This is a genomic window from Sphingomicrobium aquimarinum (genome assembly GCF_039655735.1).
Lineage (GTDB): Bacteria > Pseudomonadota > Alphaproteobacteria > Sphingomonadales > Sphingomonadaceae > Sphingomicrobium > Sphingomicrobium aquimarinum.
This window is the reverse complement of record NZ_JBBYXH010000001.1, coordinates 612,427-670,097: the sequence shown is the minus strand read 5'-3', so window position 1 is coordinate 670,097 and position 57,671 is coordinate 612,427. Positions and strand designations below refer to the sequence as shown.

At 61.1% G+C, this 57,671-nt stretch carries 44 protein-coding genes and 1 pseudogene (1 of these 45 running past the window's edge); 31 read left to right on the top strand and 14 right to left on the bottom strand.

The genetic code is table 11. The features are described from left to right. Nucleotides 1-56: 56 nt before the first annotated feature. On the bottom strand, nucleotides 57-488 hold the full coding sequence (locus tag WJS89_RS03365; RefSeq protein WP_346339511.1) for a CBS domain-containing protein: 432 nt from the start codon (nucleotides 486-488) through the stop codon (nucleotides 57-59). Nucleotides 489-574: 86 nt separating this feature from the next. Then, entirely contained in the window at nucleotides 575-2,596 is a 2,022-nt protein-coding gene (gene paaZ / locus WJS89_RS03360) for a phenylacetic acid degradation bifunctional protein PaaZ (RefSeq protein WP_346339510.1), read from the bottom strand. A 154-nt stretch (nucleotides 2,597-2,750) separates the two neighbouring features. Between paaZ and WJS89_RS03355 the strand changes: the two genes are divergently transcribed. After that, nucleotides 2,751-3,152 carry a hypothetical protein gene (locus WJS89_RS03355; RefSeq protein ID WP_346339509.1) on the top strand — a complete coding sequence of 134 codons (402 nt, stop codon included), beginning with the start codon at nucleotides 2,751-2,753 and terminating at the stop codon, nucleotides 3,150-3,152. 199 nt (nucleotides 3,153-3,351) lie between these two features. On the opposite strand, the gene paaG is transcribed toward WJS89_RS03355, so the two are convergent. Together paaG and WJS89_RS03345 are read right to left on the bottom strand one after the other, a co-directional pair. Next, complete coding sequence (gene paaG, locus WJS89_RS03350; protein ID WP_346339508.1) at nucleotides 3,352-4,128, bottom strand: 2-(1,2-epoxy-1,2-dihydrophenyl)acetyl-CoA isomerase PaaG; 777 nt, start codon at nucleotides 4,126-4,128, stop codon at nucleotides 3,352-3,354. A gap of 4 nt (nucleotides 4,129-4,132) precedes the next feature. Beyond that, a complete protein-coding gene (locus WJS89_RS03345; RefSeq protein WP_346339507.1) occupies nucleotides 4,133-4,345 on the bottom strand; it encodes a hypothetical protein in 213 nt (70 codons plus the stop codon). A 68-nt stretch (nucleotides 4,346-4,413) separates the two neighbouring features. On the opposite strand from WJS89_RS03345, the gene paaA reads away from it, so the two are divergent. Beyond that, a complete protein-coding gene (gene paaA / locus WJS89_RS03340) occupies nucleotides 4,414-5,421 on the top strand; it encodes a 1,2-phenylacetyl-CoA epoxidase subunit PaaA (protein WP_346339506.1) in 1,008 nt (335 codons plus the stop codon). Here the strand turns inward: paaA and lysA are convergent. Beyond that, nucleotides 5,418-6,695: a diaminopimelate decarboxylase gene (gene lysA / locus WJS89_RS03335; protein ID WP_346339505.1), complete on the bottom strand. Its 1,278-nt coding sequence runs from the start codon at nucleotides 6,693-6,695 to the stop codon at nucleotides 5,418-5,420. The two genes, paaA and lysA, sit on opposite strands and share 4 nt — an antisense overlap. 72 nt (nucleotides 6,696-6,767) lie before the next feature. On the opposite strand from lysA, the gene paaB reads away from it, so the two are divergent. The 6 genes from paaB to WJS89_RS03305 are packed head-to-tail and all read left to right on the top strand — an operon-like array spanning nucleotide 6,768 to nucleotide 13,486. Beyond that, nucleotides 6,768-7,055 (top strand): 1,2-phenylacetyl-CoA epoxidase subunit PaaB, encoded by a 288-nt coding sequence (gene paaB / locus WJS89_RS03330; protein WP_431993588.1) that lies wholly within the window; start codon nucleotides 6,768-6,770, stop codon nucleotides 7,053-7,055. Further along, a complete protein-coding gene (paaC, locus tag WJS89_RS03325) occupies nucleotides 7,055-7,906 on the top strand; it encodes a 1,2-phenylacetyl-CoA epoxidase subunit PaaC (RefSeq protein ID WP_346339504.1) in 852 nt (283 codons plus the stop codon). Before paaB ends, paaC begins: the two co-directional genes overlap by 1 nt. A gap of 1 nt (nucleotide 7,907) precedes the next feature. Beyond that, nucleotides 7,908-8,987, top strand: coding sequence for a 2Fe-2S iron-sulfur cluster-binding protein (locus tag WJS89_RS03320; RefSeq protein ID WP_346339503.1), 1,080 nt, complete (start codon nucleotides 7,908-7,910; stop codon nucleotides 8,985-8,987). Nucleotides 8,988-9,028: 41 nt separating this feature from the next. Continuing rightward, nucleotides 9,029-10,207 carry an amino acid aminotransferase gene (locus WJS89_RS03315; protein WP_346339502.1) on the top strand — a complete coding sequence of 393 codons (1,179 nt, stop codon included), beginning with the start codon at nucleotides 9,029-9,031 and terminating at the stop codon, nucleotides 10,205-10,207. Then, a complete protein-coding gene (locus WJS89_RS03310) occupies nucleotides 10,200-12,257 on the top strand; it encodes an alpha-ketoacid dehydrogenase subunit alpha/beta (RefSeq protein ID WP_346339501.1) in 2,058 nt (685 codons plus the stop codon). The genes WJS89_RS03315 and WJS89_RS03310 overlap by 8 nt, the downstream gene beginning before the upstream one ends. Then, nucleotides 12,257-13,486 carry a dihydrolipoamide acetyltransferase family protein gene (locus tag WJS89_RS03305; protein ID WP_346339500.1) on the top strand — a complete coding sequence of 410 codons (1,230 nt, stop codon included), beginning with the start codon at nucleotides 12,257-12,259 and terminating at the stop codon, nucleotides 13,484-13,486. Before WJS89_RS03310 ends, WJS89_RS03305 begins: the two co-directional genes overlap by 1 nt. Nucleotides 13,487-13,640: 154 nt before the next feature. Here the strand turns inward: WJS89_RS03305 and WJS89_RS03300 are convergent, their stop codons facing one another. The 5 genes from WJS89_RS03300 to WJS89_RS03280 form a co-directional block, all read right to left on the bottom strand. After that, nucleotides 13,641-16,235, bottom strand: a complete 2,595-nt coding sequence (locus WJS89_RS03300) for a TonB-dependent receptor (RefSeq protein WP_346339499.1) — start codon at nucleotides 16,233-16,235, stop codon at nucleotides 13,641-13,643. Between the two features lie 315 nt (nucleotides 16,236-16,550). After that, on the bottom strand, nucleotides 16,551-16,745 hold the full coding sequence (locus tag WJS89_RS03295; protein WP_346339498.1) for a hypothetical protein: 195 nt from the start codon (nucleotides 16,743-16,745) through the stop codon (nucleotides 16,551-16,553). Further along, nucleotides 16,745-20,962 carry a translocation/assembly module TamB domain-containing protein gene (locus WJS89_RS03290; RefSeq protein ID WP_346339497.1) on the bottom strand — a complete coding sequence of 1,406 codons (4,218 nt, stop codon included), beginning with the start codon at nucleotides 20,960-20,962 and terminating at the stop codon, nucleotides 16,745-16,747. Before WJS89_RS03290 ends, WJS89_RS03295 begins: the two co-directional genes overlap by 1 nt. Beyond that, entirely contained in the window at nucleotides 20,962-23,280 is a 2,319-nt protein-coding gene (locus tag WJS89_RS03285) for an autotransporter assembly complex protein TamA (protein WP_346339496.1), read from the bottom strand. The genes WJS89_RS03290 and WJS89_RS03285 overlap by 1 nt, the downstream gene beginning before the upstream one ends. Before the next feature lie 533 nt (nucleotides 23,281-23,813). After that, on the bottom strand, nucleotides 23,814-25,832 hold the full coding sequence (locus WJS89_RS03280; RefSeq protein ID WP_346339495.1) for a hypothetical protein: 2,019 nt from the start codon (nucleotides 25,830-25,832) through the stop codon (nucleotides 23,814-23,816). A gap of 195 nt (nucleotides 25,833-26,027) precedes the next feature. Here WJS89_RS03280 and WJS89_RS03275 point away from each other — a divergent pair, with 195 nt between their 5' ends. The 11 genes from WJS89_RS03275 to WJS89_RS03225 all read left to right on the top strand — a co-directional run bounded on the left by WJS89_RS03275 (nucleotide 26,028) and on the right by WJS89_RS03225 (nucleotide 35,966). After that, nucleotides 26,028-28,313, top strand: coding sequence for a heavy metal translocating P-type ATPase (locus WJS89_RS03275; RefSeq protein WP_346340071.1), 2,286 nt, complete (start codon nucleotides 26,028-26,030; stop codon nucleotides 28,311-28,313). Then, entirely contained in the window at nucleotides 28,310-28,702 is a 393-nt protein-coding gene (cueR, locus tag WJS89_RS03270; protein WP_346339494.1) for a Cu(I)-responsive transcriptional regulator, read from the top strand. The genes WJS89_RS03275 and cueR overlap by 4 nt, the downstream gene beginning before the upstream one ends. A 94-nt stretch (nucleotides 28,703-28,796) precedes the next feature. Then, nucleotides 28,797-29,126: a hypothetical protein gene (locus tag WJS89_RS03265; RefSeq protein WP_346339493.1), complete on the top strand. Its 330-nt coding sequence runs from the start codon at nucleotides 28,797-28,799 to the stop codon at nucleotides 29,124-29,126. 36 nt (nucleotides 29,127-29,162) lie between these two features. Next, nucleotides 29,163-29,402 carry a hypothetical protein gene (locus WJS89_RS03260; protein WP_346339492.1) on the top strand — a complete coding sequence of 80 codons (240 nt, stop codon included), beginning with the start codon at nucleotides 29,163-29,165 and terminating at the stop codon, nucleotides 29,400-29,402. Nucleotides 29,403-29,479: 77 nt separating this feature from the next. Next, nucleotides 29,480-31,462, top strand: a complete 1,983-nt coding sequence (locus WJS89_RS03255; RefSeq protein WP_346339491.1) for a copper resistance system multicopper oxidase — start codon at nucleotides 29,480-29,482, stop codon at nucleotides 31,460-31,462. 493 nt (nucleotides 31,463-31,955) lie between these two features. Next, nucleotides 31,956-32,750 (top strand): copper resistance protein B, encoded by a 795-nt coding sequence (locus WJS89_RS03250; protein ID WP_346339490.1) that lies wholly within the window; start codon nucleotides 31,956-31,958, stop codon nucleotides 32,748-32,750. A gap of 13 nt (nucleotides 32,751-32,763) precedes the next feature. Then, nucleotides 32,764-33,258 carry a YybH family protein gene (locus tag WJS89_RS03245; protein WP_346339489.1) on the top strand — a complete coding sequence of 165 codons (495 nt, stop codon included), beginning with the start codon at nucleotides 32,764-32,766 and terminating at the stop codon, nucleotides 33,256-33,258. 1 nt (nucleotide 33,259) lies between these two features. Continuing rightward, on the top strand, nucleotides 33,260-33,949 hold the full coding sequence (locus WJS89_RS03240; RefSeq protein ID WP_346339488.1) for a DUF2231 domain-containing protein: 690 nt from the start codon (nucleotides 33,260-33,262) through the stop codon (nucleotides 33,947-33,949). Nucleotides 33,950-33,961: 12 nt separating this feature from the next. Beyond that, nucleotides 33,962-34,441 (top strand): DUF305 domain-containing protein, encoded by a 480-nt coding sequence (locus tag WJS89_RS03235; RefSeq protein ID WP_346339487.1) that lies wholly within the window; start codon nucleotides 33,962-33,964, stop codon nucleotides 34,439-34,441. A gap of 32 nt (nucleotides 34,442-34,473) precedes the next feature. Further along, the gene (locus WJS89_RS03230; RefSeq protein WP_346339486.1) at nucleotides 34,474-35,274 is read left to right on the top strand and encodes a DUF305 domain-containing protein; all 801 of its coding nucleotides are present in this window, start codon (nucleotides 34,474-34,476) and stop codon (nucleotides 35,272-35,274) included. A gap of 167 nt (nucleotides 35,275-35,441) precedes the next feature. Continuing rightward, a complete protein-coding gene (locus WJS89_RS03225; RefSeq protein ID WP_346339485.1) occupies nucleotides 35,442-35,966 on the top strand; it encodes a hypothetical protein in 525 nt (174 codons plus the stop codon). Between the two features lie 79 nt (nucleotides 35,967-36,045). On the opposite strand, the gene WJS89_RS03220 is transcribed toward WJS89_RS03225, so the two are convergent. Further along, nucleotides 36,046-37,217, bottom strand: a protein-coding gene (locus tag WJS89_RS03220) for an IS3 family transposase (protein ID WP_346339484.1) whose coding sequence is annotated in 2 segments (ribosomal slippage) — nucleotides 36,046-36,953 and nucleotides 36,953-37,217 — 1,173 coding nt in all. Because the reading frame shifts where the segments join, the coding sequence is not laid out codon by codon here. 181 nt (nucleotides 37,218-37,398) lie between these two features. On the opposite strand from WJS89_RS03220, the gene WJS89_RS03215 reads away from it, so the two are divergent. The 12 genes and pseudogenes from WJS89_RS03215 to WJS89_RS03160 all read left to right on the top strand — a co-directional run bounded on the left by WJS89_RS03215 (nucleotide 37,399) and on the right by WJS89_RS03160 (nucleotide 55,376). Continuing rightward, on the top strand, nucleotides 37,399-37,812 hold the full coding sequence (locus WJS89_RS03215) for a hypothetical protein (protein WP_346339483.1): 414 nt from the start codon (nucleotides 37,399-37,401) through the stop codon (nucleotides 37,810-37,812). A gap of 546 nt (nucleotides 37,813-38,358) precedes the next feature. Then, entirely contained in the window at nucleotides 38,359-41,748 is a 3,390-nt protein-coding gene (locus tag WJS89_RS03210; protein WP_346339482.1) for a helicase-related protein, read from the top strand. Nucleotides 41,749-41,750: 2 nt separating this feature from the next. After that, on the top strand, nucleotides 41,751-45,083 hold the full coding sequence (locus WJS89_RS03205) for an Eco57I restriction-modification methylase domain-containing protein (RefSeq protein ID WP_346339481.1): 3,333 nt from the start codon (nucleotides 41,751-41,753) through the stop codon (nucleotides 45,081-45,083). A gap of 33 nt (nucleotides 45,084-45,116) precedes the next feature. Continuing rightward, nucleotides 45,117-45,602, top strand: coding sequence for a hypothetical protein (locus tag WJS89_RS03200; RefSeq protein ID WP_346339480.1), 486 nt, complete (start codon nucleotides 45,117-45,119; stop codon nucleotides 45,600-45,602). A 19-nt stretch (nucleotides 45,603-45,621) separates the two neighbouring features. After that, nucleotides 45,622-47,322: a GmrSD restriction endonuclease domain-containing protein gene (locus WJS89_RS03195; RefSeq protein WP_346339479.1), complete on the top strand. Its 1,701-nt coding sequence runs from the start codon at nucleotides 45,622-45,624 to the stop codon at nucleotides 47,320-47,322. Nucleotides 47,323-47,366: 44 nt separating this feature from the next. Beyond that, nucleotides 47,367-48,872, top strand: a complete 1,506-nt coding sequence (locus WJS89_RS03190) for an AlbA family DNA-binding domain-containing protein (protein ID WP_346339478.1) — start codon at nucleotides 47,367-47,369, stop codon at nucleotides 48,870-48,872. Between the two features lie 42 nt (nucleotides 48,873-48,914). Beyond that, nucleotides 48,915-50,696: a DEAD/DEAH box helicase gene (locus WJS89_RS03185; RefSeq protein ID WP_346339477.1), complete on the top strand. Its 1,782-nt coding sequence runs from the start codon at nucleotides 48,915-48,917 to the stop codon at nucleotides 50,694-50,696. 29 nt (nucleotides 50,697-50,725) lie between these two features. Next, the gene (locus WJS89_RS03180) at nucleotides 50,726-50,863 is read left to right on the top strand and encodes a hypothetical protein (protein ID WP_346339476.1); all 138 of its coding nucleotides are present in this window, start codon (nucleotides 50,726-50,728) and stop codon (nucleotides 50,861-50,863) included. A gap of 443 nt (nucleotides 50,864-51,306) precedes the next feature. Further along, on the top strand, nucleotides 51,307-51,798 hold the full coding sequence (locus WJS89_RS03175; protein WP_346339475.1) for a GIY-YIG nuclease family protein: 492 nt from the start codon (nucleotides 51,307-51,309) through the stop codon (nucleotides 51,796-51,798). 897 nt (nucleotides 51,799-52,695) lie between these two features. After that, the gene (locus WJS89_RS03170; RefSeq protein WP_346339474.1) at nucleotides 52,696-52,992 is read left to right on the top strand and encodes a hypothetical protein; all 297 of its coding nucleotides are present in this window, start codon (nucleotides 52,696-52,698) and stop codon (nucleotides 52,990-52,992) included. Between the two features lie 635 nt (nucleotides 52,993-53,627). Further along, complete coding sequence (locus WJS89_RS03165) at nucleotides 53,628-54,008, top strand: recombinase family protein (RefSeq protein ID WP_346339473.1); 381 nt, start codon at nucleotides 53,628-53,630, stop codon at nucleotides 54,006-54,008. Nucleotides 54,009-54,024: 16 nt separating this feature from the next. Further along, nucleotides 54,025-55,376 (top strand): annotated as a pseudogene (locus tag WJS89_RS03160) (IS3 family transposase). Between the two features lie 155 nt (nucleotides 55,377-55,531). On the opposite strand, the gene WJS89_RS03155 reads toward WJS89_RS03160, so the two are convergent. The 3 genes in view from WJS89_RS03155 to WJS89_RS03145 are tightly spaced (at most 11 nt apart) and all read right to left on the bottom strand, a layout consistent with a single transcriptional unit that may run on beyond the window. After that, nucleotides 55,532-57,019, bottom strand: a complete 1,488-nt coding sequence (locus WJS89_RS03155; RefSeq protein WP_346339472.1) for a hypothetical protein — start codon at nucleotides 57,017-57,019, stop codon at nucleotides 55,532-55,534. 11 nt (nucleotides 57,020-57,030) lie between these two features. Further along, a complete protein-coding gene (locus WJS89_RS03150) occupies nucleotides 57,031-57,243 on the bottom strand; it encodes a hypothetical protein (RefSeq protein WP_346339471.1) in 213 nt (70 codons plus the stop codon). Further along, nucleotides 57,240-57,671, bottom strand: the 3' portion of a protein-coding gene (locus WJS89_RS03145; protein WP_346339470.1) for a hypothetical protein. It continues 225 nt past the right edge of the window; only the last 432 of its 657 coding nucleotides appear in the window; the start codon falls outside the window, past its right edge — the gene reads right to left on this strand; the stop codon is at nucleotides 57,240-57,242. The genes WJS89_RS03150 and WJS89_RS03145 overlap by 4 nt, the downstream gene beginning before the upstream one ends.

The following is a 57,671-nucleotide window of genomic DNA, read 5'->3' as shown; positions in this document are numbered from 1 at the left end:
AGAAGGGCCCGGAAGCGCACTGCCTCCGGGCCCTTTTTGCTAAGTGCTCGAGCAATCTAGCTCTGCTGGTGCAGACTACCCTTCTCGCTCACGCCTTCGAGCGCCATTTCATCATAGCTCTGTCCGGTTTCACGCGCGATGTCACCGAGGCTGATGACGCCAACCAGTTCCTGGTCCGCACCGATCACTGGTAGACGGCGTACCTGACATTCCTTCATCTTCTTCGCAGCCGTTTCGAGTGTGTCAGTCGCCGACACCCACTCGGGACTGTCGCTCATCAGTTCCGAAACGCTGCAATCGGCACCCTTGCCCGACGCGACGCCGCGCACGGCGATATCGCGATCGGTGATGGTCCCGACCAGCTTCTGCCCGTCGCAAACCGGCACGAAGCCCGTGTCTTCCGACAGCATGAAACTCGCCGCGTCCTTCGCGCTCGACGAAGGCGAAACGGTTTTGATATTCTTGGTCATGATCTGATCGATCTGCATATGACTAACTCCCTTTGTTTGGTGGACGCGCCGATGCGCGCCGCATTCACCAAATCAATGGACGAAAGGCGGTAGTCGATCCGCGATCAGGGCGTGTTTTCGGTCAACAGTGTGTAAGTCGCGACGGCTTCGTCTCTTTGGTTAAAGACCTCGACGGCCCACTTCACTACGCCCGTTTCTTCGGATTTGATGGACTTGGACTTGACGGTCAGCTCCACGCGCATCGTGTCGCCCGGGTAGAGCGGTGTGAGAAACTTCAGATCCTCCAGCCCCGTATTCGCCAGCACGGGACCCGGATCGGGATCGACGAACAGTCCTGCCGCAAAGCTCAGGATGAGATAGCCATGCGCCACGCGCCCCTCGAAGATGGGCGACGCCTTGGCGGCCTCCTCGTCCATGTGCGCGTAGAAGTTGTCGCCGGTGAACTCGGCAAAATGTTCGATGTCCGCGACGGTGACCTCGCGTGTGTCCGAAAAGAAGGTCTGCCCGAGGTCCAACTCGCTCATCGTCAGCCGGAAGGGGTGGACTTCGCTTTTGGTCTTGGGCGCGCCGGCAACATATTGCTCCGAAATCGCGGCGATCATCGCGGGCGTCGACTGGATCGCCGTGCGCTGCATGTAGTGGTGCAGCCCCCTGAGGCCACCCATCTCCTCCGAACCGCCCGCGCGTCCCGGTCCGCCGTGAACGAGGACGGGGAGGGGAGAGCCGTGCCCGGTCGACAGCTTCGCATTGTCGCGGTTGATGACGAGCATCCGCCCGTGAAAGGCTGCAGCGCCGCGCACGAACTGCCCCGCCGCTACCGGATCATGGCTGAACATCGATAGCGCAAGGCTACCCATTCCGCGGTTCGCCAGCGCAATCGCATCGTCGAGGTCGCGATAGGGCATGATCGTCGCCACCGGCCCGAACGCCTCGACATCGTGAACCGCATCGGCCGCCCATGGATCGTCCGCGCGCAGCAGGATGGGGTCGATAAACGCCCCTCCCGCAACGCCCCGTTCGGCGTCGGGATCGCCATGCACGATCCGCGCGCCGCCCGCGACCAGCTCACCGATCTTTTCGCGGACGTCCTCACGTTGGCTACACGAGACCAGCGCTCCCAGCGTCGTCTGCTTCTCGCGCGGATCGCCGATCGTCAGGCTCGACAGCTTTTCCTTGAGCGCGGCCTCGACTGCGTCCAACTGCGCTGCGGGAACGAGCGCGCGACGGATCGCGGTACATTTCTGCCCTGCCTTGACCGTCATCTCGCGGGCGACTTCGCTCACGAACAGGTCGAACTCGGCGCATTCCGGCCCCGCATCGGGCCCCAGCACGCTGGCATTCAATGAATCCTGTTCGGCCACGAAGGTCACGCTTTCGCGCAGCACCGTCGGATGGTTCTTGAGCTTGCCTGCGGTCGCCGCCGAGCCCGTGAAACTCACCACGTCCTGCCCGCCGAGATGCTCGAACAGGTCGCCGACCCCGCCGACGATCAACTGCACCGCGCCCTCGGGCAGCTTTCCCGTCTCGATCAGGATCCGGAACGCCGCTTCGGCCAGATAGCTCGTCGCGGTCGCGGGCTTCACGATGCAGGGCATCCCCGCCAGCAGCGTCGGCGCCATCTTCTCGAGCATCCCCCAGACGGGGAAATTGAAGGCGTTGATATGCACCGCCGCGCCCTGCTTGGGCGTCATGATGTGCTGGCCGACGAAGCCAGGCTCCTTCGCCAGCGCCTCCTGCTCGCCGTCGAGCCAGACATGTGCGTCGGGAAGCTTCTTTCGCCCCGTCGAGGAATAGCTGAGCATCGTCAGTGCGCCGCCGTCGATATCGATCCACCCATCCCCGCGCGTCGCGCCCGAATGCGGATTGAGCGCGTAGAGCTCCTCCTTCCGCTCCATGAGCGCGAGCCCCAGGTCCTTCAGAAGCCATGCCCGCTCGTGAAAGGTCATCGCCCGAAGCGCCGGCCCGCCGACATTCCGGGCATGATCGAGCATGGCCGCGAAATCGAGCCCGTCCGACCCCGTTCGGGCCACCTCGCTGCCGTCGATCGCGCTGGGAATGGTGCGCAGATCGCCCGCGCCTTCCTTCCAGCCGTCCATTGCATAATTGAGCAGGGCAGGGGTCTTCATGGGCATCACCTTCAGGACTGGGAATTGCGATCAGCGCGCCGATGCCTAGCCCAGCGTGCCACCCCCGCCAAGCGTCCGCCCGGCGAAGCGGTTCCCTCCGAAACGGACCCGCTTGTGCGCGCTAGGGCAGAGCATTTGGCGTACATAGTCGTCCATGGACATGCAGCACCGCTTCACTCCCGCCACACGACCGGCGGCGGATCTGCCCGACGACGAGCGCCCGTTCCCCCGCAGGGCGGAAGAGACGCGCTCGCTCGTTGCCATCGCACACGGCCGTGCCTTCGCGGCCAGCCGACCGCAATCGAGCCTGTCCGCGGACGAATGGCCCGTTCGGAAGGACGCGCGCGCCGCGATGATGACGCAGCGCCACGCCGACCGCCGCTTCGCCCGCTGGGAGGCAGGCAGAGAAGCAGCAATCGGATCCAGAATGGACGAACAGCAGGGGTCGGCCGGCAGCCGCATCGTGATCGCCCTGGCAGGGCTCCTGACCGGCGTCGGACTGGCGCAGGCGCTCGACACGGGCGTGACGGCGATCGGCGCCATGCTGGGCTTTTGATTGCCATCCGGCTGTCTTGCGCGCACCAGAGCGTGCCGGTGGGAGCGAAAGTCGGAAACAGTTCGTCGGCATCTCACGCGCGGCGCACGTCGGTTCGGTTGAAGCGCTCGCGCTTGGAGCATCATTCCTCGCAGAGGAGCGCCCCGGAGCCTTCATCCCGAAGCTTGCAACCAGCCGCCTTAGCGCAAGCGCGCAAACTTTATTCGCCTTTGAACGTCGGCTTTCGCTTCTCGAGAAACGCCGCGACGCCTTCGGCATAATCTTTGGTGAACCCCAGGCGGCGCATCTCGTCGCGCTGCAGGTCGAGTTCTTCGTCGAGCGTGCGTGACCCGCTGGTGCGGATCAGCTTCTTGATCGCGGCGAGACCAAGTGGGGGAAGAGCGGCAAGTTTTTGCGCGGTCCCCATGACCTCGTCCATCAACGCTTCGTCGGGCACGGCCTTCCAGATAAGGCCCCAGTCGGCCGCCTTTTCTGCCATGATCGGCTCGCCTGTCAGTGCCAGACCCAACGCCCGTTGCTGGCCCACCAGACGAGGCAAGTGCCAGCTTCCCCCGCTATCCGGGATCAGTCCCAGCGCGGAAAAGCTCTGGATGAACTTCGCGCTCGTCGCGGCAAAGGTCAGGTCGCAGGCGAGCGCGATATTTGCCCCCGCACCCGCTGCCACGCCATTGACCGCGCACAGCACCGGCTGCTCCATTTCTGCCAGCCGGCGGATCAGCGGATTCCAACTCGCCTCGACCGTCTCGCCCAGATCGACGCGTTCGCCCGGCGCGACCTTGCGGTCGTTGAGATCCTGCCCCGCGCAAAATCCGCGCCCCGCGCCCGTCAGCACGACCACCCGCGCATCCGCACATTTGTCGAGCGCCGCACGAAGCTCCTCGTGCATCGCCGCCGTAAAGCTGTTGAGCCGGTCGGGCCGGTTGAGCGTGATCGTTGCGACATGCGCGTCGCGAGTGAGAAGGATGGTGTCGGTCATAGCCTCATCCCTTGGCATAGCTCTCCAGATAGCCGCAACGGGTACAGCGCCATGTGCGAATGGGGATCAGGGCCTTCTTGTCATGTTTGATGCCGTACCATTTCTTGTCCGGCGCGCGCGGATGAAAGGCAGGCGCATGGATCGCGCCATAGCCATTGTCGGGGACATATCCCTCCTCGATCTGCATCGACTGGCACTTCGGGCATTCTCGCATCATCGCGTCAGATACTCCTACCGCCTTCGGAACGAATTGAACCGGCGCGCTCCTTCGCCTATTTAGGACGTATGTATACAACCGAACTCGACAAGCAAAACCGCCCGGACAAGGGCGCCAAGGTCACGCAGATCGGCGAGGCCGAGCCGCAGCATCTCATCGACGCCTTCGAGGCGCGGGTCGCGGCGGACGAGTTTATCGAGCCCAAGGACTGGATGCCCGAGGCGTATCGCAAGACGCTGGTGCGGCAGATTTCGCAGCATGCGCACAGCGAGATCGTCGGCATGCTTCCGGAGGGCAATTGGATCACCCGTGCGCCGAGCCTGCGCCGTAAGGCGATCCTGCTCGCCAAGGTGCAGGACGAGGCGGGGCACGGCCTCTATCTCTACTGCGCTGCCGAGACGTTGGGCACGAGCCGCGAGGAGATGATCGAAGCGCTGCACGATGGGAGCGCCAAATACAGCACTATTTTCAATTATCCCACGCTTACCTGGGCGGATATCGCCGCGATCGGCTGGCTGGTCGATGGTGCTGCGATCATGAATCAGGTGCCGCTTCAGCGCACGAGCTATGGCCCCTACGCCCGCGCCATGGTGCGCGTCTGCAAGGAAGAGAGCTTCCACCAGCGGCAGGGTTATGAAGCGATGATCGCGCTCGCCAACGGCACCGAGGAGCAGAAGCGCATGGCGCAGGACGCGCTCAATCGGTGGTGGTGGCCGAGCCTCATGATGTTCGGCCCGCCCGATGACAAGTCTCCTAACACCGAGCGTTCGATGCGCTGGCGGATCAAGCGAGAGACCAACGACGAACTTCGCCAGAAATTCGTCGACATCACCGTCCCGCAGGCGGAGTATCTCGGCCTGACAGTCCCGGACGCCGACCTTGAATGGAACGATGACAAGGGCGGCTACGACTTCGGCGCGATCGATTGGGAAGAATTCTATGCCGTCGTGCGCGGCGAAGGTCCCGTCGCCAAGGAGCGCATGAAGGCGCGGCGCGAGGCCTGGGAAAGCCAGGCGTGGGTGCGCGAGGCCGCAGACGCCTACCAGGCCAAGAAGGAGGCCAAGGCCGTCGCTTAAAGCCAGTCCGGCAAGTCGACGCGGCTCGCTTCGGCGAGATCGATCCGTTTGCGCACCACGGCCCAACGGTTGCCATCGACGAGCACCTCAGGTGCCAGCGCCCGGCTGTTGTATCCGTTCGACATGGCTGCGCCGTAGGCGCCGACGGTTCTGAACACGATGAGATCGCCCGGCGCGACATGGTCCATGCTGCGGCGACGCGCGAACGTATCGCCGCTTTCGCAAACCGGTCCCACGACATTGTAGCGCGTCGTTTCGCCTCCCGGTCGGACCGCTTCGATGTGGTGATAGGCGTCATAAAGCGTGGGACGCATGAGATCGTTCATCGCGGCATCGACGATCAGCCAGGGCGCATGTTCGCCAGGTTTGATGCGCACGACACGCGACAGGAGGACGCCGGCCTCGCCCGCGATCGAACGGCCGGGCTCGAACACGAGGCGCAGGTCCCAATCGCGGGTAGCGCGCTTCACCATGGCACCATATTCGGCGATCGATGGCGGTTCGGGTTGGTCGGGGCCATAGTCGACACCGAGGCCACCCCCAAGATCGGCGATCGACAGGTGAATACCGTCGTCGCGCAATGTCGCGATGATTTCCCCCAGCCGCGCGAATGCGCGTTCGAGCGGATCGAGGCTGGTCAGCTGACTGCCGATGTGAATCGTGATGCTCTTGAGGTCGATCCCCGGGAGCGACCTGCCGAGCCGGAAGGCTTCCAGCGCCTGTGCGGCCGGAATGCCGAATTTCGTATCTGCCGTCCCGGTCGTAATCTTTGCGTGCGTCCCCGCGGCGACGTCGGGATTGATGCGCAAACCTACTGGGGCTTGTTTGCCCACGGCCTCGGCCACCGCCGAGAGTTCGCGCAACTCCTCCATCGATTCCACATTGAACTGGAGAAGACCGCCCGCCAGCGCTTCTTCCATTTCCGGTCGGGTCTTGCCGACGCCTGAAAACAACAATTTGTCGATCGCCATCCCCGCGGTGCGAGCATGGCGATATTCGCCGATCGACACGATGTCCGCGCCCAGCCCTTCGTCGGCGAGCAGCTTGAGCACCGCGGGATTGGTGTTGGCCTTGACGGCATAGGCAATGACCGGATCGACGAGACCATCGAGCGCCCCCGTCATTTCGCGCGCCGCTCCCCGCAGGAGCGCCGCGGAATAGACGTACACGGGCGTCCCCACTTCCTCGGCAATGGTTTTTAGCGAAACCTCTTCGCAATGGAGATGTCCTTCGCGATTGACGAAGGCGGGGGGGAGCGAGCGGGGATTGGCCATGCCGGATGAAGGGACGGCGGCTTGCGTTGTTCCCCGACGCATCCCTATGCAGGCGCGAACGTTGGAAAGGGTATGACGATGTCGGATTGGCCGCTGTGGGAAGTGTTCGTGCGCGCGAAAGGCGGATTGAGCCATCGCCACGTCGGGAGCGTCCATGCGCCCGACAAGGACATGGCGCTCAACCACGCCCGCGATACATACACGCGCCGGATGGAAGGCATCTCGCTGTGGGTCGTGAAGTCCGACCATATCGTGGCGAGCGACCCCGACGAGAGCGGCCAGGTGTTCGAACCGGCCGAAGACAAGATTTACCGCCACCCGACCTTTTACGAAATTCCCGACGAGGTGAAACATATCTGATGCCGAGCCTGCCGACGATTTCCGAAAAGGACGAAGCCAAAGCGCAAGCAAAGGATGCGGGAAAGCCGCAGGGCGAATTCGACACGCCCACCGCCGGCGCACATGACGAAGCGACATCCGCTTATGTGACGATGCTCGGCGACGATGCACTGATCCTCGGACAGCGACTGTCCGAATGGGCAGGGCATGCAGCCTCGGTGGAAGTGGACCTCAGCCTTGCCAACATGGGGCTTGATCTCATCGGTCAGGCGACCAACTGGCTCGGCCTCGCCGCGCAGCATGGCGACGCCGCCGATGCCGACGCGCTCGCCTTCCATCGCGATGTGCTCGATTTTCGCAATTGCCTTCTGGTCGAGCAGCCGAACGGTGATTTCGCGCAGACGATGGCGCGCCAGTTCCTCTTCTCGACCTGGCAACACATGCTGCTCCAGCGCCTTGCCGGATCGTCGGACGAAGCGATTGCGGGCATCGCCGCCAAGAGCGTCAAGGAAGTTGCCTATCACCGAGATCTGTCGCGGGACTGGGTGATACGCCTCGGCGACGGGACTGAAGAAAGCCGCGAAAAGATGATCGCCGGCATAGACTGGAACTGGCGTTTCTTGCCCGAATTGTTCGAAGTGACGGACGACCTGGAAGATCTCGTCGAACGCGGGATTGCGGTCGATCCTCGCCACTTCGAGGATGAATTCCGCACCGCCATTGCCGAGACCTTTTCCGAAGCGACGCTCGAAGTCCCAGATGAGCACCGTCCTATTCTCGGCGGTCGCCGCGGTCACCATTCCGAACATCTCGGGCATCTGCTTGCCGTGATGCAATATCTTCCGCGCACCTATCCGGATGCGAAGTGGTAGCATGAGCAAGGACCACTTCATTCCTCTGAGGGTCGCGGAAATCGTCCGCGAAACGCAGGACGCCAATTCGATCCGGTTCGACGTGCCCGACGAGCACAAGCCGCTGTTCGCCTTCAAGGCCGGCCAGCACCTCACGCTCAAGGCCGACGTCGACGGCGAGGAATTGCGCCGAAACTATTCGCTCTGCGTCGCTCCGCACGAGGACCAGCTAAAGGTCACCGTCAAACGCATCCAGGGCGGACGCTTTTCGAACTGGGTCGGCGATCACTTGTCCATCGGCGACACGATGGAGGTGATGCCACCGCACGGCAGCTTCACCACCGCGTTCGATCCCGACGCCCCGGCCCGGCATTATGTCGGCTTCGCGGGCGGGTCCGGGATTACGCCGATCATGAGCCTGGTGCGCACCGCGCTGTCGGTCGAGCCCAAGTCGCACTTCACGCTCTTCTACGGCAATCGCGACAGTTCCAGCGTCATTTTCCTCGACGGCATTTCCGATTTGAAGGACCGCTACCTTTCAAGGTTCCAGCCGTTCCATTTTCTCTCCGACGAAGAAGGCGACGTCGACCTGTTCAACGGCATGCTCGACCGCGCCACGTGCGACGCGGTCATCGAGACATTGCTCGATGATCCCGAAGCGGTAGACGGCTATTTCATCTGCGGCCCGGGCCCGATGATGGACGCGGCCGAAGCTGCGTTGCTCGAAAGGAATGTCGAGAAGGACCGTATCCATATCGAACGCTTCACCGCGTCGGCTCCGTCAGCGGGTCAAGCGCAGAAGGTCGCCGCCGCCAAGCAGGAAGCGGCGGGCCACACCTTCTGGGTCACGCTCGACGGGCGCGCGCGAAAGGTCGAATTCGACGGCGACAACATCCTCGACAGCGCGCGTGCGGCCGGCCTTCCGGCTCCGTACGCCTGCAAGGCCGGCGTGTGCGCCACCTGCCGCGCGAAAGTCACGCAGGGCGATGTCGAGCAAGGGGCTCGCTACGGGCTGACCGACGACGAAATCGAAGCGGGTTACGTATTGACCTGCCAGTCCGTCCCGGTCGGCGACGATGTGCGCGTCGATTATGATGCCTGACGCCTTTACGCAAAGCCCGCCTTGGGTCTAAGCCCACCGCCATGCAGGGACTTTTCGACGCACTCGATCCGATCCAACCGGACGCATTGCTCCAACTCATGCTCAAGGCACGTGCCGACGAGCGTCCGAACAAGATCGACGCCGGGGTGGGCGTCTACAAGACCAGCGACGGCGACACGCCCGTCATGCGCGCGGTCAAGATCGCCGAGGCGCGATTGCATGACATGCAGGACAGCAAATCCTACCTCGGCATGCGCGGCGACCAGGCTTATGCCGAGGCCATCGGCAAGATGCTGTTCGGCGGCACCTGGGGCAGCGACCGGATGGTCGGGCTGCAGACGCCCGGCGGTTGCGGCGCATTGGCGCTGGGCTTTGCGCTGATCAAGGCGGCGCGTCCGGAGACCAAAGTGCTGGTGGGGACGCCGACATGGCCGAACCACGCGCCGATCATCGAGGGCGCGGGCCTCGCGATCGAGACGTACGACTATTACGAGAAGTCCCAGACATGCGTGCGTTTCGACGCCATGGTAGACGCGCTGGAGCAAGCCGCGCCCGGCGACGTCGCGCTGCTGCATGCCTGTTGTCACAATCCCACCGGCGCGGATCTCGACGCTGGCCAGTGGGCCAAGGTGCGCGCCATCGTCGCGGACCGCGGCATCATTCCGTTCGTCGATATTGCCTATCAGGGCCTGGGGGATGGCCTGGATGAAGATGCGGCGGGGATGCGCTCGGTCGTCGAAGCGGCGGACGAGGCCATCGTCGCGCAGAGCTGCGACAAGAATTTCGGCATGTATCGCGACCGCGTCGGCACCTTGTTCCTCAAGGGGCGCGATGCCGACGGCGCGGCGCATGCGCTCGACTGGGCGATGCAGATCGGACGCGAACTTTGGTCGATGCCGCCCGATCATGGCGCAGCTGTCGTGCGGATCGTGTTGGAAGACGGGGAATTGCGCGCCGACTGGCATGCCGAGCTCGAGACTATGCGTGGGCGCATCAACGCGCTGCGCAACCGGATCGCGGCCTGCGATCCGCGGCTCGATTATATCGGGCGGCAGAAGGGCATGTTCTCGATGCTCCCCATCGACCCTGCGCAGGTGGAGCGCCTGCGCGAGGAATATGCCATCTATGTCGCCGGCTCGGGGCGTTTCAATGTCTGCGGGATGGGTGACGACCAGGTCGACTATTTCTGCGAAAGCGTGAAGGCAGTGATGGATGGCTGAGGCCGACCCGCGCCGCGAAACCGAGAGAGGTTCGAGCGACGAGCCTGCCTTTAGCTGGGAGGAGGTCGCGCGCCTCGTCCTCACCAGCCGCGAGATGGACCGGCTCGAGGAAGAGGAACTCGTCCCGGCCCGCAAGGTGCTTTATCAATTCTCCGCGCGCGGGCATGACATGGCGCAGGTGCTGCTCGGGCTTCATCTGCGCGACGGCGATGCTGCCTGCGGCTACTATCGCTCGCGCCCGATGTTGCTCGCGCTGGGGGTCGATCTCGCCGACGCCCTGGGTTCGGGCATGGGGCGCGCGGGCGGCTATTCGGACGGCAAGGATATCGGCGTCGTCTTCAACTATCCCAACCGCGGCGGCTGCCACGCGCTGCCGATGTGCGGCGGCGTCGGCGCGCAATATACGCCCGCCGCTGGCTGGGCGCAGGCGATCACCTACAAGGCAAGCGTGCTGGGCGAAGAAGACGATGGCGCGATCGCGGTCGTGCTCGGCGGCGATGCCAGCTGCGCGACCGGCGGTTTCTGGTCGGCGCTTACCATCGCGACAACGCAGCAGCTGCCGATCCTCTTCTTCATCGAGGATAATGGCTACGGCATTTCGGTGCCCTCGACCTACCAGACGCCCGGTCAGAACATTGCGGCCAATCTCGCCAGTTTCGAGGGTCTCACCATCCTCGATGGCGACGGCACCGATCCCGAAGGCGCCGCGCGGCAGATATCGCGTGCGGTGGCGCATGTCCGGGGGCGCAAGGGGCCGGTACTCTGCCGTTTGACCGTGCCTCGGCTGGAAGGTCATTCGGCGCAGGATACGCAGACCTACAAGAGCGAAGAAGAGATTGCGGCGGAGTGGGCGCGCGACCCGCTGCCCAAGCTGAAGGCGCTCAATAACAATCTCGACTGGGAGATGATCGAGGCTTCGGTCGCGCAGGAAGTCGACAAGGCCCGCGAGCGCGCCGAAGCGCGACCCGTCGCCGATCCGGCGGGCGTTGCCTCGGGCGTCTATTTCGAGGGCGAGCATGCCAAGGTCGGCGGGCAGGCGGGGCTTAGCCTCGACGGCACGCACGAGGATCCGCGCCCCGATGGCCAGCGTATCAACATGGTCACCGCCATCCGCCGCGTGCTCGACCAGGAGCTCGAGGCCAATCCGAAGATGAGCGTGTTCGGCGAGGATGTCGGCCCCAAGGGCGGCGTCCATGCGGTGACGTTGGGGCTGCAGGACAAGTTCGGCCACGACCGCGTGTTCGACACGTCGCTCAATGAGGAAGGCATCGTCGGCCGGGCGGTCGGCATGGCGATGGCGGGGCTGCTCCCCGTGCCCGAAATCCAGTTTCGCAAATATGCCGAGCCGGCGACCGAGCAGATCAACGATTGCGGCACGATCCGCTGGCGCACCGACAACCGCTTCGCCGCGCCAATGGTGCTGCGCGTGCCGGGCGGCTTCTTCAAATGCGGCGACCCGTGGCACAGCCAGACCAACGAGGTGCAGTTCGTCCACAATCCCGGGTGGCGCGTCGCGGTGCCGTCGAATGCCGAAGATGCGGTCGGCCTTCTGCGCATGGCGCTACGGGGCAACGACCCGACCATCTTCTTCGAACATCGCGCGATGCTCGACGACAGCTGGGCGCGGCGGCCGTGGCCGGGCAAGGGCTACGTCCTCCCCTTCGGCCGCGCGAAAAAGACACGCGAGGGTGACCGGATCACGATCGTGACGTGGGGCGCGATGGTACCGCGCTGCGAGGAAGCGGCCAATGACGGCGAGGCCGACGTAATCGACCTGCGCACCCTGCAGCCGTGGGACCGCGAGATGGTGCTCGAGAGTGTCGCAAAGACGCATCGCTGCCTGATCGTACACGAGGATCTGCGCACTGGCGGTTTCGGCGCGGAAATCGCGGCGGTGGTGGCGGATGAGGCGTTCCTCGATCTCGACGCACCCGTCGAACGGGTGACGATGCCCGATATTCCGAGCCCACATCACCCCAAGCTATTGGAAGCGGCGGTGCCTGGCGTTGCCGACATCCGGGCGCGCATCGACGCGATGCTGGCGTTCTGATGGCGATGATCGACGTCCTCGTTCCTGATGAACAGGAAGGCACCAAGGCGGTCGTGCGCGGCTGGCTCGCGAAGATTGGCGACCGCGTGAGCGTCAACGATCCACTAGTCGAGCTGGAAACCGACAAGGTCACGCAGGAAGTCCCTGCGCCTGCCGATGGCGTGCTTGCCGAAATTCTCCTGGAAAGCGATGCCGAGGCGGAGCCCGGGGCGCTACTGGCGCGGATCGATCCGGTGGGCGAGGAATCCGCGGCCAGTTCTCCGGCGAAGGCCGGTATTCGGGGTGATGCCGCGACGGAACCTCGGCCTTCGCCGGGGAACGGCAGTGAAAAGACGCACAAAGCCAAGGTTTGCAAGGAGGTCCGCCTCTCCCCCGCGGTGAAGCGCGCGCTGATCCAGCACGACCTCGACCCCGCGAACATCGACGGGACCGGACGCGACGGGCGCGTGACCTTGGCGGATGTGGACGAGGCCGTGTCGTCGGCAACCACCACGCGCGCGGGCGCCCCCGCGACCGCGCAGCCGCGTGTCGCACAGGCGTTCGACAGCGCCGACATTCCTCACGACCGGATGCGCCGCGCCATTGCGGAAAACATGACCAAGGCCGTCACCGACGCGCCGCACGTTACCGCATTGTTCGAGGCCGACTTCTCCGCCATCGCCGCGCACAAGGCCGCGATGAAGGCGAGGGGGGTGAAGCTCAGCTACACCGCCTATATCGTTAAGGCCGCCGCCGAAGCGATGGCCACCGTCCCTGCGATCAACGGTCGCTGGGAAGAGGGTCGCATCGCGATTGCCGACAGCATCGATATCGGCGTCGGCACGGCACTGGGCGACAAGGGCCTCGTCGTACCCGTCGTGCGCGATTGCGGCAGCCGCTCGCTCGAGGAGATCGGCGAGGCGCTCGGCGACCTCACGACCCGTGCGCGCGAGAACAACTTGCAGCGCTCTGAAGTCACGGGCGGCAGCTTCACCATTTCCAATCACGGGGTGTCGGGCAGCCTGCTCGCCGCGCCGATCATCATTCACCAGGGGCAGGCAGCCATTCTCGGCGTCGGCAAACTGGAAAAGCGCGTCGTCGTGCGCGAACTCGATGGACAGGACGTCATGGTCATCCGCCCGATGGCGTACGTCACGCTGACGATCGACCACCGCGTCGTCGATGGTCACCAGACCAATGCGTGGTTGAGCGATTTCGTCAGCCGCCTGGAAAACTGGCCTGCCGCTTAGGCGGATCGCTACCGCAAAACGTGACAAGGCTGGCGCGCGGCCTGTGCGCTAGCGCGGCGACCGTGCGCCTCTAACAAGCAGCACTGTAGAACAAACAAAAAGGGCGGAGCCCGGAGGCCCCGCCCTGATTGTTCGTTATCGTGCGAGCGTCGGCTTAGTAGCCGAGGATTAGCGAGACGCTGGCCGCACGCGGCGCACCGACGTTGATGAACGACGGTCCACTGTCGAGACCCGCGCTGACGTAGCCGAAATAGGCCTTGTCGAACAGGTTGGTGACGTTGAACTGCAGCGCCGCATTGTTGCGATCGCCGATCGGGCCGAGATCGAAGCGCGCGTCGAGATCGACGATGCTGTAACCACCGACTTCGACGGTGTTCACGTCGTTGCCGAAGCGCTTGCCGGTGTGCTTGAACTGCGCACCGAGCTCGACGGGGCCGAGGCGCTGCTGGATGCGGCCACCAAGGCTCCACAGCGGAGCGCCGGCTTCGTTCTTGCCCGCGGTGGCGAGGAAGAGTTCGCCGCCAACGCCGCCCTCACAGAAGACCGCCGCATCGTTCAGATCCGCGGCAACGCAGATGTCGCCAGTTTCGACATTCTCCTGGATCTCGGATTCGTTAATCGATCCGAAGACATAGAAGAGCGTGTCGGGCGTGACGCTGATGGCGACCGACGCATCGACGCCATACTTCTTCACCGGGCCGAGGTTGCGCGTGACCGATTCGTCGAGAATCGGGTCGTAGCTGACCGCGAGACGGTTGTTGTACGTCGTGTAGTAGCCGCCGACCTGCGCCTGGATGACGCGGTTCTGCCAGCGCAGGCCCGCATCGAAGCTGTCGGTGGTTTCCGGCGTCGGCTCGGCGCGCTCGGTGCCCTTAGGGAAGTACAGAGCGGTATAGAGCGTGTCGGTGCTGGGCACCGAAAGGCCACGCGCATAGTTGCCGAAGACCGAGGCATCGCCGAAGGCGTAGGTGAAACCGACGTTGGGCAGCGGCTCGTTATAGTCGAGCGTGCGCTTTGCCGGCGGGGCAAAACCGCTGACTTCGCCCGTCACCGGATCGACGACATACGGGTTGGCCGCTTCGTAATCCTCGACCTGGTCGCCGATGCAATCGACGAAGCCGCGGCCGGCGTCGGCCGTGGTCGTGTAGCAGCGCTGGTCGAGCTTGCGGGTGAAGAACGGCATACGCAGGCCCGCAACGAGCGTCAGGTCGTCCTCGAGGAACTGACCGCGATACTCACCCGAGATCTGGTTGAGGATCGCATAGGACTTGCGATTACGCTTGTTGATTTCCAGGCCGTCGACCGAGATCAGCGCTTCGTTCACCGAGAAGACATCGATCGGTTCGCCGTTCGACTGCATCAGCGACACCTGGCCGGTCTGGCGGTGGTTCGCATAGTCGAGCGTATAGGCGACGCGGACGCGGTGATCGTCGTTGATGTCATAGGCAAGACCCGAGATCAGGGCGTAGCGATAGGTCCGCGTCTGGCTCGGGTCGTTACCCGCCACCGTGTCGAGGATGTCGCCGTCGCCGTTGAGATCGCGACCGAGGTAATAGCGGCCGCCGATCACGCCGGTGATGGCATCGTTGCCGTTGTCGGTAGTGCTGCAGTACGGGAAACGACCGTCGGCGCGCACGTAGCAAGGCGCTTCGGTAAGGCCTTCCGGACCACCGCCGTTGGCCTTGACGTACTGGAAGCTCGGATCGAGCGTCAGCGTCAGCTGGTCGGTGAGGTTGAACAGCGCGGCACCACGGATGTTGCCGGTGTTCGACGGATTGTAGCGGCGACCGAACTCAGAGCCGCAGCCCGTGCCGTCGTTATAGAAATCGACCGCGCCGGCGACAGGCGCCGGGATGGTGCAGGGGTAGTCGATTTCCTCGAGCGTGAAGCGCGCTTCCTTGTTGCCCGCGTCGAACGCCGCCTGCAGATCGTCGAAGTCGACCGAACCCGCGAAGTTGTTGCGGTTTTGGTTGTAGTGGCCCGACAGGCTGATGAAGTCACCGCCGCCAAGGTCCTGGACGATGCGCGCATTGTACTGCTGCTTCTTGACCTTGCCGTAGTCGTTCCAGGGAACGTCGTACTGCGCATAGCTGGCCGAGGCGAAGGCCGTCGTATCGCGGCCCGTGATGTCGCCGAAATCGTACATGCCGAAGATGCGATAGAAGGGGCTCTCGAACGAATTGCCGTCGGCAACGATGTTGCCGTAGCTCGCCGTCGCGGTGATGCCGGGCTGACGCGCGGGCAAACGGGTGCGGATGTTGATCGTGCCGCCGACGGCCGAAGCGGTCGGGCTGTCGACGTCGGTGACGCCGAGGTTGACGTTCACTTCCTCGAGAACTTCGCTGTCAACCTGCTGGTTGGTGTAGAGCGCGTAGTTGCCCGAATCGTTGAGCGGCAGGCCGTCGAGGGTCTGCGAGATGCGGTCGGCGGTAAAGCCGCGGATGGTGAAGCCACCGCCCGAGGAACCCCAGGGATCGTTGTTCTGGAAGCTGACGCCCGGGACGAGATTGACGATGTCGTTGACCGTCTGGCCGGGGCGCTGGCGACGGATGATTTCCTCGTCGAGGACCTGCTTGGCCTTGGGCGTATCGGGAATTTCCACGCCGCCGACATCGGTGTCGGCAGTACCGGTGATGACAATCGCTTCATCGTCTTCGAAGTCGATCGAGCCGGTCGACTGCGCGTGCGCGACGCCCGGAATGATGGCACAAGCTGCAAGCACGCTGGTGCTGAGAAGAAGTTTCTTCATGGCTTCCTATTTCCCCCCACGGGTGGTTTGAAATGACTGGGTGGCAGATGTCGTCCTGCCGAACGCATGCGCGCTTAAGACGACAAATGTTTCAACAACAAGACGGAATCTGGATTTCCTTCGCACCTGCAGCAAAAAAGCGACGGCGGCCCGAGAGCATTTGGTTCCGACTGTGCAGCAAGAATGGCGGTTTCTGGTCGAGTGGTGCGCTTTTGCCACGCGCGCGCGCGATATGAAGCGCATCGAGTCGTCACCTGTTACGACTGGCGGACTCTTCAACATATCCAGACTGCGTCGGACTTCGAAGGCAGGCGATCAGTCGCTTTCCTTCGGCTCGGCCGCCGTCTCGTCGGCGCCAGGTTGCGCCTCGCTCTGTTCGATCTCCTCGTCGAGTTCTTCCGCCTTGGAGAGCAGTTCTTCGCGCGTCTCGTCGAAGCGCTCGTCGAATGTCGGCTCCTTCTGACAACCCGCGAGCAGGACGATGAGGATGACAGCCGCGATCGATCGCATCAGTAATTCTTCCGATACCGCACTTCGACGTTGGTCGCGCCCGAACCGCCGGCCTGGCTGAGCAGCGACAGGGCAGGGGTCAGTGCGACTTCGAGCTGGGTGGCGGTGAAACCGCGCGCGTCGGTGATGAACTCGATGTAGATATCGTCGGTAATGTACTGGCCGGCGGCGAGCGCTGTGCCGCGGCCCGTCGTTTCATCGCCGCCCAGAATGCGCAGCCGGTCGATCCCGGTCGCCGAACGCAGTTTTCCGAGCGGGTTGAGACCGCCGCCCGATCCACGCAGCGAATTGAGCGAGGCCGCGAGCTGGACGGACTGGATTGCCGACAGATTGCCGACCGAATTGCCGAACAGGATGCGCGAGAGAATCTCGTCCTGCGGCAGGCCCGGCGTACTCGCGAAGCTGATCTGCGGATTGGTGGCGCGACCCGAGACATTCACGTTGACGGTGACATCGTCGATTTCCTCGCTTGCGACGAGATCGATAGTCGGATCGATGGAGCGGCCACCGGTGAAGCCGACGCGGCCTTCGGCGAGTTCGAACGAGCGTCCCGCGAAGCCCAGCGTACCGCGGACAAGCTCGACCTGGCCCGCCACGACCGGTGCAGCGCTCGTCCCGGAGAGGTTGAGATCGGCAGTCCATTCGCTCTCCAGCCCCATCCCCGACACGTACAGTTGTTCGGGCGCCGACAGGTCGATGTCGAGACGCACCTGTTCGAACAGGCCGGGTTGCGCGTCGACGGGTTCGTCACCGGTGATGCGCACGGGGCCGCGCGGCGGCTTGAAGCGCACGCCGGTCAGCGCGGGGACCTGGGCGGCGCCTTGCCGCACGATCTGATAGCGGGTCTCGGGCAGGACGATATCTCCCGAGAGCACCGCATAGTCGCCCGCGGCCTTGGTGAGCCGAAGCTGGCCGGTCGCGCTCGCGGAAAGGGCGTCGCTCCTTGCCAGACGCGCATTATCCAGCGTCGCGCGCACGTCCATCGGGTAGCCATTGGCCTCCGCGAGGCTGACGAACCCTTGCGCTTCCAGCGTCCCGTCTCCCGCGACGGCGGTCAGCCGCTCGATCTCGAGCCGATCGCCCGAGAAGCGAGCCGCGATCGCCATGTCGGAAAGGCGCGTGCCGTAGGTCTGGTTCTCGTAGACAAGCCGGTTTGCGCGGATGATCCCGGCGAGCTGCGGCCGTGCGACCCGACCCGAGAAGTCGGCTGCGACACCGATCGGACCCGAAAGCCGCTGATCGGCCGTCCCTGCGAAAGAGAAGAGCGTGTCGGCGGGTCCGTTGTAGCGGATTCCTCCCGATAAGGGCGCCTGCAGCATGCGCGTCGTCCACGATCCGGATCCGGGTGGTAGCGGGCGCAGCGAGGCGACAATGCGACCGATGACGCTCCCTCGCCGCCGCATGACTGCGCGCGCTTCGCCGCCATCGGCAAGCAACTTGCCGACGAAGTTGATGTTCACGGGCTGGCTGGTCGAGACGGCAGTGGTGCGCTGGAAGTCGCGGATCGTCAGGCGTGCGTCTGCACGGGGGAAGGCACTCGGGTTCGATTGCGCGAAATCGAGGCTTCCGGTGGCCGACCCGTTGATGCCGAGGCCTGGCGCGAATGCGTTGAGGATCGCCATGTCGAGACGGTCGAGGCGGCTCTGGATCTTGATGCCGTTGCCATAAGTGCCCGCCAGCCGCACGTTGCCGCTTCCAAAGTCGATCCGGGTAGGGAGCAGCTCGTAAGAGCCACCCCGCGGCACGATGCGCGCGGGGCTGGCGGTCCGGAAATCCACGCCGCGCACGCGTCCCTTGATCGCCGCTCTCCACAGATCGGGCGTCAGGTCCGCATTGGCGCCGATGCGGAAGGGGACGCCGTTCGTTCCCTCGGCGAGCAGGCGCGCGTTGCCACGGCCGCCGCGATAATCCACTTCGACGCGCGCGGCGTTGATGAAGGTCTCGCCATAGCGCGTGTTCTGGAACTGCGCGTCGGCGACCACATAGGGCTGGTCGTAGAGGATGACGCGCGCATCGACGACGGCCGAGCCGATCGACAATGCCGCCGGGCCGGGCAGGACGGTATTGCGCGCCCGCGCGTTGACGATCGCTTCCTGCACCCCGCCGTTGGCGCTCAATCGGACGACCCCGCCGAAGCCGAGGCCCTTGGCGTCCAGCCGTCCCGCGAAGGGTCCTGCCGGTGTCTGGCGCAGCGAGCCTGCGAAATCGATCCCGGCGAGGTTGGCGTTGTTGATGTCGAGCGTGAGCTGGGGGCCGGTGCCGAGGACCACATCGGCACTGAGCGCTCCATAATCGGTGTCGCCGTCGGCGACGAGGCGATATCCTCCTCGTGCAGCGGTGACCCTGGCGGTCAGATTGGCAAGACCGATGCCAAGACCCGGCCGTTCGGCGGTGACGGTCGCGCGTGGGTCGCTGATCGTGCCCGTCAGCCGGATGCCGACCGCGCCATAGGCATCGGTAAATCCGTCGGCGTTGAAGACGATTTGCCCATTGGGATTGTACGAACCGCTGCCGTTGGTGATCCGCGCGGCGGGCGCGCTTAGCGTGAGATTGGAGAAGCGGACGATCCCGTCGGGCCCGTAGCGCACGTCGCTCGCCGCCACCGCATTGCCGCCGAGGAAATTGCGCGCGCTCTCGTTGAACAACTGCGAGGAGCGGGCGCGGACCCGCCCCGCCAGCGCGAAACCGCCGCTCCCCGCGGACTCGAGGTCGACGTCGGTAGCAATGTCGAAGATGCCGACGCTTTCGACGCGGTAATCGTCGATCCGCCCGTCGATCGCGGCGGTGTAGAGCCCCGTCGACATGTCGGCGAGCAGGATGAGGCGGCTGTCGATGCGGTCGGACCGCAGCCGCAAATTGTCGGACAGAATTCGCGCACCGTCGATGGCGATGTCGCCGTTGAGCCGCACATCGGCGAGCCGTCCGCCTGCGACCGTATCGAGGCCGGTAATGCGCGCGATCCGGGCGGAGACGGGAATCAGGATCTTGTCCGCATCGACGCGGGCCTCGCCGGTCGCGGAGAATTGCTGGAGCGACAGATCGTTGATCGCGATTTCGGCTGCCTCGATAGCGTAATTGACGCTCGGGGTGGCGAAGGCACCATCGAGGAGGAGCTTGGCCAGCACGCCGCGTCCGCGCAGATTCTCGGCGAGGACCGAGGGCTGGAGCAGTACCGCGTTGACGGCGAAGTCTTGGAACGCGTTCCCGCCGAGGTCGACGAGCCCGTCGAGGTCGATACGCACCGCATCGCTGCCGATGGCGCCGACGATATCGGCACGCCGTTCCTCAAGGTCGGCGGTCAGGTCGATCGTGGTGACCTCGCCGAGGAAGGCGGCGGCCTGCCCTTCGAACAACCGCGAGGCGCGCGCCGTGCCTTCGAGCGTGAAGGTGCCGTTCCGCGCGCCGATGCCGAGACGCGCGAACTCCGTGCCGGCGAGATTGGCGGCGAGACGTCCGTCCCACCGCTCCCAATCTCCCTGGCCCTTCAGCTGCACGCGGATCGGGTCGTTGACGCCCGCGAGCGCTGCGAAGACGCCGTCGGCGGGCGCATCGAGGTCGAGGTCGATGGCGAAGCGATTGTCCTCGGGCACCGCATCGATCATCAGCGCCAGCCTGTCCCCGCCCGCCGCGCCGTTTACGCCGATCGTCTCGACGTCGAGGTCCGCAATCGCGCGGCGGTCGGCAATGTCGACCTTGCCTGCCAGCGAAAGCACCCGCCGTTCGCCCGTTACGGGCGCTTCGGCCACGAACCGATCGATGGACAGGCGACCGACATCGATATCGAGGTCGGGAAGGAGTGGGCCTTCGCGCGTGGTCGGCTTGAATCGCGGCAGGCGGCGCAGGACGACGAGCTCGCTGGTCAACGAGCGGATATCGACATGATCGTTGAGAAAGGCGAACGGCCGCCAGTCGATTGCGATTGCGGGCGACACGAGAAACACGCCCTCCGCATCGCTGACTTCGAGATCACGGAGGATCATGTCTCCATAGATCGACCCGTCGATCTCGCCGATGTCGATCTCCATTCCGGTCTCGAACTCGAGCCCTTCGATCTGACGGGTGATGAAGCGATGGCCCGCGGACGTATCGAGCCACCAGTAGGCCGCGCCCAGCAGCACGGCGATCGCGGCCAGCGCGATGACCGCTCCCTTGAGGATGCGCTTCGGCCACGGATTACGGCGAGCGGGCGCCTCTTCGATCGCTGCGTCGGCGGCCATCAGAAGGCCTGTCCGATCGAGACATAGATGTTGATGAGGCTTTCCCCATCGCGCCGCCCGATCGGCGTCGCGATATCGAAGCGAAGCGGGCCGAAATTGGTGTAATAGCGGCCGCCGACACCGATGCCGTAGCGAATGTCGCTGAAGGTCGGAAATTCCTTTTCGTAGACCTGCCCCGCATCGAGGAAGCCGACGACGCCGAAGTTGCCGAACCGATAACGCGCCTCGACGGCGCCTTCGATCACGCTGCGTCCGCCGATCGGGCGGGTGATGAAGGGATCGGATTCGTCTTCGGGATCCTCGGGGTCGAACCGGGGATTGGGCTCGAGGACCTTCGGCCCCAATTGCTGGTAGCTGTAGCCGCGCACCGAACCGCCGCCGCCTGCGTAAAGCCGCCGCGAGGGGGCCAGTTCGAAGCGCTCGATGCCCTGGATGGTGCCGAACCTGGCGCGCGCCGCCAGCACGAGCGCGTCACCGGTCGGGAAATAGCCCGAGGCGTCGACGATCGAGCGCAGGTATGGCGTGAATTCGCTTTCGAGCGAGGCCTCGGGCTCGACGAGGGCGGTAACGCGGAAACCCTGGGTCGGGTTGAGAAGGTCGTCGCTGAGATCGAGCCCAACCTGCCCGGTAAGGCCGCCGATATAGTAGGTGCTGGCAACCCGCTCGCCGAGAGCGATGTCGAAGTCTTCCTCGTTGGTCGCGAGGAGTTGGGCACCGTAGGCGTAGGTCAGCGTCTTCTGCCAGATCGGCGTCGACACATAGGTTACGAGGCCCGAGAGGCGACCGGTAAAGGCCTCGAACGCATCATAGTCGGAGTGGAGCGCCTCGAGCGTGAACTGGAGGCTGCGATCGCGCTGCTTCCAGTTGGAACGGCGCAGGGTGACGCCGGCGCCCTGCTCCTGCGTGCCGATGACACCGCTGGCGATCAGCGCGCCCTCGGGCGGAAACAGGTTGCGATGCGTCCAGCTGCCCGCAATGCGGATGCCTTGCCCGGTGTTGTAACCCGCGCTGCCGGCGAGCGTGCGCGCGGGTCCGGCATCCTGTTCGACAAGGATGGTGGCATATTCGGTGCCGTCGGGCGCCAGTTCGCCGCTGCGTTCGGGCACGACCGACACGGTATTGAACAACCCGGTCGCGACCAGCGCCTGGCGCAGGTCGTCGACGTCGCGGCTATCGTACAATTCCCCGCGCTCGAAGCGGCTCAGCACTTCGACATGATCGGCGTCGAAGGCGAGATTGCCCGTCGTTCGGATCCCCCCGAAACTCGAGCGCGGGCCGATTGTGACGGGCAGGGTGTAGACGCCATCGCCGGTATCCTGATCGAGCAGGATGTCGCGCTGGCCCACTTCGGCGAAGGGATAGCCCTGCTCCGGCAACGCGATGGCGACCTGCGCTTCCGCTCCCTGGACGCGGGTGGCAACGATCGGTTCGCCCGGCTGAATGGCGAGATTTTCGGCGATCAGGTCCGCGGGTTCGGTCGGATCGGCATCGATGACGACGTCGGCGAACGTGTAGCGGGGTCCCGGAACGACGGTGATGACTGCGGTCAGCGGTTGGCCGTTGGCGGCTTCGGACCGGTCGATACGCGTCTCGGCGCTCGCACTGTACCAGCCCTCCGCCGCGAGGATGCGCTGGATCAGCAAACTGTCCTCGGTCAGCCGCGCGGAAACCTGCGCGACATTGTCCGCTTCGCCATCGCCGTCATAAAGCGCCGAGAGCTCTTCGAACTGGTCGGTCAGCGCGATGTCGGTCTCGGCATCGACCGCTTCCAGCCCGTCGACGCGCACGGCATAGGCAACCTGGACGATCTCCTCGTCGCCCGGCTCTTGCGCGAATTCGACGGGCTCGACCTCGAAGGTCTCGAGCGGCGGGAGCGGGGCGGCGAGTTCGGGATCGGTGACGGGCGCATCCCCGATTTCCTCAACGCGGTCGCCGTCGGCGAGGGCGGGATCGCCGAGTGGGGGCTCGGCCCCTTCGGTCGGTTCCGCATCGGCCTGCTCGGCGGCCAGCCGGCGCTCGAATTCCGCGATGCTTTCGAGCGGAAGGTCCAGCGCCGGATCGTCGTCGGCCAGCTCGGGAATCTCGTCGGCGAATTCCTCGTCGCTGATGATCGGATCTTCCGTCTCGGGAAGATCGGCGTCGGGGGGCGGCGGCGGAATGAGCGAGTCGATCTCGCCGACGTCCTGATCCTCGTCGGGCGCGACCTGCTGCGCGAAGGCGGGCTCCGCCAGCAACAGCGCGATGACGAGAAGGCTTGCCTGCACGCAGCGTGCACCGAGCTGTCGCTCGACGGTTTTCGCGGACAGGGACGCTTTCACGGGCAAGAACGGGGTAGGCTGCATTGACGGACGATCGACCTCGATACTTCAGCTCGGCTGCGGATCGCCTCGACGCGGCCTGCAACGGCGCGCCCGATGTCGAGCCCTCCCCGAAGTGCCAGAGTTGCCGACAACGACACCCGGCGCAACCGCAAAATCGCCATCCGGCTCTTTCCGATGCGCCTTGGATGCCCATCGCGAAGCGGATTTTCGATACTGGTGCACGAAGGCCGGCGCGCATTCTCGCGGCATTCCCCGCGGTCCGCGGCTGGCATCGAGCAAGGAAGCGATCGCGCTTTGGCGGGGCGTTCGCGCGGCTGGCGCGCCCGATGTGAAAATGGTGGGCACTCTGATCATTGGATAATTTCGATCGGAAGGCCAACTTGATGTCCGTTTCGCGCCCTATTATTGGACATTCGAGCGCTTCGCGAAACTGCCCGAAAGCTGCCGTGTGAAGGCCCGTCGGCGCACGCTCACCCCTAAGCGAGGCCGAGGCCTGCTAAAAGTCGGAAGGCATACCTCTGATTCCTTCGCTATGCATCAGTACTCGGCCACCGCGGCTTCCCGCGGCCGATACGCTGGACATCTACCAGTCTAGTGTTTTCGGGAAGCCGTCCAGAAAACAGGCTTGGCTTGGGGTCCACCGCCGGCTTCTTGAACGGGGCGACCTGTTGGTAGTCAGGAGTCGTGAGCCATGTCCGTCCGTCTCCTTCGTCGGTGATTATTGGATACAGGCCTGCGTGCGACGTCGCCTCTATGTCCAACAGGCGCTCGTAGCGTTCGACGGACCACTTCTGGATGCCGCCGCTAAGGGCTTCGGTGCGGAAGCGAGCCCAAAGTGCGGCGGTCTCCGGCGTGGGCCAGTCACCGGCATCAGTGTAGGCGGTGATCTCGTCGGACTCGAGCCAAGCCCGCATCTCTGCCGGTGTGACGAAAATCGGTTCGGCGTCGGTAATGGCGGCAATGGCCGCACGCCGCGATGGAAGGCCTGCCCGGATCAGCATTGCCATCATAAATTGCGGGACACCAGTCTCGACAGCGGCCGCCGCGCCGCCAGCCACGATGTCCGGACTCCAGCCAAGGGAAACTCGGCGGGTACGAACGGCTTCCAGCGCCCAAACCAACCGATAGGTGAACGCCTCCTCGACCACCCGCATGTTCTGCGGTCCGATCGCCGAGACCTCTTCACCAGAGACCCAGGCGTTCAGGATTGCCTTCCAATTGGCGGGAAGGGCGTTCTTCTTTTCGGGAATAAAGGGACGCATGAATAGCAGGCGTTCACCCAGGCCGCCGAGAGCTGCGGCGAGTTCGTCGACATCGCCGCTAAGCGCCGCCGCATCGGCGCGGTCGAGCAGGTCGCCCAAGACATCGGCCATCGCATCGATTGATAGGCCTGCCTCGAGTCCTACCCCCATCGCGAAATGTCCGCGCCGCGATTGCTCGGTGGTAGTCTTCCAAATGAGGTCTGCACGCGCCTCGAACACGTTCTTGTGCAGCGGCGCTACATCCTCTTCCTCGCGAGCAATCTGGCGAGCCCAAAGCGATCCCTTGAGCGCCTCATCCAGCAGTCTCGGGAGGTCGGCGCGATCAGCATCCAGCGCTTCGATCAGGCCGAACACGGTTGCATCGAGGCGCTCCACAAGCTGCGATAGCGGTTCTTCGTCGATCGTTTCCTCTTCATTTTCGTCATCGTCCTCGTCATCGTACTCGACGGCGGCGGCCAGACGATCGGCCAACTCCGCCTCTTCACCCGGCGATGTCCAGGCCTCCCGGGAGTTGGCGAGATATTCCCAAGCGTCGGCGCGATCGAGAACGCCTTCCCGCGACAGGCGCTCAAGGATTTCGGCAACGATCTGGATGAGGCCGCTCTTGAGCGTTCGAGCCTTCGCGGAGTTGACTAGCTTCTTCCATTCCCTCTTTCGCCAGTCGGTTTTGTCGAACATGACGTGTACGATCAGGCCCTCGACATCCACGAAAGCGCGCCCGGCGCGACCGGCCACGTTAGCGAATTCCTCGCCCTTGATTTTTTCACCCGCCCGATAGAGCGCCGGGACGAGCAGGACAGCAGCGTTGAGATTGAGCCCCTGTGCGAGGGTGGGCGAGGCAACAATGACCCTCAAGACGCCCTCGGAGAGAAGGACTTCCAGCTCGCGCAGGAACGGACTCGGCAGACGCCCGTGATGGATGGCGACGCCTGCCTTGAGGCTACCGACCGCCGGATGGTCCTCGCCCAGCCATTCCTTACCGACTTCCAGTGCCCGCGCGATCGCGTCTTCATCCTCCACTAGAGATTTGAGATAACCGCGCTTGCACAGATCAACGACCTGCTTCCCGTAACTCTCGACCCAATTTGCTTGCGTGGAGAAAATGAGGGTGCGCTTGCCCTGACCTGCAAATTCCCACGCCGCGAACAGTGCGAGGTGCGAGTTCTTGCGCGGGTAGGGTATCTTCTCCCTGCCGCGGGCCGGCTTCTCCTCGACAAATTTGTCGAGGAAGGGCCCACCGTCGTCGAGGTCAAGCCGCAGCAGCGCGTCCTTGCTGCGCCAAGTCAACGCGGCGCAGCCGCAGCATCTCCATCCCTGTTCAAGCGCCGCTGACGGATCCGCTTGACCCTGACATGATGTCAGACACCATAAGGTCGCGCATACCGATTCGTTTTGAAGGAGCCGGACATGCACGAGAACCATAACCACCACGACTGCACGCATGGTTCGCGCGCGGCTCCGCAAGGCGAACACGAACACGGGATGACGACTGACCCGGTCTGCGGCATGACGGTAGATAGCCGAACCAGCCCTCATCGGTTCGAGCTGGACGCAAAGCCCTACTGGTTCTGCAGCGCGAGTTGTCTGGCAAAGTTCCGCGCCGATCCGGAGCGCTTCCTTTCAGGAGCGACGAAGGCCGATCCGACGGACGTGCCCGCCGGCACGATCTGGACTTGCCCCATGCATCTCCAAATCCGCCAGGACGGCCCCGGCACCTGCCCCATCTGCGGCATGGCATTGGAGCCCCTCGAGCCGACGCTGGAGGAAGGCCCGAACCCCGAACTCATAGACATGACGCGGCGCTTCTGGGTGAGCGCCGCTTTCAGCATCCCGCTTGTCGTACTGGTCTTCCTTATGGAGATTGTCGGCTGGGAAGTGATGCCCATGCGCACGTCCCAATGGGTGCAGCTTGTGCTCGCGGCGCCGGTCGTCCTGTGGGGCGGCTGGCCGTTCTTCGAGCGATTCTGGCAGTCGCTGCGAACACGCAACCTCAACATGTTCACACTGATCGGGCTCGGGGTAGGGGTCGCCTTCGGCTACAGCCTGGTCGCGACCGTCGCGCCGCAGATATTTCCTCCCGCGCTCCGGACGATGGGCGGCATGGTGCCAGTCTATTTCGAGGCTGCTGCCGTCATCACCACGCTCGTGCTGCTGGGCCAGGTTCTCGAGTTGCGCGCCCGCTCCGCAACGGGAAAGGCGATCCGCGCACTGCTCGGCCTGGCTCCCAAGACGGCGCGCAAGGTCAACGCAGACGGCACCGACGAAGACGTTGCTCTGGACCTTGTGCAGGTCGGCGATCTTCTTCGCATTCGGCCTGGCGAGAAGGTGCCGGTCGACGGTGTCGTGGTCGAGGGCAGGAGCTCGATCGATGAGTCGATGATCAGCGGCGAGCCCGTTCCGGTCGCAAAGAGCGAAGGCGACCGCGTCACCGGCGCCACGGTCAACGGAACCGGCGGGCTGGTCATGCGGGCAGACCGCGTCGGCCGCGACACCATGCTTTCGCAGATCGTTCGGATGGTTGCCGATGCACAGCGTTCGCGTGCACCGATCCAGGCTCTCGCGGATAAGGTTTCCGGCTGGTTCGTCCCCGGTGTGGTCCTGATCGCCATTGCCACCTTCATCGTCTGGAACTTCGTCGGACCCGAGCCGCGCGCCGCGCACGCCCTGGTCAATGCGGTGGCGGTTCTCATCATCGCGTGTCCTTGTGCGCTGGGTCTCGCCACGCCGATGTCGATCATGGTTGGGACCGGCCGTGGGGCGACATCCGGAGTGCTGGTCAAGAACGCCGAAGCGCTCGAACTTACCGAAAGGATCGATACGCTGGTCGTCGACAAGACTGGCACTCTGACGGTCGGCAAGCCGAAGCTGGTCAAAGTCCAGTCGGCAGATGGTTTCGATGAGATCGAGGTCCTCCGCCTCTCCGCTGCGCTCGAGCGCGGCAGCGAGCACCCGCTGGCTGCCGCGATCGTCGAAGGGGCGCAGGACCGGGGGATCGTATTGCCGGAGAGCGCCGATTTTGCCTCGGTAACGGGCAAGGGCGTAACCGGGCAGGTGGGCGGCCGCCGGGTGGCATTGGGCAACGCTGCTCTCCTTGAAACGGTCGGAGCGGACAGCAGCCCGCTCGAAAGCCAGGCCGACCAGCATCGTTCGGAAGGCGAGGGCGTCATGTTCGTCGCTATCGACGGGAAGTTGGCCGGCATCGTGGTGGTTGCCGATCCGATCAAGGAGAGCGCTGCCGAGGCCGTCGCGGAACTCCGCCAGAGCGGCATCCACGTCGTGATGATTACCGGCGACAATCGCCGGACGGCCGAGGCGGTTGCCCGCCGGGTCGGGATCGACGAGGTGATGGCTGATGTCCTTCCGCAGCAGAAGCAGGCGAAGGTGGAGGAGCTTCGTCGGGCAGGGCGGCGCGTGGCGATGGCGGGGGATGGCATCAATGATGCCCCGGCTCTCGCAGCCGCCGATGTCGGCATTGCGATGGGCACCGGCACTGACGTGGCGATGGAAAGTGCTGCGATCACCCTGGTCCAGGGCGATCTGCGGGGAATCGTCCGTGCGCGCAAACTCAGCCGCGCGACCATGGCGAACATCCGGCAGAACCTGTTCTTCTCGTTTGTGTTCAACGCCGCCGGGGTGCCAATCGCGGCCGGGGTTCTGTACCCGTGGTTCGGTTTGCTGCTGAGCCCGATCATCGCTGGCGCGGCGATGGCGTTCAGTTCGGTGGCGGTCATCGGCAACTCGCTGCGCTTGCGGAGCGTCCGTCTGTGAAGATCGGCCAAGCCTCGAGCGCGTCCGGCGTCAGCCAGCGGATGATCCGGCATTACGAAAAGGTGGGTCTGATCCCCGCTGCGGCGCGGCGGGATTCCGGGTACCGGGACTACGATGCGACAGACGTTCACACGCTCGCATTCATCGGAAGGGCTCGCGACCTCGGCTTCGGGATCGAGGAAATCCGGCAGCTGCTAGGGCTCTGGCAGGATCGCGGCCGCGCGAGCGCCGAAGTGAAGGCGCTCGCGCTGGCCCGGGCCGCGGAATTGAAGGCCAAGGCACGGCAACTCGACTCGATGCGCCGATCGCTCGAGCGCCTGGCCGCCGAGTGCCACGGCGATCAGAAGTCCGATTGTCCCATCCTCGATGATCTCGAGGCCGTCGGGTGATGTCGGAGACTAGACAAGCGGATAGCCGCCCCGAGCGGTTGACCGGCATTAGAAAATTGACCCCCGTTCCGTCCGAGTCTAGGACGAATTCCTGATGCTTCGCCGACTCCATCTCTTCCTGGCAGCGCTCGTCATGCTGGTTGCACCGCTGGCGATGCAGTCGGGCGTGGCCATGGCGGCGATGCCGATGGACCATGGCGAGATGGCCCAAACAGGGCATTGCGGCGACGAGGACTCCGGCAGCGACGACGAACCTGGCGCGATGACCCAGTGCTGTGTGGCGATGTGTTCCGCCGTGGCCCCGCTCGGAGCGGCCGCGATCGACGCGGTCCGCTATCATGCACCCATTTTCGCCGGCTTCCGTTCGACCGAACACCGTGCGTTCCTGGCGAAGCTTCCCACGCCTCCTCCCAGACTTGCGTGAAATCGCTCTTTTCTCGATTTCACGGAGTTTAGGATCATGAACAAGTTGATGACTGCGGTCGCGCTGGCGATCGCTCTTCCGGGTGCCGCGCACGCCCAGGCGGCTCCCGCGGAGAAGCCGAAGATGGCATGCTGCGAAAAGATGAAGGACAAGTGCGCGTGCTGCGACAAGATGGCGGGCAAGCCCGCCGGCGGCACGGACGCGCCTTCGTCGGACCCGCACGCAGGCCATGACATGACCCCCGCGGCCCCGGCCGACGGGCACGCGCACCACTAAGCGTCTCTGGACTTCCGGCGGGGCCTTGCCCCGTCGGGAGACCGGTCACCGCTGTCAGTGAGCCAAGGAATCCATCGATGAATGAACTCGTCCTCGGACGGCGTGCGCTGCTGCGCGCCGCCGCTATATCCGGCGCAGGCTTCGGCTTGGCGCAGGCTCTGCCCGCCTGGGCTCAGCCCCTCTCGAAAGGCCTGATACGGCCGCTGCCCACAGTCAGCGGCAACGACATTGCCCTGACCATCGGACAGGTCAGGGTCGAGGTCGACGGCAAGGTTAGCCGTGCGGTCGGCATCAACGGCACCGTGCCAGGGCCGCTGATCCGCCTCAAGGAAGGCCAGCGGGTACGCTTGCGCGTCCAGAACACGCTCGATGAGGACAGCTCGATCCACTGGCACGGGCTTCTCGTGCCGTTTGAGATGGATGGCGTCCCCGGCGTCAGCTTCCCCGGCATCATGCCGCGCTCGACCTTCGACTACGAGTTCGATCTCAGCCATGCCGGAACCTACTGGTATCACAGCCACAGCGCTTACCAGGAGGAGGATGGCGTCTACGGCCCGATCGTGATCGATCCGGTCGGGCCCGATCCGGTCGCCTACGACCGCGAGCATGTGCTGGTGCTCTCGGACCACAGCCCCCTCGCTGGGGCGACCATTTACCGCAAGCTGAAGCAGATGGGCGGCCCCTACTTCAACCGCCAGCGCATGACGCTGTCGGGTTTGCTCGCGGGGCGCGACCTCACTGCGAAGGAGCGGTGGGAGTGGGCGCAGATGCGCATGGACGCGGCGGACATCGCCGACGTTACCGGTTCGACCTATGCTTTCACCATCAACGGCTTCGGTCCGTTCGACAACTGGACCGGGCTGTTCACGCCCGGCGAACGCGTGCGGCTGCGCATCATCAACGCCTCGGCGCAGACGACCTTTAACATCCGCATACCGGGCCTACCGATGAGCGTGGTGCAGGCCGATGGCCTTAACGTGCGGCCGGTCACCGTGGACGAGTTCCAGATTGGTACCGCCGAGACCTACGATGTCGTCGTGACGCCGCAGGACCGCGCCTACAGCTTCGTCAGCGAGGCAAGCGACCGCTCGGGCCTGGGGCGCGCCACGCTTGCGCCGCGCGAGGGCATGAGCGCGCCGGTTCCCCCGCTGCGCCCGCGGCCGCTCTTGACCATGAAAGACATGGGCATGGGCGGCATGGACCATTCCGGGATGGATCATGGCGCGATGGGCAGTGGATCATCGAACCCGGCGAAGGTGCGCGGCGTCGATCCGACTGCCCAACAGAACGCCTCCGGCGAGTTGTGGAAGCTGACCGGCTGGAAAGAGACAGGCGCCGCAGTTGCAACGGCAGCGGCGGCTGGCATGGCGGGTTTGGATCACGCGGCGATGGGGCATGGCTCCGTTGCGGCATCTCCGGCGGCAGCACCCATGGACCACGCCGCGATGGGACACACGGCCCCGGCGGCCGCCGGCCAGGCAGCGGCGCCAATGGACCACGGCTCGATGGGCATGCGCGACTTCGCAAACGCGCCAGAGGTCGACAAGAACCCGGGCGTGCAGACGATCTCGCCGATGCCGGTCGACCGCATGGGCGATCCAGGAACGGGTCTGGAAGACGTCGGCCACCGCGTGCTGAATTACCGCGATCTCATGGCGCTCGAGCGCAATCCCGACGTGCGCGCGCCATCCCGTCAGCTCGACATCCACCTGACCGGCAACATGGAACGCTACATGTGGTCGTTCGACGGGGTGAAGCTGAGCGAACCGGCCGAGCCGATCCCCTTCCGCCACAACGAGCGCGTGCGCGTGCGGCTCGTCAACGACACGATGATGCAGCACCCGATCCATCTGCACGGCCACTTCTTTGAGCTGGTGACCGGGCATGGCGCCTGGTCGCCGCGCAAGCACACGGTGAACGTGCAGCCGGGCGGGACGGCGACCTTCGACGTCACCCTCGATGCGCAGGGCGACTGGGCGTTTCACTGTCACAACCTCTACCACATGACCGCCGGGATGATGCGTGTCGTCACCGTGCGTCCCGACAAGGGAGACGCGTAAGATGATCTGGCTTCACAGACTTCCCCTGCTTGCGGTGGCGGCTTTCGCCAGCGTGCCAGCAGTCGCGCAAGAACAGGCTTCGCCGGACCAGACATCGGTCCCGACCGCAGCCACGAGTTGCACTCCCGAGCATGCTGCCATGGGGCATTGCACGCTGCCGGCAAATCGATCGGCGGTCGCTCAGCCGCAGCCCGGGCCCAAAGCGCCGCCGACCTGCCTGCCTGAGCACGCCGCGATGGGACATTGTACGCCACCGGAAAACCAACCGGCTGCCGCTCAGCCACTTCCGGTACCTCAAGCGCCCAGCACTTGCCTGCCCGAACATGCTGCAATGGGCCATTGCACGCGTCCCGCTGCCTCTCCCACAGCGACGCCACAGACCGCGTCCCCGGCCCAAACCACTTGCTCGCCGGAGCATGCGGCGATGGGGCATTGCACACTCCCCGCAGCGCAACCTGCGGCTCAGGTGACGTGCGCGCCGGAACACGCGGCGATGGGACATTGCACCCCGGCCAAAACGATCACGGCCGAGGGGACGAACCTCCCTGCCGGCTCGGGCACGGCTCCGCCCGTGCCCACGGACTACGCCGCGGACGCGATCTATGGCCCGTCCGCGATGGCCATGGGGCGTCACCATCTGTCGCTGCATCACGGCGGCCAGAACTTTTCGATGGTTATGCTCAACATCGCCGAGGTGAAGATCAAGAGCGGACGGGACTCTTACGAATGGGGCGGCGAGGCCTGGTATGGCGGGGACATCAATCGGCTGGTCGTCAAAACCGAAGGTGAAGGCGAGTTCGGCGGCGGGGTGGAATCCGCCGAGGTCCAGGCGCTCTATAGCCGCGCCATTGGCCCCTACTTCGATCTTCAGGCCGGTGTCCGGTACGATTTCGAGCCAGACCCATCGCGCGTCTACGCCACGGTCGGATTCGAGGGGCTGGCACCGGGTTTCCTCGACGTCGAGGGCGCGCTGTTCCTGTCGGAGCGGGGCGAGCTGTTGGGCCGGCTCGAAGGCTACTACGACCAGCGCATCACCCAGAAGCTGATCCTGCAGCCGCGTGCCGAGCTCAATTTCGCGGCTCAGAGCAGCGAGGACATTGGTGTCGGCGCGGGTCTGACCGATGCAGAGATCGGCGTCCGGCTGCGCTACGACATCGCCCGCGAATTCGCTCCTTACGTGGGCGTCCAATACGAGCGCGCTTTCGGCAGGACCCGCGATTTCCTTCGCGACGAAGGCGAAGCGACCGGCGGCTGGAGCTTCCTGGCCGGAGTCCGCTTCTGGTTCTGAGGGGAGAAGAAGAATGTTGATGACCACCATGATCGCCGCTGCACTGGCGGCTCAAGCGGCACCGGATACGCATGCCTCGGCCGCCGCCCCGCTAGCTGCCCAGCCCGCTTCGGCGAGCGAGAATGAGAGCGCCGTTCGCGCCGTGCTGGCGCGCTACAAGTCCGCGATCGAACGGTTGGACGCGAGCGGCACCGAAGCACTCTTCACCGAGGATTCCGCGGTGTTCGAAACCGGCGGTGTCGAAGGCACCTACAAGGAGTATCTCGCACACCATTTGGGGCCCGAGCTCGCGGCTTTCCGCGCGTTCGCCTTCTCCGACTACGCGGTCGCGGTGCGCATCAAAGGCGATCTCGCGCTCGCGACCGAGACCTACAACTACCGGATCGAGACGAAGACCGGGGAGATCGCGATGCGCAGGGGCGTCGCCACGAGCGTGCTCACGAGAACGGCGGATGGCTGGAAGATCCTGGTCATGCACAATTCGGCGCGCAAGCCAAAGGGGACCTGAGATGAGCATGTTCATCCGACGATCGCATCGCTTGCTGGCGCGGTCGGTGCTGGCGATGTTTGCAGCCATCGCTGTCCTGTCGATGCCAGCGGCACCTGTATCGGCGCACAAGGATCACAAGGCGAAGCAAGAGGCGGCGCAGCTCGAAGCGCAGCGCGCGGCTGCTGGTGGATCGGCGCAGACTGCTCCCATGGCCCACGATATGGCGATGCCGGGCCATGCCGCGGCCATGCCCGGAAAGGAGAAGGCAGACGATCCACCGCAGAGCTTCGCCGCGCGCCTGCTCGACTGGCTCGGCCGCTTCCATCCGATGCTGGTGCATTTTCCGATCGCCTTCATCCCTGCCGCGCTCTTCACCGCCATCGTCGGACGCAGGCGGCCGGGCTTCGCCAAGCCCGTCCAGTTCCTGGTGGTGACCGCGGGCGTCACCGCGCCGTTTGCCATGCTGTCGGGGTGGCTGAGCGGCGGGTTCGAACTCGGCCTCGACGACTGGGTGATGCAGAGCCACCGCTGGCTCGGGACCGGCATAGGTGTCGGCGCGTTCGCCTTGGGTGTGTTCGCGCTCAAGCGCCCGGAACAGGACCGCGGCTCGGGCATGATCGTGGGGCTGTCGATCCTGACCGCCGCGATCCTAGTGCAGGGGTGGTTCGGCGGTGCTCTCGTGCACGGCATCGACCACCTGAACTGGTAAGGTGAACGACCGATGGAAAATCATGCGAAGTCCGCGCATCACGAGGGCGGTTCCAAGGCCTACGTGATGCTGGCCATCAATCTCGGGCTGAGCCTGCTGGTGATGTATCTCGCCATGTTCGCCATGATCTGGAGCTGGGGCGAGTTCATCCAGAACGTGAATTTCTTCTACATGGCGCTGGTCATGTGGGCGCCGATGGGCGCGATCATGCTGGCGACGATGGGCGGCATGTACCGCAACCGGAAGCTGAACGCCGCCCTTTACCTGGCCTTCGCCGCGATCTTTGCCTTGTCGCTGCTCGGCATTCGCCAGCAGAGCCTGGTCGGGGACCACCAGTTCCTGCGTTCGATGATCCCGCACCACTCGGGCGCGATCCTGATGTGTGAGGAAGCCAAGCTCACCGATCCGGAGATCCGCCAGCTCTGCGGCGAGATCATCCAGGCCCAGAAAGAAGAAATCGCGCAGATGAAGCGCATCATGGACCGCTTGTGACGGCAACTGCCCTGAAACCACGGAGATACAAAATGATGAAACTCACCGGAATTGGCGCGCTAGCGCTCCTCGCTTCGCTCGGCGCCTGCGGAAGCCCTGAACAGCCTGCCGAAGACACCGCGCCCGCCGCCGGGATGACCATGGACGGTCCCTATGCCGAATCCGAGATGGCGATGGACAAGGCGATGAAGGCCGCCGTTGGCGTCGATGCCGCCGACAGCTGGGTCAAGAAGATGATCGCGCACCATGAAGGCGCGATCGACATGTCGCGAATCGTGCTCGGACTAGAGCCCACCGCCGATGTCGCGAAGATGGCGCAGATGACGATCGAGAACCAGGGCGCCGAGATCGAAGTGCTCAAGGCGCTGGCCCGCAACGGTGCGGCCGATCCCGAAAGCGCCAGACTTTACGAAGCCCCGATGACCGAGATGCACAGCGAGATGATGGCCGCATCGGGCGCGACTCCTTCGGAAACCTACCTCGCCAAGATGCTGGCACACCATCGCGGCGCCGTCGCCATGTCGGACATCGCGCTTGCGAACGGGACGACTGGGGCCGTGCGCGCGCAGATCGAGGAGACGCGGGCCGAGCAGCTGAAAGAAGTCGCGATGGTCGAAGCGATGCTGCGCGGCGAGCCGATGGCCATGCAGGCGCAAGCCACGAGCGATACCGCCGCGCCGGCGGCTACCGCGAAACCGGCTGCTCCGAAGGCTGCCGCTGCAAAGCCGGCCCCGGCCAAGGCGGCTGCGCCCAAGCCCTCGCCGGAGCCTGCAGCGGAGCCCGACGCGTCGCCTACCTGCGCTCCCGAACATCGGGAAGCGGGCCACTGCTGATCGCCATTTGATGGCCCCGGGATCTATGTCACCGGGGCCATTCTCCATCCAGGATCGGGAGCCTTCGCCCGCAGATGCGAACCCATGTAATTGCCCGCAAAACGCACAAATGGCTCGGGCTGTTCATCGGCTTGCAAGTCGTCGTCTGGTCGCTGAGCGGCGTCTACATGACCGTCGTTCACATCGACACGATCCACGGTGACCATCTCGTTCGCGAGGCGTCCAGTCTGGGCATCCAGGCGAGCGCCTTGCAGGATCCGCTATCGCTTGCCGCCCAGGAGAAAGCCTCCGGCATCAGGCTGGCCTGGGTCGATGAGCGCCCGATCTATGTCACCGAAGGGCCCTCGGGCGAGCGCGCATTCGCGGCAACCTCGGCTGTGCCGATGGACCCGCCGAACGAGCAGGCAATCAGAGCACTGGCTTCGTCCTACTACACCGGGTCCGAGCCGATCGCATCGGTCGAACTCATCGCGGATGTGCCCGCGGAAATCCGCGGACGAACGCCTCCGTTGTGGCGGGTGGAGTTCGATCACTGGAACCGCCCGACCTTCTATCTTTCACCGGTCACCGGCGAACTGCTTTCGCGACGCCACGAGCTGTGGCGTGTGTTCGACTTCGTGTGGATGCTACACATCATGGACTACGACGAGCGCGAGAACGTCAACAATCCGCTGCTTCGCGCCTCTACCTGAGGCGCAGTGCTGATGGCGCTCTCGGGCATCTGGTTGCTGTTCTACTGACCGGCCCCCACCGAGTGGTCCGGGTTGATTGTTAGTGCATTGTGGCCTCCGTTGCCATTGCCGGCTGGAGGTGGAGCGAAGCGGAACCGGAAGTCGGCAATGGCGTCATTGCCGTTTCCGGGGCAGGCGGTCGGTAGCCAAGACTGCTGTGCGGACGCACGGTGTTGTAGTGGCGGCGCCAGGCTTCGATCAGCACCTTGGCCTCGGTGAGGCTGTAGAAGATCTCTCCATTGAGCAGCTCGTCACGCAGTGAGCCGTTAAAGCTCTCGTTGTAACCATTCTCCCAAGGGGATCCTGGCGCGATATAGAGCGTCTTCACGCCTATTCTGCCGAGCCACTCCTGCACGGCCTTAGCGATAAACTCCGGACCATTGTCAGACCGGATGTGAGCTGGCGGACCGCGAGAGACGAACAGCTCTGCCAGCGCCGCCAGCACATCCTGATGCTTGAGCTGACGCGCCACGACCAGCGCCAGGCATTCCCTGCTGGCCTCGTCGATGATCGTGAGGATCCGGAACTTGCGACCATCGTGGGTGCGTCCCTCGACGAAGTCATACGCCCACACATGCCCCGGATACTCCGGCCGCAGGCGGATGCACGAGCCATCGTTCAGCCATAGCCGTCCTCGCTTCGGCTGCTTCTGAGGCACCTTCAGCCCTTCCTTGCGCCAGATCCGCTCCACCCGCTTGCGGTTCACGTGCCAGCCTGCCTCACGCAGCAACGCTGTCACTCGGCGGTAGCCGTAGCGACCGTACTGCTTTGCCAAGGCAATGATGTCTTCGGTGAGCGCTTGCTCATCATCGGCCCCGCACGGCACCTTACGCTGCGTCGATCGGTGTTGCCCCAGCACGCGACAAACCCGGCGCTCGGACACTGGCATCATGCCTCTGATGTGATCGATGCAGCGCCGCCGCCGTGCAGGGCTCAGAAGTTTCCCCGCGCAGCTTCCTGCAGGATCAACTTGTCCAGCGTCAGATCCGGCACCGCGCGCCGTAGCCGGGTGTTTTCCTTCTCCAGCTCCTTCATCCGCCGAGCCTGGTCGACCTTCAGGCCACCATACTCCTTGCGCCAGCGATAGTAGGTCTGCTCCGTGACCCCGATCCGCCGGCACGCCTCAGGCGTGGTTCCGCCCTGCGCCAGCACGATCTCCGCCTCACGCAGCTTCCCAATGATCTCTTCCGGCTTGTGCTTCTTCGATGGCATTCTGCTTCTCCTTCATGGCCCAGACTAAAATAGTCGATGGACCACTCAGAAGGGGGCAGCTCAATTGCCCAAGCAATCCAGTGCTCGCCTCTCGGCGCGATACGCATATCCGAATTGCACATCGGACCTGTCAGCAAAGGAAAAAGCTTTACGGATCGGCGAAATGTGAGACTTCGTGGTGATGGGCGACATCACGCAATTCAAATCGGTCGGTTGGGATTTCGATTTTACGATCTACCAGAACTCAAGGTCAGCGCTGATCTGGGACTACATCGAGCGCAACGAACACAACCAGCGCCACTATATTATCACCTTCCGCACCGGTCGCTTGTTCGACCGGCTCTGGTATGATCTCGAAATGGCCGGGTGTCGATTGCTTCCATTCCATTTCAGGGGCGTCGAGGGCATTCCCGAGAAGATTTTTCACGCTTTCGAGAATGGGAAACCGAGTGGCATGGAATTGCTCTATTGGAAGGGCAAGATGTGCAAAAATCTCGGCTGTGAAGTGCTGGTAGATGATGCCGAAATCCATGTCTGGCCGGGATGTGCGCGGCATAACATTGAATGGCTCCATCCCGACATGGTAGCGCTGTGACGCGGACGGCTAAGGACATACGCGATGGAAAAATTCACTGACGACGATGCAGGATACCTTTGGTGGATCAGTAACCATCCCGATGGCTTCGTGGTGAACATCGAGCGCGGTGAGCGTCCCGACTACGCTGTGCTCCACCGGGCGACCTGTTCTTCGATTTCGCGTGATCGGGATGACGGGGCATATACCAAGCGAGGCTATTGCAAAGTGGTGTCGGACAACCTCCACGCCCTTCGTGCATATGCGAAATCTATCGGAAGAGCGGACGGATCGTTCTCAAAGCAATGCGGGCTATGCCAACCGACATAGAACCGAACTAGCCAAGACAGGGATTCGCTCGATCGGCCTGCAAAGCTACGAGGCAAAAAGCGGTCACCCAGCCAGCTTGTCGCCACGCATAATCGCAAATCCCGACACAGATTTTGCAGGACCAGCGGCCAATCCGGTCTGCAATGCACAAGAGCAGGGAGCAGATCGCTCGACTGGCTTTGTATTTTCAGAGGCGACTGTTACCAAGTCGGCATTGCGCCCTCAGAGACACTGTAAATGCCTCGTATTTTTGACAATATCGACAATTCCCTCCTGCCCGAACTGAAAAATGTTCTGGCCGTATCCGAGCGTGCTGATTTTTGTGTCGGATACTTCAACCTCCGGGGCTGGCGGCAGATCGATGAGCAAATTGAATCATGGACGGGCGAAGGTGGAAATGCATGTCGGCTCTTGGTCGGAATGCACCAGTCGCCCGAAAGAGGTCTGAGGGAACGGCTAGCATCTGCTTTTCGCGATGAGGGGATCGATAACGCTCGTGCGCTCGAACTAAAAAAGGCACTCGCGGAGGAATTCCGTGAGCAACTTTCCATTGGCACGCCGTCCAATGCCGACGAAGCTGGCCTTCGTCGATTGGCGAGGCAAATTCGCTTTGGCAAGGTCGTCGTCAAACTGTTCCTGCGTCACCCCCTACACGCGAAACTCTACCTTCTCCACAGACCGGACCCGGTTAATCCAAAGGTTGGCTTCGTTGGAAGCAGCAACCTCACTTTCGCAGGATTATCATTTCAGGGTGAACTCAATGTCGATGTGATGGATCATGACGCCTGCGACAAGCTCGCCGCATGGTTTGAGGCGCGATGGTCGGATCGCTGGTGCATCGACATTTCTGATGAGTTGGCGACGATCATCGAGGAGAGTTGGGCCGGTGAATCGTTGGTCCAGCCATACCATGTCTATCTCAAGATTGCTTATCACTTGGCCCAAGAGGCGAGGCTTGGCCAATCCGAATTCCGCATTCCATCGGTCTTTGGCGATAAGCTTTTTGATTTCCAGACTAGCGCGGTGAAAGTCGCCGCCCACCACCTTAACAAGCGGGGTGGAGTGGTGATCGGTGATGTCGTCGGATTGGGGAAGTCGATCATGGCTTCCGCTCTCCTAAAGATTCTCGAGGAGAGCGATGGGCGAAGCCTCATTATCTGCCCGAAAAACCTCGTTGAGATGTGGGAGGATTATGTCGAAACCTATAATCTCTCCGCAAAGATCGTCTCCCTCTCCCGAGTCGAAAGCGAGCTTCCTGAACTGCGTCGCTATCGAACGGTGTTGATCGATGAGAGCCACAACCTCCGCAACCGCGAGGGTAAGAGATACAAGGTTATCGAGGACTACATCCGGTCAAACGACAGCCAGTGCATCCTTTTGTCCGCGACGCCATATAACAAGTCCTTCATCGATCTATCGTCCCAGCTTCGCCTCTTCATCGAGGACGATCAGGACATCGGTTTGAGACCCGAGGCCATGATCAGGGCGATCGGGGGAGAGACTGAGTTCGTCCGGAAGCACCAGTGCAATGTCCGGTCAGTTCCGGCGTTCGAGAAAAGTGACCAAGCGGATGACTGGCGGGAATTGATGCGCCTTTACATGATCCGCCGAACACGCGGATTTATCATTCAGAATTATGCGCAAACCGACAATGCGACAGGCAGGAAATATATCACCTTCTCAGATGGAACTCGTTCCTACTTTCCTGTCCGAGAACCGAAGTCGGTCAAGTTCCAGATCAACGACGATGATCCGTTTGACCCCTATGCAAAGGCATATTCGAACAAGGTGGTGTCAGCGATCGATAGCCTCACGCTGCCGCGCTATGGTCTTGCCAACTACCTAAATCCCGACCCGAAGAATCCTCCTACGCCCATGGAGGATACCATCATGGATGGATTGGGTCGTGCCGGAATCCGGCTGATGGGCTTCTGTAAGACAAACCTGTTCAAGCGCCTCGAGAGCGGTGGGCCTGCATTTATCCAGTCGCTTGAACGACACATCATGCGCAATCTCGTCTACCTCCATGCGCTCGAGAATGACCTTGCGGTTCCGATTGGCACGCAAGACGCTGAGCTTCTCGACATGTCTGATGAAGACGCTGACTCGGATGCAGTTGGATCACTCTTCGAGAGCGGCGAGTATGAGGGTCAGGAAACCGAACAAGACCTTGCGTCGGCGCAACTTGAACGGCTGCGCGAGCAGGCAGCCTTCATTTACGGCGTCTATGCAAACACCAAGAAGCGTCGGTTCAAGTGGCTCAAAGCAAACCTGTTCAAGCGCAAACTCGCGAATGATCTCAACAAGGATGTGAGTGTTCTGCGCGAGGTATTGGATTTCTGCGGCGAATGGGATGAGGCTCGTGACACGAAGCTCAAAGCCCTCATCGAACTTGCTCGGGTGAATCACCCCACCGACAAAATTCTCGTCTTCACCCAATTCGCGGATACGGCCCGATACCTTGAACAAGCTTTGCAGAAGGCCGGTGTCAGTTCAGTCGCTGCGGTGACAGGCGCATCGGAGAACCCGACCCGGCTTGCGTGGAGGTTCAGCCCGAAGTCAAATCACAAGGAGAAGGTGGCGCAGGCCGAGGGTGAGCTACGCGTCCTCATCGCTACGGATGTCCTCTCCGAAGGCCAGAACCTCCAAGATTGCGCAATCATCGTGAACTTCGACCTGCCATGGGCAATCATCCGGCTCATTCAAAGAGCAGGTCGCGTTGATCGCATTGGCCAACAGGCAGACACCATCCATTGCTATTCTTTCTTGCCCGCCGATGGCGTTGAGCGGATCATACGGCTTCGTTCTCGCGTGCGCGCGCGACTGAAAGAAAACCAAGAGGTCGTGGGCTCGGATGAGGCGTTCTTTGAGGACGACGACGGTGATAATCCCATCCAAGACCTCTATAGCGAGAAAGCTGGAATCCTTGACGGCGATGATGACGGCGAGGTCGATCTCGCGTCCCACGCCTTTCAAATCTGGCAGAACGCAATCGCTGCGGACCCCAAGCTCAAGAAGCTCGTCGAGGATTTGCCGGATGTTGTTTACGCGACGAAGGCGGTGCCCCCAGTTCCCGAAGCGAAAGAAGGCGCGCTCGTCTATATCCGGACGCCCGATGACAACGACGCCTTGGCATGGGTGGGCCGAGACCGCGAGATTCTCACCCAGTCACCACTGGCCATACTTCGCGCCGCTGAGTGTTCGCCCGACGAACCGGCGTTAGAGCGGACGGAATTCCATCACGAGATTGTCCGCGCCGGGGTGGAACATCTCGTGCAGGAAGAGCGGACCACGCACGGTGCACTTGGGAGGCCGTCAGGCGCGCGCTTCAAGACTTACGATCGGCTCAAACGCTTCCTCAAGAATCAAGGAAACGAGCGGTCACTCTTCATAACGGATCACTTCGTGCGCGATGTCGAGAAGGCGATGGCAGACATCTACGAGCATCCGATGTTCCAATCGACAATCGATACGCTGAATCGTCATCTCAAGATCGGCATCAACGACCAGAAGCTCGCCGAAATGGTGATCGCGTTTCGAGAGGACGGACGCCTGTGCATGAAGCAGGACGAGGATGAGGCAAGGGACGATATGCGGGTCATCTGTTCAATGGGGCTGAGGGACTAAGGATGGCGATCGATAAGCCTCGCGCAACTGTGCACCTCAAGGCGTTCGATTTCTCGACGCTCTTCATCGAGGAACTAGGCTGGGATCGCCCAGCATCGCGGCAGACCGAAACGGTCGAAGTGGGCGGCCAACAATTCACGCTCAGGCCGGTCGCAGACAAGCGTGGCGTGCGGATATTCCAATGTCCGGAAATTCCAGACCGCGCGACCAGACAGCGGATCGAGCGTGAGATCACCAAGCTGGTCTACGAACATCTGATCATCTTCACCGACAGCGGTCAGACCAAGCAAATCTGGCAGTGGGTCGCTCGTGAGAAAGGCAAGCCCGCAGCATTTCGCGAGCATCTCTGGCTCGCTTCGACTGCACCCGATGCCCTGCTACAAAAGCTAGACCACATCTCCTTCACGCTGAGCGAGGAAGAGGGCCTTACCCTAACCGGCACCACCCTGCGCTTGCGGGACGCGTTCGACCGGGAGCAGATCACCAAGCGGTTCTACGAAGACTTCAAGAAGCAGCATGACCGCTTCCTAAAGTTCATCGAGGGGCTCGCCAGCGTATCCGATCGGCAATGGTATGCCTCGTTGATGCTCAACCGGCTGATGTTCGTATACTTCATCCAGAAGAAGCGGTTCCTCAACGACGACATCGACTATCTGAAAAACAAGCTTGCGGAGGTTCGCGAGCGTAAGGGAACGGATCAGTTCCACACCTTCTACCGGGCGTTCCTGCTCAAGCTTTTCCATGGAGGATTGGCCAAGGCGGCAGATGCTCGTGACCCAGAGACGGTCACCCTCCTTGGTCGCATCCCATACCTGAACGGGGGCCTTTTCGAGCCCCACGCGCTGGAAGCAGAAGGCCACACGATCCAGATCGCGGACGCCGCTTTCGAAGGCGTCTTCGCATTTTTCGATCAATACGAGTGGACGCTCGACACGCGCCCGATCGAGGAAGCGGACGGCAAAGAGATCAACCCCGATGTGCTCGGACATATCTTCGAGAAATATATCAACCAGAAGCAGATGGGAGCCTACTACACCAAGGAGGACATCACCGATTACATCACCAAGAATACGGTCGTCCCGTGGCTGTTTCAGAATGCCATTGGCCATGACAAGGTAGCGTTCGAACCCGGTGGGTTCGTCTGGCGATTGCTGTCCGAAAACCCGGACAATTACATTTATCCGTCTGTCCGCCATGGCATGGACAGCCCGCTTCCAGACGAGATCGCAGCGGGTATCGCGGATGTTTCTCAGCGGGGTGACTGGAACAAGACGGCACCGCGCGAATTCGGCCTACCTACCGAAGTCTGGCGCGAAGTGATTGCTCGCCGAGACTGCTATGAAGCGACACGATCAAAGGCGGCAAGCGGTGAGATCACGAGTATTGAGGATTTCATCACCTATAATCTCGACATCCGGCAGTTCGCTCGCGATGTGATCCAGTATGCCGAAAGCCCGGATGTTGTGCGGGCCTTCTGGAAAGGAATATCCTCAATAAAGATACTCGACCCCGCTTGCGGGTCAGGCGCGTTCCTCTTCGCCGCCCTCAACATAATGTATGACCTTTACGATGCATGCCTTGAGCGCATGGAGCAATTCGTGGCCTCTGCACCGCATAGCGGTAGCGGACGCAGGCAGCTTTACTCGGATTTCCATGCGGTGCTCGACCAGATCGCACAGCATCCGAACCGAGATTACTTCATCTACAAATCGATCATCATCGCCAATCTTTACGGCGTCGATATTATGGATGAGGCCGTCGAGATTTGTAAGCTGCGGCTGTTCCTAAAATTGGCCGCGCAACTCGAGAATCCCAACCAAATCGAACCGCTGCCTGATATTGATTTTAATATCAGGTCAGGCAACTCAGTGATTGGCTTTCGATCTATTGAAGATGCGCAGGAGAAGGCTCAACGAGTGGGATTGCCGTTTGATGACCTCCTCTCAGATATTCAACGAACTTCAGATGACATTGACAATGCTCTGAAATTGTTCCGAAATCAGCAGGTTAGTCCCGGCGGCCACATCTCTCATGGTGTGAAACAGACAATCCGCGATCGTTTGACAGCCAATGAGGATAGACTGAACGACTTCCTAGTGCGGTTGTATGCCCCTTCTTCGGAGGTGAGCACGGATGCTGGGAAGGCGCTTTGGCTTCAAAAGCAGAAGCCATTTCATTGGCTCATCGATTTCCATGACATTGTTTCTCAAGGAGGATTTTCCGCAATTGTCGGAAATCCGCCGTATGTTGAAATCGATAGGTTGAACTCACGCAAGGCGTTGCTTGCTGAGTTTGAAACCTGCTTGGAAAAATGGAGCCGAGACGAAGACCTATACACACTGTTTGTTGAGAGGTCTCTCTCTTTGATCGATCCCAAGAAAGGTTCGATCGGTCTTATCTTGCCCCTTTCTGTTGCCTTCTCCACGAAGCGTCCATTCACCGCATTGAGAACCAAAATTGCGTCGTGCGATGGTAGTTGGCGATGGTCTCACTTCGATCGCATCCCAAGCAGCTTATTCGGAAACGATGTGCGCACGCGATGCTCCATAGGCATCTATCACACCCAGCGATCTGACCACGCTAGCGCCTTGTGGACCACATCATTGAAGCGTTGGAGCGTCGAAGAGCGAGATAGTCTTTTCGATCTGCTGAAATACGCAAAGTTCGAAGGGGACATTAAGGAGCGAATCCCGAAGCTCGCGGACAGCTTGCAGGCGCGAGGGCTGACCTATTTCGAGTCTCTGCGAAGGCCACTCGCACTTCAACTCGGACGAGCAGTTTCAGCAAATGCACTTATTGATCTAGCGCCATCATTCCCAGAGAAGTCGGTTTTTGTCGCTGGAACCGCGTATAACTGGTTTCCCGCATGGCGATCGATCCCAACCACCTCAGATCAACATGGGCGTCCGTCGGTGCCTGCAAGAGCGGTAGGGTTCTCCTATGAGAATGAAGATCAGGCCAATATTGTTTTCGCCCTGTTGTGCAGTTCACTCGGATACTGGTGGTGGGCAGTTGCTTCGGACGGCTTCAACTTGAAGAAATGGCTGATTGAATCGTTTCCCCTTGCGCCAAGTGCGTTCAGCACTGAGTATCAAAAAAAGCTCGCGCAACTCGGTGCAGACCTCAAATGCGAGCTTGAAAAGAATTATGTTTATAAGGACAATCAAGGTCGGAAGGGTAATTTTTTCCTACCCGCTTGCGAAAAGATAACCCGCCAGATTGATGAGGTCATTGACGAAGCATTGGACGGAATAGACAAGGATTTTATCCAGAGTGTCCAATCCTTTAATGCTTCTTTTTCGAGGGTGGCCAGCGATGCGGATGAAGCGGGGTAGTTGAGGAAGCTGCGAATCTAAGGGTGATTCAGAATGACGCCCGCCTTCTTTTGCTCGAACGCATGTCCAGCAGAAGTGATACTCAAAGTCCAAGATTGGGCCAATTCTAGGACGCTCGAAAGCGAGGTCGTCATCGGTGGCTTCCACACGCCAGTGGAGCGAGATGCGATGCGCATCATGCTGAGGTCACGAGCCCCCCTAATCTATGTGCTGGGTAGAGCTTTGGTAGGCTCACGCATTTCGGCGTCTCTCAAGGAGGCAGCTTTGCTGGGCCACGCAAAGCTCCTTTCCCCTTTTGACGATGCGGTCGGAAGAACGACTGCGCGAACCGCAGAAATGCGGAATTCCTATATTCTTACCCTGTGTGATCGAGTCCTCTTTGCTCACGCGTCACCGAGGAGCAAGACCGAAGCATTAGCGCTCGAAGCAAAGACAATGGGATTGCCAATCTTCACCTTGCCATCTCCTGCTAATTCGAATCTATTGGATTTAGGGGCAGAAATCCTTCCTGAACAATAGGCTGTAACTTGGGGGCGATGTGGCCAAGGCAGAAGCAACGGTCGAAGAACTGGTCGGCATGGTCGAGCGAGGCGAGCTTCGCCTACCCGAGATGCAGCGCCAGTATGTCTGGCAATCACCTCGCGTCCGCGACCTCATGGATTCGCTCTATCGAGGGTATCCGTCAGGGGCGATCCTGCTCTGGGAGACCGATGAGGCCGTGCCGTTGCAGGATATGGCCGTCAGCCAGTCCGCGAACCCCTACACTTCGACCCGGCTACTACTGGATGGCCAGCAACGCCTGACTTCGTTGTCGGCTGTGATCCGTGGTGAGCCCGTGCAGGTTCGTGGTCGGGTCAAGCCGATCGAATTACTGTTCAATCTCGAGCACCCCGAGCGGCAGGAGATCGTCACCGAGGTCGATGAGGACGCGGATGAGGATGCCACCGAATCCGACGAAGCAGATTCGACCGAAGACGAGCTTCAAAAGCGCTTTGAGCGGATGACCTTCGTCGTCGCGACTAACAAGCTCGCTGCATTGCCTCAGTGGGTAAAGGTGTCCGATGTCTTCAAGAGCGACAGCGACACGGCGTTCCTCAAGAGCGCCGGTGTCACCGGGTTCGATGATCCGCGCTACGAGAAATACAGCAAGCGCCTCGCGCAGCTTCGGCGCATCCGCAAGTATGTCTACCGCATGGATGTTCTCGAGCGGACACTCACCTACGAAGAAGTGACGGAAATCTTCGTCCGGGTGAATTCGCTTGGGGCCAAGCTGCGCAGTTCCGATCTGGCATTGGCTCAAATCACAGCGCGCTGGCGGCACAGCCTCGAAATCTTCCAGAAGTTCCAGACCGAATGCGCCAAGTTGGGTTTCGATCTGGACCTCGGCATCCACCTCAAGAACCTGATCGCTTTCGCTACCGGGCAGTCGCGGTTCCTCACCGCTGGCCGCTTACCGCTCGATGTCCTTCAAACGGGTTGGAAGGAAGCGACCGAAGGCATGCGGTTCGCGATCAACTTCCTCAAGAGCAATGCAGGAATCGACAGCCCAGCATTGCTTTCATCGCCCTTCCTCATGATCGTCGTTGCCTATTTCGGACATCAGAAGGGCTACGCACTTTCGGCTGAGGAATCGGATCGGCTGCGTCAATGGGCGCTGCTCGCCAATGCGAAGGGCCGCTTCTCTCGCGGGTCTAGTGAGACGATCCTCGATCAGGATTTGAACATCATATCGAAGGGCGGCTCAGCCAGCGCGCTGATCGACAGGGTTCGGCTGCAATTCGGTCGGCTCGAGGTTACACCGGAAGACCTTGAGGGCAGGAACCAGCGCAGTTCGCTGTTCAAGACGATGTTCCTGACCTTCCGCGCCAAGGGTGCGAAGGACTGGACTTCGAACCTACAAATTTCGCTCGATCACTCGGGCGCGCAGCACAAGCTGCAATTCCATCACTTCTTCCCGAAAGCCCTCCTGACCAAGAATGGCTACACATCTCGCGATGCGGACGATGTGGCCAATCTCACCTTCATCAGCGGACGCACAAACCGCAAGATCAGCGACAAACCGCCCTCAGTCTATCTTGCAGACTTCCTAGCCAAGCAGGGTCCGGAGCTACTCGCTGTTCAAGGCATCCCATCGGATTCGGAATTGCTCGATGTCGAGAGCTACCGAGACTTCCTCGATGCCCGAAGGATCATGCTTGCAGAGGCCATCAACGAGTTCTTGGGCGTCAGCGAAGAGTAGGTTGTCCGTTGCCCAAGCGATCGATTAGTGATGAGGAAATCGGATTGATCAAAGCCATGCTGCGCATGGGGATGAAGAACAAGGACATCCAGTTCTATTTCAATCGGCAGGATCGTGCGGTCAATTCCGGTCGGATCACTGGCATCCGCAATCGCAGCTATGGGCCAGAAGTGGCCAGAGCCACCGAGGAAGAAGCTCGGGCGTTCATGGCGCAATTCAAGCCATCAGAGATCGTCTCCCCCCTTGCTGCACAAACTGCTCCGGAGACTGTCGATCCGGTAGCCGAAAAGACCCTCCGCTCGTTCTTCTCCACGGGTGCCGATGGCGTTTGGCGATGCACAGTAGGCGAGTCCGATGAATTTGAGTGCAAGGAGAACTTCAATCTGAGGGGCTTCGGCAAGCCGCTGAAAACGATCGCTGGCTTTGCAAATCACAGAGGCGGATACCTCTTCTTCGGGGTTAAGGATAAGCCTGATGGGTTCGCTGTATGCGGGCTTAGCGACGATAGGTTCACCGAAACCGATCAGAACAAATTCAGCCAAACCATTCGCTCAGCACTCGAGCCGACACCGCGCTTCCAAGTGGCGACGCTGACTCTCGAATCCCTGACTGTCGGCATCATCCATGTTGAGCCACATCGTTCGAAGCCGGTCATCGCTGGCAAAACCGAAGGGGAACTGGTCGAGGGCTTTATCTACTACCGCTACCCCGGCGAAACTCGACCCATATGCTACGCTGACTTGCGCGCGATACTCGATGAGCGAGACCGTCAGAGCCGCGAATCGATCATGCCCATGGTGCAGCGCCTGCTCGAACTTGGCCCTTCGGACGCGATGGTCGCGAACTTGGCTGAGGGTAAGCTCGAGGGCGGACAGCGTCCAATCTTGATCGACCCTCAATCTCTGGCTCAGATCAAATTCATTCGTGAAGGCGAGTTCGATGAGGTCAGTGGCGAGCCCACCCTGCGTGTAATCGGGGACGCGCAAACCGTCCCCGTCGATGCGCTAGTGACGACGAAGACCGTCCGAGAGGAGGTCACCGTGGATGCCATCCTGCGGAACTTTATCGAGCGAACGCCGGTCGAGCAGCCGCTTTCGTATTTCAAGCAGGTGAGCCACGAGCAAGGCTTCACCCTGCCAATCTTTTACTACCTTCACCTTGCCGGTCAGACACGAACAGAGGCGATTGCTACCCTAAAGGCTTACAAGAATGCGCGCACCGACTCGAGAGCAGGCCTGATAAACTTGCTTGCGGGTGAGAGAACTCTCCACTCCAAGCTCGGTGGCCATCGTGGCGCGACATTCAATCGTATTCGGAATGCGAGCAAGGTGACAATCTCCTCTCCGCGAGAAGCAAAGGAAATTTGCTCGGCATTGACCGGAATGTGGGACGCCGATGCTGCTCATTTCGATCACTTCCGCGACCTGCTTCGGGCGAGCTTGGCGATATGGGATGAGCGCGAGAATGATCGAAACCTGCTCGGGTACATTCGCCGAGCCGCCGCTCGGCTTGATGAGGTGGAATTTGGCCCGCTCGTTCCAGCCACCTGAGGCTTTGAGAGCCCTCTGACAATGCGAAAAGGAAGGCTGTAGTTGGCTCTGACCCGCGAGAGAATTGTTGAAGCCCTCGGAGAAGAACGATCCCTCAATCTCAAGGGAGCGATCTTTGAGGTGCTTGGTGCTGGGTGGGACGATTCGTTCATCGTAATGTCGGTGAAACCCGGCAAAACTCGACACAAATTGCCGCTCGACGACAGCCTCGAAGGTGCGCGTGTTAGGTGGGGTTCGGACTTAGAGCACGGCGGCCTCATTAAGTTTGTCGATGCGGATAATGACCGAATAGTTGTGCAGCCGATCGAAGGCGGCCCTCCTGCGCCGGGGGAATCGATCTGGGTATATTTGAACGATTTCCTCGGGCCGCTCATCGACATGTGGAATGGGCCGATAGCTGCTCGCGCTGCCAAACGGCTGAGGCAATCGAAGGAAGAACTCAATCCTCTCAACCCGATTGAGCCATTGCCTTCCATGCTGTCAGACTTGCGCGAAAGGCAGGCTCACGCGGTCCAGAACACTGCGTTTAGATGCTCGATCGTCGTCGGTCCGCCCGGAACTGGCAAGAGCTTCACCATCGGCGCGATGGTGGCCCACTTGCTCACCCGGTATTCCAAAGCTCGCGTCCTTGTTGTCGGACCGACGAATGTAGCGGTGGATACCGCGATCCTATCGATAGATGATTGGCTGCACCGCATCGATCGTCCCGATCTCGCCCGTAGAACCAAAAGGATCGGTGCTCACTTCGATCCCCGGAAGTATGTCGATCGGCCTCATCTGCTCGCACCTGAGGTGGCGGATCGCGTCAATGCATACCTACTGCTCGAAGCCTCGGAACCACCAAAGACCAAGATTGCCGACTACGCAAAGTGGAAGGACCAGATGACAGCGGCTCGTGCGAGTCTGGGGGCTGAGATCGGCAGCACCGCCGCCTCAGCAAGGGTTGTCGGAGTTACTGTCGCCACCGCCGTTCGTTGGCATGAAGAATTGCGAAGCCAACCCTTCCCGTTCGTGCTTTGCGATGAGGCATCTCAAGTCCTCGGCCCCGCTGCGATGATGATGACGGCGATGGGAGATCGCACGATATTTGCGGGCGATCCTCAGCAGCTTTCACCGATCGCTCGCACCGACAGCAAGTCTACGCGAGCAGTCCTTGCACGCACAGCGTTCGATGTGTTTGCACATGTGAAGACGGCGCACCTCAACGAGCAATCGCGAATGACGCAGGCGATATGCGGCGCGGTTGGTGATACTTTTTATGGCGGCGAATTGCTCGTCTGCAAGAAGGCTGTGCGCGATGAGAATTGGCGTGAAGCCCGCTCACCCTTTTTCGTGAATGGACGGGAAGTTCCTCGTCTTTGCTTCGATGAGGTCGATGAGCCTGCGCAGTATTCAACAAAGTATGGTGGCTTCATCCGCTTCAAGTCTGCTCACCTCATTACCAAAGTATTGGACGAACTGGCGGGATCATATGTCGAACCGAACGAAGTAGTTGTTCTCACCCCATACAGGGCGCAAGTCGCCCTCATCAGATCAATGATCAGACGCAGCCATCCCGAGGTAAGCGTCAGCACAGTTCATCGCGCGCAGGGAAGTGAACGCACCTTGGTGGTCTTCGATCCAGTCGATGCGTCGAGCAGCTTTTTCGCAGGTCGCGAGGGGGATCGACTGGTCAATGTCGCCATCTCACGCGCTAAGGCCCATGTGGTAATTCCCTTTCATCAGAACGACCTTAAAAAGCGTGCCTTGAAGAAAATTCACGGGCAAGCGACGAAGCTCTGGCAAACGGCAGGCCGATATTCGAAACCGTTCAGCTTTCAATGAGAAATTTCAGGTTTCGGTTTCCTCGCAGGATGAGCCTCAAATCAGAATCCGCAGTATTCAAAATTCCCAGCCCGCAGGATTGCGAAGACAAAGTCCATGCCGCGAAAGATCAATGGTGCCGCACAACAGATTTCGATCCATTCGCGAGCAGCGAGCCGCTCGAATAAGTATGCTTTCATTCGCTAATTGTTTGTTGAATCGGGATCAAGAGGTAATCTTAACAACTCTTTGTTCGCTTAATATTCATTTTTATTGATTAGAAATCTGAAAAATCAGTATTTAAATAATGTCAATATCAGCCATCATGTATAGTGTGGAGCCTTATCTTATCGAAAGAGGTATAAGTCCACATGAATAATCATAGTAATACTATTTATGAACCAATCTATGTTACAGTTATTGGAAAGCGCATTTCCGCCTTTAGGAGTCATCGTGAGGCTCTCGATGACCTAATAGACTATTATAACTACGATATAGAAAATGAGGATGACCTGCTGCCTGAAGACGCGACTGAAGAAGAAGCGCTCGACGCCTTTGAGAGTATAGGAAGGTCGGTCGCGTTTCACGAATGCTAACTGCCAATCAGTGAGTTATTTGAAGGATACCATGAATGAAGCAGCAATTTTCTCGTTCGCAACTTGAGGCTGACGGTTTTGTGCGATGGATGACCTTCGATTACCTTTCGGCTGCCGATCCGTGCCCGACTTCCGGCGGGGTATATGTCGTCATCCGAATAGATCTGAACCCGCCCTGTTTTCTGGATCAGAGTTGCGGAGGCTGGTTCAAGGACCGCGATCCCACCGTTCCGCACGGAACCCTTGTCGCGAACTGGGTCGAAGATGCCGAGGTGGTCTACATCGGAAAGGCGAATAGCCTGCGCCGACGCTTGAGCGAGTTCGCCAAGTTCGGTGCCGGGAAAAAGATCGGACACTGGGGCGGCAGATTAATTTGGCAATTGGAGGAGTCATCCACTCTATTGGTGGCTTGGAAGGAAACTCCGGGGCTCGATCCAGCGGAAGTCGAGGCCAAGATGATTGCCGATTTCCGCGCCGCCTACGGTCAGCCTCCATTTGCTAATGACCCTCACCGAATGGGAGCTTGATCCGTTCGGCGTTTTCAAGAAAATTGAACTAAAAGAACTACTTGACGGATTTTCGAACTGATGAGAGCCTTTCCAATCGCAGGGAAAGGCGGCACCAATGTCATACAAAGTTCAATACATGGCTCGCGGTTCATCGATCTGGCAGAACGCGTCGAGTGGGTTCGGATCGGAAGTTCAGGCGATCTTCGACGCAAAGGCAGTCGCCAAGCGCCCAAACTATGAGCAGGTGCGAGTCGTCGATCGGAACGGGTCTGCGGTGTGGCTCGGGTGAGATCAGGACAGGATAGCGTTGTAGCACGGTGGCCTTGAACCATTGTCATCCAAGCTAGGTTCTGTCGTCAATGCCGCTGAGCTAAATACCGGATGACGAACACACATCCACTCGCCCACCTTTGCAGGCGAATCCGTCCCGCCCCTCAGCCCCCCTTTAAGGCTTCGACCACGATCGTGAAGCCGCTCCATCCTCACGAATGTCCGGAAGAAAAGGCAGATAAACTACGCCGTTGGTGTGCCGAGAATTGTGTCGGGCGCTGGCGTCCGCTTGAACGCTGGAAGAAGGGTGCGGTGAGGATCGAGTTTGAAGACCCCACCGACGCCCGTCTGTTTCGGCTCTCTAATTAGGCGGCCTTTTCCAACGCCCTTTTTCTTAATTCTGATGCGCGTTTGCGCGGCGGTTTTTGGTGTTCTGAAACCTGATTAAAATGCAAATGAGGCCGAAAACGAATCTGTCAAGTAGTTACCTGACACTTTCTGAGGCCGTTCAATGACCTGACACTATTGAGGTGTTCGCCCTGTTTTAGAACGGCCTTTTGGCGGCGCGCTACCTGACAGTTCGGGCTTTTGACCGCACCGCCAATATGCATATGATGAATAGCCATCGAAAAGGGAGATTACCCGATGGATGGCATTATCCGCAGCGAGCATTTTGAGTATCGCTTCCAGCAACGCGGCCTCACCGAACTCGTTGTTGAGACGCTTCTACAATACGGTTCGTCCCGACGAACTCGCGACGGAGCCCGGAGCCTTACCTTCACTAAGGATGTCTTGGCCGAGATCAGGGCCGACCTTGGCGATAGGGCCTTCAAGGCATGCGATCGCTTGAAGAATGCGTATATCGTCTTGTCCGACGAAGGCACGGCAATCACCGTGGCGCGCAGCTATCGCAAGGTCACCCACCGAGACAGAATGAGGTGATGTCGTATTTTGTGGTGCGAATCCAAACTCTCATGCGAGAAGGAGAGCTTCACGGTTTAGGGGGTAGAGATGAGGCGTCCGAATATCGATGGAATAAAGGAAAGCGTGAAGTCAGGGACATCCTATGTTCGCGCGCATGGTGAGCCCATCGCAAAGCAAGCGGTCGAAACTGGGCAGGCTGCTCTCAAGACGAAGCTAGGAAAGCGGATCGCAACTGGGGCTCTGGCTGGCGGAGCCATCGCCTATGCTTTGCCGTTTGCGGCAGTTACGACAGGCGCAATCCTTGGGGCTGGTGCACTGGTTCTGTTCAAGAGCGTTACCGATAAGGACGACTAAGCTTATGGGAAAAAATGATCGCCACGGCAACGATCGAACCAAGGGCGGCCCGAAGGTGAAGTCTGGGCCGAACGCGGGCCTTACCCGAGCAAAGGCCAAAGAGGGGCGTTGGCTTCCGAAGCGCTCTGATGCGGGGAAACCACGGAAGTAAGCTCTGGCAAGACCTCTTATGCCCCAGATAGGTAACCATGGGCGGGACAGATTTGAGACGCTGATTGCGTCTCGCATGGGTTCTTTTTCTTGCCAAAAGACAGTTCTGTGAGAGGGTCTTAAATCCATACGAGACACTTGGAGGCTGGATGGGCAAGACGCTGGGTTACGCAAGAATCAGCACCAACGAGGGGCAGGACATCCAGAGCCAGAAGGATCGGCTCGAAGAGCTTTGTGCAGTGGTGGTGTTCTGCGAGACTGGGAACGGATCATCCCTCAACGGTCGTGACCAGCTTGAAGCAGCCCTGCGGCTCCTCGAACCCGGCGACGAACTTCTCGCCCTTCATCCTGACAGGCTGGCCCGTGATACCGGCGATCTCCTGACTATCGGCAAGCGGGTTATTGAACGCGGCGCGATCCTTCGCATCCATGACCCGGCGATCCGCTTCGACGGCACCGACTGTCTCCCGTCAGCACCTATGGCACAGATTTGCGGTTGTGATTTAAGGAGGATTTGGGCTTCGTCGTAGTGACGAAGGAACGAAGATGAAGCCCAAATCCTCAAGGTCCAAATTGCCTGCCGTGCAGGTGGTGAAGGACATCCGCCGCAAGACCCGTCGGCATTTCTCTGCTGAAGACAAGATCGGCATCGTGCTCGATGGCCTACGCGGCGATGACTCCATTGCCGAGCTGTGCCGCCGTGAAGGGATCGCACAGAGCCTGTATTACACCTGGTCCAAGGAGTTCATGGAGGCCGGCAAGCGCAGGCTTGCTGGCGATACAGCCCGTGCTGCTACCACCGATGAGGTAAAGGATCTGCGCCGTGAAGCGCGCGATCTGAAGGAATGCGTGGCCGACCTGACGCTCGAAAACCGTCTGCTCAAAAAAAGCATGATCGCGGATGGGGGCGACGACGAATGAGATATCCCGCATCCGACAAGCTCGAGATCATCCGGATCGTCGAGCAGTCGCATTTGCCGGCGAAGCTCACCCTCGACAAGCTGGGGATCGCACGCCGAACGTTCTACCGCTGGTACGACCGGTTCCTCGAAGGCGGACCGGAGGCGTTGGAAGATCGGCCATCGGCACCGGGCCGCGTGTGGAACCGGATCCCGTCTGACATCCATGATCAGATCATCGAACTGGCGCTGGAGCAGTCCGAGCTGAGCCCACGGGAGCTGGCGGTGCGCTTTACCGACGAAAGGCGTTACTTCGTGTCGGAAGCCACGGTTTACCGCCTTCTGAAGGCCCATGACCTGATCACCAGCCCGGCCTATGTGGTGATCAAGGCCGCCGATCAGTTCCACACCAAGACCACCCGGCCGAACGAGATGTGGCAGACCGACTTCACCTACTTCAAGATTATCGGGTGGGGCTGGATGTATCTATCGACCGTGCTCGACGATTACTCGCGCTATATCATCGCTTGGCGGCTTGGCTCCACCATGTGCGCCAGCGATGTCACCGACACGCTGGACATGGCACTGGAAGCCTCAGGTTGCGACCATGCCAATGTCCTGCACAGGCCGTGCCTGCTCAGCGATAATGGCCCAAGCTACATCGCCGGAGAACTGGCTGACTACCTCGATGGCAAGGCCATGGACCATGTGCGCGGCGCGCCCTTCCATCCGCAGACCCAGGGCAAGATCGAGCGCTGGCACCAGACGCTCAAGAACCGCGTGCTGCTTGAAAACTACTTCCTCCCCGGCGATCTCGAACAGCAGATCGAGGCCTTCGTCGAGCACTACAACCATTAGCGCTACCACGAGAGCCTCGACAACGTAACGCCTGCCGCTGCCTACTTCGGCAGGGCGCCTGCCATCATCAAACGAAGAGAAAGGATCAAGCGACAGACACTCGAATATCGGCGCTTGCAACACCGCAAGCTCGCCGCCTAAAAATCAAACCAAGACGACGCCCACTCTCCGCTGATCTACGCCGCGAGTTGTGCCAAATGTTCTGACGACGGACAGATGTCATCTGGCCTACTTTTTCCGCCAGACTGAACGCAGCAGAAGTGGGGAGGATTTTTCACGAAGTGCCTCAATTGCAACTAGTGGCTCGGCTGCTGCAGTCTTCGGTCCGGTAAGACATCAATCATCAATATCTCGTCACGATCAAACCTTTTGAACTTTGCATCCGTTTTCTCGCACACGCGAATATTCTTGATCGCTACCTTAAACTCCTCGTACGATTTCTTGATGGGCTCATCCCCACTTTCGTTAATATCTTCAAGCAGAACCCGTCGCACTTCCCATAAGAGTGCCGTAAAACGATCTTTCAGAGATGACCCAGCGCGATTTCCTTTCTGAGAGAATTTCTCACCGTCTGAAAATCGCCCCATCGGCGCAAATATAGGCGTGCCTTCCTTTCGAGCTGCTTCAACTGCCGAATCGATCATGCCCGCACCTTCGACCTCGAATTGCAGAAGTCGCATCACGCATAGTGCGGTTGCTTTCAGGTTCGTGAAACCGAAAAACTTTTTGTGAAAGGTCGTAGTTAAGGAATCGGGATCAGTCTGGCCGCTCAGAATCTTCATAAGCTCCGATGTCGGGTTATCGACGCGGGAAGCGATTTCGCGTTCAATCTCTTCGAGCCTGACAAAAACCGCAGGGTCATCGGCTAACGACGTCGATGCAACGCTCGTCTCCAGCGAAGATTTGAGGTCTTTGAGCTTGGACTTTTCCAAATCGTCGAGAAACTTTTCTTCCGCGGCCTTTCTTTCTGAACCCTCAAAATTCTGAATGGCGCAGAACCTTTCGAGCTGCGAAAAAGCCTCTTTGAAGGTGTCAAAATAGGTCTTCACACGCAAGACCTCTTTGTCGTGTTCGACCACACCTTCCACTAGGAATTTCTCGTAGAATCGGTTCCGAGCAACCACCAGCTGGACATCGTGCGCGCACCAGAGGTGACCTTGGCGAAACAATATACGCTTGATTGCTTCTGGAGATAATGCCTGGGGGATTTTGTCGTGCGCCAAGGCTTCCACGACCTCCCAATGCCGCCCGGAAACGATCGACAAATACAGTCGTCGATCTACACGCAAAATGTCGATCAATTGATCGACATGGTTCTCCATCTCAGTTTCAGTCCATAATTTTCCGCCCCAGCCCTCGATAGTCCTTTCGATCAGGCCCTCGTCTCGATCGCGCGTGATCATTCGTTCGCATAAAATCCGGAGGTCCGTTTCGAGATCTCCTTGCTGCGGAATAAGCTCGTCCGGGATCGTGTCGAGCCGATGAGTCAGCAATCCAAAAGCAAGAACATGAACGCTCTTGATCGAAGGGTCGAACAGTCGCATCGCATACTCACCCGGTGGCGTGTCCGCGTATAGGATTTGATGAAGCTTCCATTGGTAAAAAGCTGCCGCGTCGAAGTTCCGACCATTCCTCTCAAGACCGGACACCAATGGGTCGATCAGAGAATCAAAGCTTGCGTCGCGGAATCCTCTTTTCTTATTAGCCTCTTTATGGAGTTTTCTGGTCTCTTGGTCGCGAAGGGTACGCTTTTGCTTCTTCTTCTCCTTCTTGTTCCCGTACACCGCCTTTCCCTTCACAACGCTTTCCTCGCTTCATCGATCATGAGCGTTAATGTCATCCCGATCGAGTTAAGTTCGCGTGAAAGCGCCTGAGCGTCGATGATGGCCTGCAGACCGGTTCGACCTTCAGCCTGCTCTTTCTCTGCCTCCTGTAATTTCTCTTCCAACTGCCGTTCGACTTTTTCGAAGCGCACAAAAGTATCATCTATCGTGGGTCCCTGGGTCATTGCTCGGCCCCCCCAACATCGGGAATGGGTGGCTCGCGCCAATAAGTCGGATTGCCGCCGTACTTATAGATCCAGTCGAAAGCTTCGCCTCTCGTCTTGAGTTGAGGGTCGTCGATCTCGAGTAAATCTGCTAGCGTATCCATAAGGGCCTGTTGTTCGATCTTAATGTCGCGGCTTCGCCATGCCTCATCTGGACCGGTTCGGCCGCTTTCCAAGAACGAGGACACGGTCGCGTCGTAGAGCGGCTTTCGGTACCGCCACTCGAGGATCCGGCCCCACTGCTTGAGGAATGCGGCCCTGCCGGGCTGCGACAGAAGCCGTGCCACCAGCACGACGACCGGAGCGCTCTCGTCGCGTATCAGTTCCTGACCGAGCCATCTCAACAGCAGTGCGGGATGCGCGAGCAAGCCGGTCAGGGTCTGCGCGTC

Excerpts from the sequence above, each read along its gene's own strand:
- WJS89_RS03365 (WP_346339511.1), bottom strand. The coding sequence starts at position 488 with ATGCAGATCGATCAGATCATGACCAAGAATATCAAAACCGTTTCGCCT.
- paaZ (WP_346339510.1), bottom strand. The coding sequence starts at position 2,596 with ATGAAGACCCCTGCCCTGCTCAATTATGCAATGGACGGCTGGAAGGAA.
- WJS89_RS03355 (WP_346339509.1), top strand. The coding sequence starts at position 2,751 with ATGGACATGCAGCACCGCTTCACTCCCGCCACACGACCGGCGGCGGAT.
- paaG (WP_346339508.1), bottom strand. The coding sequence starts at position 4,128 with ATGACCGACACCATCCTTCTCACTCGCGACGCGCATGTCGCAACGATC.
- WJS89_RS03345 (WP_346339507.1), bottom strand. The coding sequence starts at position 4,345 with ATGATGCGAGAATGCCCGAAGTGCCAGTCGATGCAGATCGAGGAGGGA.
- paaA (WP_346339506.1), top strand. The coding sequence starts at position 4,414 with ATGTATACAACCGAACTCGACAAGCAAAACCGCCCGGACAAGGGCGCC.
- lysA (WP_346339505.1), bottom strand. The coding sequence starts at position 6,695 with ATGGCCAATCCCCGCTCGCTCCCCCCCGCCTTCGTCAATCGCGAAGGA.
- paaB (WP_431993588.1), top strand. The coding sequence starts at position 6,768 with ATGACGATGTCGGATTGGCCGCTGTGGGAAGTGTTCGTGCGCGCGAAA.
- paaC (WP_346339504.1), top strand. The coding sequence starts at position 7,055 with ATGCCGAGCCTGCCGACGATTTCCGAAAAGGACGAAGCCAAAGCGCAA.
- WJS89_RS03320 (WP_346339503.1), top strand. The coding sequence starts at position 7,908 with ATGAGCAAGGACCACTTCATTCCTCTGAGGGTCGCGGAAATCGTCCGC.
- WJS89_RS03315 (WP_346339502.1), top strand. The coding sequence starts at position 9,029 with ATGCAGGGACTTTTCGACGCACTCGATCCGATCCAACCGGACGCATTG.
- WJS89_RS03310 (WP_346339501.1), top strand. The coding sequence starts at position 10,200 with ATGGCTGAGGCCGACCCGCGCCGCGAAACCGAGAGAGGTTCGAGCGAC.
- WJS89_RS03305 (WP_346339500.1), top strand. The coding sequence starts at position 12,257 with ATGGCGATGATCGACGTCCTCGTTCCTGATGAACAGGAAGGCACCAAG.
- WJS89_RS03300 (WP_346339499.1), bottom strand. The coding sequence starts at position 16,235 with ATGAAGAAACTTCTTCTCAGCACCAGCGTGCTTGCAGCTTGTGCCATC.
- WJS89_RS03295 (WP_346339498.1), bottom strand. The coding sequence starts at position 16,745 with ATGCGATCGATCGCGGCTGTCATCCTCATCGTCCTGCTCGCGGGTTGT.
- WJS89_RS03290 (WP_346339497.1), bottom strand. The coding sequence starts at position 20,962 with ATGGCCGCCGACGCAGCGATCGAAGAGGCGCCCGCTCGCCGTAATCCG.
- WJS89_RS03275 (WP_346340071.1), top strand. The coding sequence starts at position 26,028 with ATGACGACTGACCCGGTCTGCGGCATGACGGTAGATAGCCGAACCAGC.
- WJS89_RS03265 (WP_346339493.1), top strand. The coding sequence starts at position 28,797 with ATGCTTCGCCGACTCCATCTCTTCCTGGCAGCGCTCGTCATGCTGGTT.
- WJS89_RS03260 (WP_346339492.1), top strand. The coding sequence starts at position 29,163 with ATGAACAAGTTGATGACTGCGGTCGCGCTGGCGATCGCTCTTCCGGGT.
- WJS89_RS03255 (WP_346339491.1), top strand. The coding sequence starts at position 29,480 with ATGAATGAACTCGTCCTCGGACGGCGTGCGCTGCTGCGCGCCGCCGCT.
- WJS89_RS03250 (WP_346339490.1), top strand. The coding sequence starts at position 31,956 with ATGGGACATTGCACCCCGGCCAAAACGATCACGGCCGAGGGGACGAAC.
- WJS89_RS03245 (WP_346339489.1), top strand. The coding sequence starts at position 32,764 with ATGTTGATGACCACCATGATCGCCGCTGCACTGGCGGCTCAAGCGGCA.
- WJS89_RS03240 (WP_346339488.1), top strand. The coding sequence starts at position 33,260 with ATGAGCATGTTCATCCGACGATCGCATCGCTTGCTGGCGCGGTCGGTG.
- WJS89_RS03235 (WP_346339487.1), top strand. The coding sequence starts at position 33,962 with ATGGAAAATCATGCGAAGTCCGCGCATCACGAGGGCGGTTCCAAGGCC.
- WJS89_RS03230 (WP_346339486.1), top strand. The coding sequence starts at position 34,474 with ATGATGAAACTCACCGGAATTGGCGCGCTAGCGCTCCTCGCTTCGCTC.
- WJS89_RS03225 (WP_346339485.1), top strand. The coding sequence starts at position 35,442 with ATGACCGTCGTTCACATCGACACGATCCACGGTGACCATCTCGTTCGC.
- WJS89_RS03215 (WP_346339483.1), top strand. The coding sequence starts at position 37,399 with ATGGGCGACATCACGCAATTCAAATCGGTCGGTTGGGATTTCGATTTT.
- WJS89_RS03210 (WP_346339482.1), top strand. The coding sequence starts at position 38,359 with ATGCCTCGTATTTTTGACAATATCGACAATTCCCTCCTGCCCGAACTG.
- WJS89_RS03205 (WP_346339481.1), top strand. The coding sequence starts at position 41,751 with ATGGCGATCGATAAGCCTCGCGCAACTGTGCACCTCAAGGCGTTCGAT.
- WJS89_RS03200 (WP_346339480.1), top strand. The coding sequence starts at position 45,117 with ATGACGCCCGCCTTCTTTTGCTCGAACGCATGTCCAGCAGAAGTGATA.
- WJS89_RS03180 (WP_346339476.1), top strand. The coding sequence starts at position 50,726 with ATGAGCCTCAAATCAGAATCCGCAGTATTCAAAATTCCCAGCCCGCAG.
- WJS89_RS03175 (WP_346339475.1), top strand. The coding sequence starts at position 51,307 with ATGAAGCAGCAATTTTCTCGTTCGCAACTTGAGGCTGACGGTTTTGTG.
- WJS89_RS03170 (WP_346339474.1), top strand. The coding sequence starts at position 52,696 with ATGGATGGCATTATCCGCAGCGAGCATTTTGAGTATCGCTTCCAGCAA.
- WJS89_RS03165 (WP_346339473.1), top strand. The coding sequence starts at position 53,628 with ATGGGCAAGACGCTGGGTTACGCAAGAATCAGCACCAACGAGGGGCAG.
- WJS89_RS03150 (WP_346339471.1), bottom strand. The coding sequence starts at position 57,243 with ATGACCCAGGGACCCACGATAGATGATACTTTTGTGCGCTTCGAAAAA.